Origin of the sequence: Parvimonas sp. D2 (genome assembly GCF_035282635.1) — a bacterium.
GTDB lineage: Bacteria > Bacillota > Clostridia > Tissierellales > Peptoniphilaceae > Parvimonas.
This window is the reverse complement of record NZ_JAYKBO010000006.1, coordinates 1-57,671: the sequence shown is the minus strand read 5'-3', so window position 1 is coordinate 57,671 and position 57,671 is coordinate 1. Positions and strand designations below refer to the sequence as shown.

Sequence of the window (57,671 nt, the reverse complement as noted above, 5' to 3'; positions counted from 1 at the left end):
GGGGATTTAATTCCTGCTAAATCGACAAAATTTTTACAACTTTTAGCTTCTCTAATTATAAAATCAGATTCTGTACTATTTGCTCTCAACCCTGCAAAATTATTGATATTTTCCCAATATGGAATATTAGAAATAGTTTTTGAAACTTTATCTTTTACCTCATTTAATCCATCAAATGATGTAGATTTATCAGAAATTTCAGAATTACTTTCTGCATTAGGTCCAATTATTATATTGTTATGTGATGTTGGAGCAATTAAAACTCCCTTACCAACTTTAGATGGACATTGAAATAAAACATGTTTAACTAAATCTTTTTGACTCTTATCTAATATAAAATATTGACCTTTAGATGGTGTAATCTCAAATTCCTTTTCACATACCATATTATGAACTTTATCTGAATTTACTCCAGCTGCATTTACTATATATTTAGATGTATATGTATTATCTTTTGTTTTTACTATAAATTTTTCATCTTCTTTTATAATATCTACAACTTCACTATTTAATTTTATTTCAACTCCATTTGAAACTGCAACTTGAGACATTGCTATACACAATTCCCAAGGATCTATTACTCCTGCACCTGGTGAAAACAAAGCTTTAGTAACAGTTTTATTAATATTGGGTTCTATTTTTTCAATTTCTTCTTTATCGATAATTTTTAAATTTTCAACACCATTTTTTATTCCATTATCTAATAATTTTTCTAAAGTTTTCTCGTCTTCTTTATTAAAAGCTAAAACTAAGGAACCACATTCATTATATTGAACATCTAATTTTTTTACCAATTCTTTAATTCTTTTTGAACCTTCTACATTTAACCTAGCCATTAATGTTCCAGGTTCAGGATCATAACCTGAATGTAAAATTCCACTGTTTGCCTTTGTAGTACCATCAGCAACATCAATTTCTTTTTCAAATACTAAAACTTTTAAATCATACTTAGACAATTCATAGGCAACACTAGCTCCAACTACTCCACAACCTATTACTATAATATCATACATTTCTCGTATCTCCCACTATCTTTACATATTTTTCATAAAAGGATTATTTTCTTTTTCAAACTGCAATGTACTTTCTGCTCCATGACCAGGCAATACTCTATAATCCTTTTTTAAATTATATAATTTTTTTACTGAGTTAATAATTTCATCAAAACTTCCAGTTGCTAAATCACTTCTCCCTATGCTCATTCTAAACAAGGTATCTCCTGAAAGCAATACACCATCCATAAGAATACAGATACTACCAACAGTATGTCCTGGTGTTTCCATTATACTTAGTTTTTCTCCATGAAAATCAATTATCTCTTCATCATATAACCATTTATCTGCTATCAACTCAATTCCTTTAAAAGGTGGAATTGATTTTGACAAATTTATTATAGAATCTTTTAGTAATTCTTTTTCTTTTATACTTGCGTAAATAGGTAAATTATATTTTTCCTTTATAATCTTGGCTGCACCAATATGATCAGCATGACCATGAGTTAACAATATAAATTCTAAATTGATTTTTTCTTCATCAACAAATTTTATAATATCATCACTATCTCCTCCTGGGTCAACTATAAATCCATTTTTATTATCATTATAAACTATATAACAATTTACTGCATATACTCCAACAACAATTCTTTTTATATTCATAATTTTCTCCTAATAGTTCTTTTTAGAGTCCAGCTGGATTGTAACAGGACCATCATTTTCTAACAATACTTTCATATCAGCTTGAAAAATTCCAGTCTTTACTAAAATATTATTATCGTAAAACAACTTTAAAAATTCTTCATATTTTTTCCTAGCTTCAAAACTTGATAAGCTATTATCAAAACTAGGCCTGTTTCCTTTTCTACAATCTCCATAAAGTGTAAATTGTGACACGACTAAAATTTCATATTCATTATCTAAAACAGAATGATTCATTTTATAATTATTATCTTCAAAAATCCTAAGATTTAAAGTTTTTTTATAAATATAATTTAAATCATCAATAGTATCTTCTTTTCCAAAGCCAACAAAAAGAAGGAGTCCTTTGTTTATTCTGGACACTTCCTTCTCATCAACTACTACTCTTGCAAAATTTACTCTTTGTATTACAGCTCTCATTAGGCTCTCACCCTATATACGTCAAGTATACCTTTCAAAGATTTTATCTTATTAATTAGTCTATCAAGCTCATCAATATTTTTTATTTCTACAATAATGTTTGTAATAAAAGTTTTATCTTTTCCAGTTTTCGCAGTAATCCCAACTAAATTTAACTTTGATTCTGAAATAATATGCGCTACATCTGCTAATGCTCCAACTTGATCTAAAGAAATAACTGCAACTTCAACCTTGTAAAATAAATTTTTAGTATTACTCCATTCAACAGCAATAAGTCTATCACGGTTTGTAACATTTTTTATGTTCGTGCAATTACTATTATGAACAGAAATCCCTCTTCCTTTTGTAATATAACCTACAATTTCATCTCCTGGAAGCGGATTACAACATTTTGCAAAACTAACTTCAATATTATCTATTCCTTTTACAATAACACCTTTAGAATTTAATTTATTAGTTGTTTTTTCATTTTTTATTTTATTTATTATATCATCAGCAGATTCGTGATAATAATCGGTATAAAATTCTTTTAATCTTGGAATAATCTGTTTTAAATTTATACTTCCAAAACCAATACCAGCATACATCTCATCAATTGAATTAAAGCTTAATTTTTTTGCAATTTGTAAAAGCCAGTCTTCTTTTAAAATTTTACTATAAGTAAAACCTAATCGTCTAACTTCCTTTTCAAGCATATCTCTACCTTGAACAATATTTAAAGCTTTATTTTCTTTTTTAAACCATTGTTTTATTTTTGTCTTTGCTTGAGATGACTTAACTATCTTAAGCCAATCTTTACTAGGACCTGATGAATTAGGATTAGTTAGTATTTCTACTATATTTCCATTTTTTAATTTATAATTCAATGGAACTATTCTACCATCAACTTTAGCACCAACACAATTATTTCCAACAGCTGTATGGACTTTATACGCAAAGTCAATAGGTGTTGCTCCAGCTATTAAATTAATAACATCTCCTTTTGGTGAAAAAACAAAAACTTCATCGGAAACAAAGTCTTCTTTGAAGGAAGTAATAAATTCTCTATTATCATTAACTTCTCTTTGCCAATCCATTAGTTGTCTAAGCCAAGTTAATTTATCATCAAAACTTGTACTTCTATCAACTCCAGCCTTATACTTCCAATGTGCAGCAATACCATATTCTGCCGTCTTATGCATTTCAAAAGTTCTTATTTGTACTTCAAAAACATCCCCTGAATTACTAATAAGAGTATTGTGCAAAGATTGATACAAATTAGGTTTAGGTACAGCAATATAGTCTTTAAATCTTGAAGGTATAGGTTTCCATTTAGAATGAACTATTCCTAAAACAGCGTAACAATCACTGATAGTTGGAACTATAATTCTAACAGCTGTTAGGTCAAAAATTTCATCAAAGCTTTTATTTTGTTTATACATTTTCTTATATATACTATATAAACTTTTTGGCCTTCCACTTATTTCACCTTGAATATTATGTTCTTTAAGGCTTTTACTTATTTCTTCAATTATATCATTTATAATCTTTTCTCTTTCACTTCTCTTTTTCTTAACCCTCTCTGCTAAGTCATAATATATTTCAGGTTCTAAGTATCTTAAAGATAAATCTTCAAGTTCCCATTTAACATTACTCATACCCAATCTATAAGCTAAGGGAGCATAAATTTCTAATGTTTCTTTTGCTTTTTCTAATTGCTTAGCTTTCTTCATATATTCTAAAGTTCTTATATTGTGAAGTCTATCGGCAATTTTTATTATAATAACTCTAATATCAGAATTCATTGCTAAAAGCATTTTTCTAAGATTATCAGCTTGTGACTCTTGTTTGCTTTGATACTTAATTTTTTTAAGTTTTGTAACTCCATCAACTAGGTTAGCAATTTCTTCATCAAACATTCCTGCCATCTCTTCATAAGTAACCTCAGTATCCTCAAGAATATCATGCATAAGTCCAGCTATAATAGTAGCATCATCCATATATAAATCAGCTAAAATATTGGCTACTGCAACTGGATGAATAAAGTACGGTTCTCCAGAATTTCTAAATTGTCCTTCATGACATTCTTTAGTAAAATTATAAGCTTTTGTAATTTTTTCAACATCTGTACTTGGATTATAACTCTTAATTTTTGATAATAATTCATCTAACATTTTCTCACCTCCTACCTTATATCCTTTATGAGTAATTGTATTGATTTAGTATTCATATATTCGTTAATTACCGGAGTATATAAAATATCAATAAATTTATTTTTTATATCATTATATTCTGACAATATATCACTAGTTTTAAATTTTTCATTAAAATACTTAATGTACTTATCATAATTAGTAAAAATAATACCACTAAACTCAATTTCATCTTGTTTTAGAACTAATTTAATTACATTTTTATTTTTTCCAATAATTGATAAAGACTTAATTTCTACATTCTTAGTTCCAAATAAAGGTTCTGGATTTGCCTTTCCGTATGGTTCTAACAATTTTAATTCATCAACTATATTATAATTTAATAATTTAAAATCTAAAGAACAGTCTATTTTTACTTTTTCGATAAAATTATCAGGAGTTAAATTTGAATTTTTATTTAATTCATTTCTTAATATATCTAAATTTTCTTCTTTTATTGAGAATCCAGCTGCCATTGCATGACCACCTAATTTTTCAAAAAGATTTGAAAAATCTCTCAATTTTGAAATAATATTATAGTCTTCAATACTTCTAGCACTACCTTTTAGAATTCCCTCTTCTTTTGCCTTGGAAAAAACTAAAGTTGGCTTATAATAATAGTCTTTAATTCTTCCAGCAACGATTCCAGCAATTGATTCATGAATTTCTTCATCATACACTACAATAATATCGTCCTCATAATACTTATTATCTTTAATTTTTAAATTAACTCTGGAGTATGCTTCATTAGTTAAATCTTTTCTTTTATTATTTAATTCAACTAGTTTTTTTGCAAAATTTTCTGCAGATTTTTCATCTTCTTCTAAAAATAAATCCACACCAATACTTGCAGATTCTAGCCTTCCTGCAGCATTAATACAAGGTCCTAACTTAAATCCTAATGAGGTAGTCGTAATTTTCCCTATCTCATTCTCTTTTTTTAGTTTATTAACTCCAATATTATCACTATAATTTAATAATTCTAATCCTTTTTTCACGAAAAATCTATTTTCGTCTATTAAATCAACCACATCACAAACAGTACCCATAGAAACAAATTGCAATAAATCTATCAAATAATGTTCATCTCCACCTAATTCATCAAATAGCGCTTGCATTAATTTAAATGCAACACCAGCGCCACATAATTCTTTAAATGGATATTCACAATCAACTCTATGAGGGTTAATTACAGCTTTTGCTTTAGGAAGAATTTGGTTTCCTCCATCATCAAAACAAACTTGATGATGATCTGTTATAATCATTGGAATATTTAAATAATTACAATACTCTGCAACTTCAAATGCAGATATTCCATTATCACATGTTATAATTAAATCTACACCTTTTTGTTTAGCAGTATCTACAATTCCTTTTGAAATTCCATATCCATCTTCAATTCTATTAGGAATTGCAAAACTAATATTATCTGTAAAGAATCCAATACCTTTCATCAAAACAACTGTAGCAGAATTACCATCTTGATCATAATCGCCTACAATTTGTATATGTAAATTATTATCTATTGCATCTACCAAAATTTCAATCGCAGTATCTAGATCTTTCATCAAAAAAGGATTATGAAGGTATTTATAGTCAGGATATAAAAAATTTTTTACATTAGCAGAATCAATTTTTCTATTAGCTAAAAGTTGACATGTAATATATGAAAACTCACTATTATTTTTGAAATTATCTTTAGTTAGTCCATTATCAGATTTAATAAACCATTTTTTCATAAATACCTCCTTTCATCTTGCATATAAAGAAAAAATAGACGAAATCCGTCTATTTAATTAAAATTAATTTCCTTCGCTATCTTCCTCTTCTTCATCATCTTCATTATCAGAAGGTTCTTCAGATTTGCTAACGATAGAATGAATAGCAGATTTAATAAATTCTATTTTTGTTCCATCATCAGATGTTTCAATTACAACGTCAGTATCTGTAAGCTCAACTATCTTACCTTTAATTCCTCCAATTGTAACTATATTATCTCCGATTTTTAAATTTTCTCTCATTTCTATTATAGCTTTTTGTCTTTTCTTTTGAGGTTTTATTAAAAGAAAATAAGCAATAGCCATAAATCCGCCTAACATAACTAGCTGCATAGTTACTTGATCCATAACATTCCTCCTAAACTTAAATATATGACTATATTTTAACACAAAATATATTATATTTCAAATATTTATAATTACAAATTACAATAAATTTTAGATTTTGAAAATAAACAAATTATACTCCTAAAGATAGTTCCAATCTGTATTTTATGAATAAACATATTTTCTTAAAATAAGAACCCCACCCTTCCATGATGCTTCGCATCAGGTGGGTTCCCAGGAACCTTGTTGTTTTGCAATAAAAGAGCTAAGAAATTATCTTAGCTCTATATTATCAAATGTAAATTTATGAGATACAAATTTTTCCATCAACATTTTTAAAATTAATAATAGAATCTGGCTTAATTTTACCTTCAATCAACTTTGTCGCTATTTCTGTTTCAATATTTTTTTGAATATATCTTTTAATTATTCTAGCACCATAATTATAAGAGTATGTCGAATCTAAAATTAATTTCTTACAATCTTCATCCAAATTAATTTTTACTCCAATATCTTTTAATCTTCCTTCAATTTCTGAAATAGTCATATCAATTATCTTGTAAAGTTCTTCTTTTTGTAATGGTTTAAACAAAACTATATCATCAACCCTATTTAAAAATTCAGGTCTAAAAGAGCTTTTTAACTCTTTCATAACTTCAGCTTCAGCTTCTTTCTTTATTTTTCCATTTTCATCTATTCCATCAAGCAAGTAAATTGAACCTATATTAGAAGTCATAATTATGATAGTATTTTTGAAATCTACAACTCTTCCTTGATTATCAGTAAGCCTTCCATCATCAAGAACTTGTAAAAGTATATTAAATACATCAGGATGGGCTTTTTCAATTTCGTCAAATAGAATTACACAATATGGATTTCTTCTAACTCTTTCAGTAAGTTGACCTCCTTCATCATATCCTACATATCCTGGAGGAGCTCCTATTAGTCTTGAAACAGAATGTTTTTCCATATATTCACTCATATCTATTCTAACAAGATTTTTTTCACTATCAAACATACTTTCACATAATGTTTTTGCTAATTCAGTTTTACCAACACCTGTCGGACCTAAGAAAATAAATGAACCTATAGGTTTATTTTCATCTTTTAATCCACTTCTTGATCTTAATATACAATCTCTTACCAAATCAATAGCTTCATCTTGACCTACAACTCTTTTATGCAAAATATCTCCAAGATGCAACAGTTTTTCTTTTTCTCCTTCTACTAATTTTTTTATAGGAATATTCGTCCATTTAGAAATTACTTCAGCTATTGTTTCTTCTGTAACTTCTTCTTTTAGATAACTTTCTTTTTCTTTCTTCTTTTCATTTAGTTCAGCTAACTTTAATTCTAAATTTGCAAGTTTTCCATATCTTAATTCGGAAAGTTTTTCAAAGTCATATTCTCTTTCAGCTTTTTCAATATCTATTCTAACGGAATCAATTTCTGCTTTTACAGCCTTTATTTCATTTATATCCTTTTTATCACTTTCCCATTTAGCAAGTTCAACATTGTATTTATTTTTTACATTTGAAAGCTCAACTTCTAAGTCTTGCAATCTTTTTTTACTAATTTCATCAGTTTCTTTAGTTAATCCTGCTTTTTCAATTTCTAATTGTAAAACTTTTCTTCTTAAATCATCAATTTCTTGAGGCATTGAATCTATTTCAGTTCTAATCATTGAAGAGGCTTCATCCATTAAATCAATAGCTTTATCCGGTAAAAATCTATCTGTAATATATCTGTCACTTAATGTTACACAGGCAATAACCGCCGCATCTGTTATCTTAATTCCATGATGAATTTCATATTTTTCTTTTATTCCCCTAAGTATTGAAATAGTATCTTCAACTGAAGGCTCTTTTACTAGTACTTTTTGAAATCTTCTTTCTAAAGCTCCATCTTTTTCAATATATTTCCTATATTCATCAAGTGTTGTTGCACCAATTGTGTGCAATTCTCCTCTAGCAAGCATTGGTTTTAACATATTTGATGCATCCAAAGCTCCATCGGTTTTTCCTGCACCAACTAAAGTGTGAATTTCATCAATGAATAAAATTATTTCGCCTTCTGAATTTTTGATTTCTTCAAGAACAGCCTTTAATCTTTCCTCAAATTCCCCTCTAAATTTTGCTCCAGCAATTAAACTTCCCATATCTAATGAAAAAATTATTTTATTCTTTAATCCATCTGGAACGTCATTATTTACAATTCTTTGAGCTAATCCTTCAACAATAGCTGTCTTACCAACACCAGGTTCCCCTATTAAAACAGGATTATTTTTTGTTCTTCTTGATAAAATTCTAATTGAATGTCTAATTTCTTCATCTCTACCAATCACAGGATCAAGTTTACCATTTCTTGCTTCTTCAGTTAAATTTCTTCCATACTTTAACAACTCTTCACTAGTACTTCCTTCTTTATGTTCATTTTTCATATTCTTAATTCCCATTAAAGCGTATTTGAATGAATTATAAGTTATATTATATTTTTTAAAAATATCTGAAGATTTAATATTTTTTTCTTTTAAAAGGGAAAGATAGATATGTTCAGGTAAAATTGTACTATCTCCAGTTCCATTTATTTCATCTTCGGAATTAAGCAAAATTCTTTGATAAACGGTATTTGGATAAATGTTAGAATCTCCATATTGTGAAGGTAAATTATCAAATGCAAGTTTTACATCATTTCTATAATTATCTATATTTACATTCATGATATTTAAAATTTTAATAATTATATTATCATTATCAATCAAAGCTTTGTGTAAATGAATATCTGATATTTCTACATTTGCATTTTTTATTGCTAAACTTTGAGACTCTTCTACAATTTTCATTGCATCACTACTAAATTTTTCTAAATTCATAATACTCCTCCTTTTTTTTGAATTTAACTTTTCACTTAAAAATTAAATTCAACATAATTAAATATTTATTGCATAATAATAAAACTTTATTCAACTTAACATATACATTCTGTAATAGATAAGTTAAATATCATTATTTTAATCTTATTTTTCCATTAATTTTTTATATAATTCTAATTTTTCACCTGATAAGTTTTTAGGGTTATTTATAACTATTTCAAGATATAAATCTCCAGTCCTTCCTTTTAAGTCAGTATATCCTTTATTAGAAATTCTAATTTTTTTCATACTATCTATCTTTGCAGGGATTTTTACTCTGACACTTCCATTTAAAGTTTCGATTAGTTTTGTAACGCCAAAATATGCTTCCCATGGATACAGACTAACTGTCTTTATTAAATCTAAGCCATCAAGTCTATACTCATCATTTATTACATTAATTTTTACATAAATATCTCCATCAAGTTTGTATTTATCTCCATTAACTTTTACTTTTTTTCCAGTTGTTATTCCTTTAGGTATCTTTACAGTAATTTTTTTAGGAGAATTATTTATATTGACATAAAGCTCTCTTTCAATACCTGAATATGCTTCCTTAACAGACAAGTTCAAACTTGTTTCGTACTTCTGCCTTTGAGGTTGTCTTTCAAATCCAGAATAATTTCTGGAATTTGTAAAACCATCAAATCCAGAAAATCCACCAAAGTGTGATGAAGTCCTTCTATCACCACCACCAAAAAACATATTAAAAAAGTCCGAAAAACCACCCATATCACTAGTACTGTAGGAAGCACTAAATCCATAATTTCTTGGATCAAAATTATCACCACCATTAAAATTATAATTTGATCCAAACATATCATATTGTTTTCTTTTTTCTTTATCAGATAGGACCTCATATGCTTCATTGATTTCTTTAAATTTATTGCTTGCTACTTCATCATTTTGATTAACATCAGGATGATATTTCTTTGCAAGTTTTCTATATTGTTTTTTAATTTCTGAATCATTTGCATTTTTGTCAACACCCAAAATTTTATAATAATCTTTATATTCCATAAGTTCCTCCTTGTTTGACTTTCTTTGACCTTTAATTTTATTATACCCTAAACTGTTAATTTAAACATATTTTTGATTAAAATATTTAATTTTAATCTAATTTATATTTTATAAATTATAAACTATCAAAACTACATCTTGTATTAATATTTTTTATATTGTATAATAAGATTGTATTAAATAATAAATTTGGAGGTAAATTATGAAAGAAGTAAATGCTAAAGGTTTAGCTTGCCCTCAACCATTGATTTTAACAAAAAAGGCTGTAGAGAATTCTGAAGAAAAAGATTTTTTAGTTATAGTGGATAATGATACTGCTGTAAAAAATTTAGAAAAATTTGCTAAAAGCAGTAATTTAAATTTTAGATTTGAGAAAAAATCTGATAATGATTTTAATGTATTTTTATCAAAAAATTCAGAAACTAATTTACAAGAGCCAACTGCATTTTGTTCTGTAGAAGCTTCTTCAGACACAGTTATCGCAATATCTAAAGACTTTATGGGAAATGGATCTGAAGAATTAGGAAAAATATTAATTAAAGGATTTGTTTATACTTCAAGTGAATATGAAAAATTACCTAAGACAATGGTATTCTTTAATTCTGGAGTAAAATTAACTTGTGAAGATTCACCATGTATTGATGATCTACAAAAACTACAAGATAAAGGAGTAGAAATTATTTCCTGTGGAACTTGTCTTGATTACTTTGGACTTAAAGAAAAGTTGTTAGTTGGTGAAATAAGCAATATGTATACTATTTACGAAACATTATTTAATGCTGGAAAGGTAATTAATATCTAAAATAAATTTTATATTTGTAAATTATAAAAGTCGGCTATTATATGCCGACTTTTTATTGTGAAACAACAAGGTTCCCAGGAACCCACCCGATACGAAGCATCGTGGAAGGGTGGGGTTCTTATTAAAATTATAATTTGTATGATACTACTCCAAGAATATTTTTATCATAATTTCTTAAATTTTGTAGTAACTTTTCAAAAGATGAATACCTAGTTATTCCATATTCTTCAACAAATATAACATTTTTTAAATTCATTATATTACTTAAGTCATTTGTTTTCACTATATTTACTTTATCAATATTCAAATCATTTAATTTATCAATAATTTTTGAATTTGAACTAAGTATATTTAATTCTTCAATATTTTCATTATTAATTTTATATTTCAAAACTTCAAGTAAATCATTATTATTTTTTATTTCCTGAACAAATTTTATATTGTATTTTCTGTAATCTCCTTCTCTATTAATTGTTGGATTAAAAATGTACATAACAAAATTCATAATAGCAACTAAAATTATTAGAGCCACTTCGATAGCAAATACTTTTACTAACAATTTTTTCATACTATATCCTGTATTAACATTTTCTTTAGAGCTTAATTCTTTAGAATAATTTGATTCAACTTTTTCAATAGTAACATTTTTATAAACGGATTTATACTTATTTATTAATTCATCAAATTTCTTTTCAATAACATCATTTACAGCTTTACTTGGTGTTAAAATTTTAGCAGAAACCCCTAAATTAGTAGAAATATAATTTACCACTACTTTCTTATCCCAGTAATCTGCATTAGAATTCTTTAAAGTTGCTGCTGATGTATCTAATTCTTTTGCCATTTGCGCTAAATCTTTATCACTAACATCATTAAATAAATAAGCACCATTTAGATTAGATACTAGTAGCTTTTCATAAAAATCTGAATAGCCTCTTCTACTATATAACGCATTTATATTATCACTCTCAGGAGCTGTTATTTTATAAGCAACATAAGTTGAATATTGCACTCCTTCTTTTGTTATAGTTTTTTTATTTATTGTTTGTAAAACCAACGGACAAACCAAAGCAATACTCAACAGCAAAAATGCTATTAAATTTAAAATTCTCTTTTTATATATATTGGATAATAAATCTCCAAATGAGTAATTTTCAAACATATCATATCTCCTTTATTTTAAAAATTGTATAAGAATTTTCTTTTGATATTAATTTTGCCACTACAAAAATTAATATAATTATAAACCAAAATTGGAATGTAAGTAATATTGAAAAACTTTCTGAAAAACTACTTCTAGGCATAAAAAACAAATTGTTTAATATTATTAATGTGCAAACGAAAGGTAAAATTTTATTTCTGTAAGAAACATTTAACATTCTTATAAATAAAAATCCTAAAAATACACTAAACAAAAATACACCTAAGTATCCAAAGTCAGTATAATTTTCCATTATAAAACTACTACCTAACCCATGTCCTTGTAAATACTCATCTTTTATTGCAATATAAGAAATATTATGAGCATAACTATTGCTTCTAATTGCTAACTCAATACTATTAGTTGTAGCAGTAAATGGTTTGGTTCCAAATAATAACTTACCAAAATTCCCATGAGTAAAATACTCAACAATAGGTCCAAAGGTAAAGTTTGTAAAACTTCTTACTGCAATATTACTGTTATACAAAAATCCTTTAGCTAAAACACCAAAACTTGTTCCCTGTTTATAGATAAAATCTATAAATATATCAAATATTTTAAAATTAGAAACTTCAACATTGTCTCTGACATAGTTTAAAAGTCCCATTCCTACAATTATTATAGGAAGACTTGTAAAAATTAGTATTTTTTCTTTAACTCCTATCCATTTATTTTTAATATCTTCTTGTCCCCTTATAAAATAATATATAAAAGAAAATATTAAGCTTAAAATAAATGGATTTCTGGTCCCAATAAATAAATATATTGCATTTGCAAATAGGTTACTTACCAGAACTATAGTAGCATTTCTTTTATTTGGTTTAGATGCTAAATATACACACATCGAATATACTGTAAAAACTGATAATATATACGTGAAGTAGGGCAAATTACTTTTGAAAGACGCATAATAAATATAATAAGATGTATTTAATTTAAATATTAATCTTTCAATCAGTCTTAAAGCATAAAATGGATATGTCAATATATATACAGTAAGAGAAACTATTCTTATATTTTTTAACCATATAGAGCTTTTTAACTTGTAATTACTATCTACATCTAACCTCTTTTTGTTTTTTATTTTTAATAATGCTTTTGAAATTACTCCTCCAATAAACAATCCTAAAAGTGAAATCATAACTATAACAAACGCAAAAACATATGCATCTTTTTGATAAGTATTAAAACTATAACTTCTCAAGTAATCTATCGTAGGCCTTGAAACTAGAAATATAAAAATAGTTATATAAAAAAATAAATGTATTATATAATATTTTATATCTGTAAAACAAAACAATATTAAGCTGACAAAAAAAGACAACAATGTAAAAAGTAATATATCCAATCTATCTGTATATAAATAACTTACTCCAAGTAACAGAGTAAAAATAAAAGAGAACGCGGTAATTAAAGAATAAAATTTTCTAAAAGTAATATTCATATAATTATCTCCATTATTCTAATATTTCATTTATATTTTTCATTTGTTCTGAAATCGTAAACTGAGTTATAAAATTTTTCATTTCTGATTTATCTACTGACATACTATTTTCAAAATAATTAACAATACATTCACAAGCATCATCAGTAGAATTTACAATTTTACCGAATTTACCGTCATTTGAAAGTTCCTTTACTCCTCCAACATCTGTAGAAATGAAAGGAATTCCTAAAGCCAATCCTTCAACAATTGCACCGGAAAATCCCTCTTGTTTAGACATTGAAAACATTAAATTCATTTTTTTTATATATTTATATGGATTCTTTTGATATCCTAAAAAATGAACATACTCTTCCAAATTATCTTTTTGTACAAGCTCTTTTATATGAGCCTCTAATTCTCCTGTACCTAAAAAATATAAATGATACTTTTTATTTAAATTTTTATGTAATTTTTTTATTGTATCATAAACTTCCAATGAACCTTTTAAGTTTTCAATTCTTCCAATTACACAAATCGAATTTTTTTCAATATTAATATCTGTCCTCTCATTTGATTTTTCCAAAATACTTTCAAAATCATATCCGTTATAAATTGTCATAACTTTATCTTTATATTCTGGATAAACTGAAATTATGGACTCTTTAGTTTTTTCTGATACAGAAATTATTTTATCAACATTTTCTAAATATCTCTTATGATTATTCCTCTTTTGAGAATCTTTCATAAAATCTTCAATACTGCCATGAATCCAAGCAATTTTTTTTACTTTTTCATCCTTAGAAAATTCAAAAGGTGGATTGATTATAGTAAAGGAAATTTCAATATCATACTTTTCTTTAACCATTATTTTTCTTACTAAATTCGGGAAAAATTTTCTTATTCTCCATAAAATAGCTCTTTTTAGCTTAGATTGTCTATAATCTTGCCAAGATTTTAATATTCTTATATTATCATTAACAGGTTCATAACCCTTATCAAAATGTTCAATCTCTAATATATCAATATCATATTTTTCACTATCAAGATTATTTACAATTGTTGATAATATTTTTTCTGCTCCTCCTCCTAATGAAAAAGACCATAAGAAAAACAATATTTTTTTCTTTTTCAAATCATCACCCTATTTCCAAATTTTTTCATAATTTGTATAACTATTTTTCAAATCCAAGAATAGTAAATCATGATGAGGTATTTGTTTCTCAATTGGAGGTAATTTCATATAATCTCCAAAAGCTGTTTTTAAATATCCATCATATCCAATAGGAATTGGCATCCTAGTATCTTCAAAATCAAAATACTTCTTATCAGTAAACCACTCTTTTCTATATACTTTTTTCATATAATATGGGCCAGAACAAAGTTCTGTAATATATTCTGATTTACCAATTTTATATTTAGTCATTCTTTTTTCAGCGAACTTCCAAATCTTATATCTTATTTTTTTGGATTTAAAAATTGATAATAATAATTTAGAAATTTTTTTCTTAAGTCCCCCGTGTTTCTCAGGTAATACTTGAGCACAAAAGAGCGAATAAATTAGTCCCCACATTATCTGAAATTTTCGCTTAATTTTCCCACTTGGACAACCATCAAGAGGTAAAATATCAAGTGCTATTCCATGACTTATATTTAACCCTTTTTGATATGGTTTAATAGCAGTAGTTTCATTATCTCTAATAGTAATAAAAAGATTATGATCAACTAAATCTTTATTGGCCTTAACAAGTGAATATTTTTTAGTATCAGCTTTTTCATTCCATAACAAAGCTAATCTTTCATAATCTTCTCTAGGCATAAAAAAATCTAAATCATCATCCCAAGGAATAAAACCTGAATGTCTTAAACTACCAATTGCTCCTCCACCACAAAGATAACATAACAAATTATTTTCTTCACAAAATGAAACAAAATATTTTCCCATTTCTAAACTCTTAAGTTGTAACTCTCTTAAATTTATTTCATCCATAATTTATATCATAACCATTAATTAAATATTCCATTTTGCAACAGTTTTAAAAGGTGTATTTAAATCATTTTTAAAAAATCTATGAATATCATCAACACTATTTATTTCGTCATCTTCAAACACAATCGACTTAAATCTGTTTTGAATTTTTTTATTTTCAAGCATTCTAACTGCCTCTTGAAAATCAACTCTTCCCGATCTGGAACATCCAATTAATGTTAATCCTTTCTCCAATATATCTCTAGTATTTACAGCAATTTTGTTTTCGCTAACTCCCATCAACATAATTGAGCCTTGAGGTTTAATATATTTTATTATATTATTAATGGCATCTTCACTCCCCGGTCCTCCGGCACATTCAAAGGCATGATCTGTTGAAAAACCTTCTGGAATATCATCACTTGAATAAACCTCATCGACAAATGAAAAGATTTTTAGCTTTTCTATATTTCTACCAACAACAACTATTTTACTATTTGGAAATCTATATTTCAAAACATTTGCTACAATAAATCCCAAACTTCCATTTCCAAAAATAGTTATTGTTTCTTTATTTTCTATAGAATTCTTTACAAATCTATCATATGCATGAAATCCAACTGAAATAAATTCCAAAATAGACGCAACGGGTAAATCTATATCATTAAATTTTACAAGTCTATCTGGAGCAATTTTGACAAATTCCCTCATAAAACCATCATGACCACTAGATAGAAAATAAGAACCCTTCACATAATTTTCATATATACTTTCATCATAAGTACAAGGTGGAGTATTTGGTATCATAGATACCTTATCTCCAACCTTAAAAGTGTTTGTTGGATCAAAAACAACCTCTCCACAAGATTCATGAATTGGAGCCATAGGCAATTTTTTTGCTAATACTTTTGGATCTCTCTTTCCTAAATAATATCTTTGATCAGCATGACACAAAGATACGTATAATGGTTTTACAATGACTTTATCTCCTAAAAAGCTCTCATCAACATATTTAACTGAGATAAAACCTGGTTTCATTAATTGAAAAATTCTATTTATCATCTTAAATCTCCATAAGCATTGCTTTAGCAATCTTTAAGTCTGTTACAGTTGTAATTTTTATATTTGAAAAATCTCCATTAACTAAAAATACTTTTTCTCCATTTAACACAAATATTTTACAAGCATCAGTTAAAATGTTCTTTTCTTCTTCTGACAATTTATTATAGTATTCCATGAATTTATTAATTTTAAATGTTTGAGGAGTTTGTCCTTGAAACATTGTTTTTCTATCTGGTATTGATGAAATAAACTTTCCATCTTCAGAAGAAACTATAGTATCAAAAGCTGGAACTACAGTATCAATAATATTATATTTTTTACAATTATCTATATTTTCTTCAATCATTTTAATTGAAACAAATGGTCTAACAGCATCATGAGTTATAAGAATATCCTCATCAGTTAATCCGTTGTCTTCTTCAATAGAAGAAATAATATTTAAAATTGTAGAATTTCTATCTTTTCCACCATCTACAACAACAATTCTTTCAGACAAATAATTATAATCTTTGTCAATTATATCAACTAGATAAGAATTCCAATCGGGATTTACCCCAACATAAATTTTATCTATTTTGTTACATAATAAAAACTTTTCAATAGTATGAATTATAATAGGCTTATCTCCAATATTTAAAAATTGTTTTGGAATATTAGAAATATTCATCCTACTACCTATTCCTCCAGCAAGAATACCTGCATATATCATAGTCTAGTCCTCCTTATTATATGTTTTTAAAAATGAAGGGATTTTTAAAAATCCTACTAATGTTCCATATCCATAACTAATATGTAAAAGGAAAAATACAATTGGAAGTAATAAATTATAAACATTAAATTTTCCTTTTATAATTGAACTTAAAGACATCGAAACATTCACTATTAGATAAGATCCAAATACCAACAAAAATAAATATTTGGTAAAAAATAGTGAAATAATTGATATAAAAAGAGCAACTAAAAAAGCAAAAGGAATATAGTGATATAAATTTAGACACTCAGGACAAACAGCAGTCGTAAGTCCTATCCACATACCATTGGCTTTTTTTTGTTTAATCATTTTAGAAAGTGAATTCCTAGTGTGCTGATACGAAATAATATTATCATCATAGCAAAGTTTGTATCCTGCTTTTCTTATTCTATAATGGAATTCATTATCTTCTGTCCTTAACAATTTTTCATTAAAGAAACCCACTTTTTCTAATACTTCTCTTTTATACATTGCGTGAAACATTGACTTTACATATTTTTTCCCAGATGCATTTCTAAAAGGTGCAATTCCGCTTCCAAACATCGATGATTCTGCTTCTAAAAGCATCCTTTTATATCCTGTATTATCATCTATTATATTGGGCCTTTTTCCACCTGAAACATCTTCTCCTGATTCTATATTTCTAACATTTTTTTCTATAAAATCTTTTGGGACTGAGGAGTGTGCATCAATTCTAACAAGTACATCTCCCGTAAAATTTTTTATAACGATATTCCATCCAGCAGATTGAATTTTTTTAGGATTATCTAAAATTTTAACTTCCATAAAATCATTATTTTCTTTAAAATCTTGCATTATATTTTTTGTATTATCCGTTGAAATTCCATCTACTAAAATTATTTCAATTTCATCATGCGGATATGTCTGCATTTTAAAATCTTCAAAAAGAGAAGGTAAAGTCTTTTCTTCATTTAAGGCAACTACCCCTATACTAACTTTCATTATTTTTCCTCCCCAAAAAAACAGATAAAAATGTTTTAAACATAATTTTTATATCATACCAAAAAGAAAATCTTTCAATATATTCAATATTATACTTCATTTTATCAGGCAAAATATAATTTATATATATATCATCAATACTAGTTTCATCATCTAAATGACTTGATATTATTTCATCCTCGTCTTTATAATTTATGCTAGAGTATGAAGTAAGACCTGCAGGTAATAACAAAGTGGCAAACATATAGTCTGAATATCTATCAACATATTTTGTAACCTCTGGTCTAGTTCCTACAAAACTCATATCTCCTGATAATATATTAAAAATTTGAGGAAATTCATCTAATCTATATTTTCTTAAAAACTTTCCAACCTTTGTTATTCTAGAATCTTCCTTTACAGTTACAAGTGTTCCAATTTTATCAGCATTAGATACCATTGTTCTAAATTTAAAAATTTTAAACTTTTTACCATATCTTGTAACTCTCTCCTGCCTATAAAAAATACTCCCTTTAGAATCTAATTTTATAGCTATTGAAATAACAACAATTGGAATAAATAAAATCAATAAAATTAAAATGGAAAAAATAATGTCAAATACTCTTTTAAAAAATAAACTTAATCTTTTTTTTGATACTATTTCGTAGTACTTTTTTACAGATTCATTTTTAAATTCTTTTGGTAAATCTTCAAATTTTATCAAAATATTTTCTCCTTAATTAAACGTCTGTAATATAATAACATATATTTAAAATAAAGTAAAATTAAAGAACTTTAACATCTCCATCATAAACTAATCCACCTACAGTATCAATTGTTACAAGTTGTTCATCTTTAATCATATTAGTAGCATTTTCAGCTCCTATAATTGTTGGAATATTAAAATGTAAAGCAATAATTGCAGCGTGAGAAGTCAGTCCTCCTGTTTCAACTATGATTCCTGATGCTCTATCAATAAACTCAACATATTCTCTATCTGTAAATTTTGAAACAATTATATCTCCATCTTTAAATTTGTTCTTTAAATCGTCTTCATTGTTTATTAGGCAAGCTTTTCCAGTAACCGAATCTTTTCCAATCCCAAAGCCTTTTATCAAAATTTTCCCAACAGTATGAACTTTAATTAAATTTGTTGTTCCTGCAACACCAACAGGAATACCTGCAGTTAAAACAACTGTATCTCCATCACTAATATAGTTTGCATTTAAAGTTGCTGATATAGAACGTTCAATAACTTCATCAGTATGTTCAGATTTCTTAGAAATCAAGCTAGTAACTCCCCAAAAAATTTGTAATTTTCGTCTAACTTTCTCAGAATAAGTTACAGCTATAATATCAACAAATGGTCTAAATTTAGAAATTGAAATAGGAGTAATTCCAGAAGCTGTAGCACAAATTATAGCTTTTGCTCTTAAATTTTCAGCAATTTCTTTTGTTGACAAACTTATTGAATTCATAGTATTTAAAATATCTTGTCTATTTTTGCTTTTTATACTATTTTGAAAATCAAAAGAATTTTCTGTTGTTATTGCAATATTATTCATTACTTTAACCGCTTCTTTTGGATATTTTCCAGCAGCAGTCTCACCGGATAACATAATACAATCACTTCCATCTATAATCGCATTTGCTACATCTGTAACTTCTGCTCTTGTTGGTCTTGGATTTCTAATCATTGAATCAAGCATTTGTGTTGCAGTTATTACTGGTTTTCCTACTAAATTACATTTTCTAATTATTTCTTTTTGTATTTTTGGAATAAATTCTGCTTTAATTTCAACTCCTAAGTCTCCTCTGGCAACCATTATTCCATCAGAAGCCTCTATAATTTTATCAATATTTTCAACGCCTTCTTGATTTTCTATTTTAGAAATTATTTTAATATCAGAATTGTTATTATCTAAAATTTTTCTAATTTCGTATACATCTTCAGGTTTTCTTACAAATGAAGCTGCAATAAAGTCTAAATCATTTTGTATTCCAAATAAAATATCAGACTTATCCTTTTCCGTAATGGATGGTAAATTTATTATTTCATTCGGTATATTTACACCTTTATTACTCTTGATTACTCCATTATTTTTAACTAGACATTTTATTTCCTTATCTGTCTTAGAAATAACTTCCATTTCAACTAAACCATCATCAACTAAAATTGTACCACCAACCTTAACATCATTTGGTAATAGTTTGTAAGAAACAGAACAAATTTCTTGATTTCCTAAAACTTCATCAATTGTAAAGGTATAAAAATCTCCCGCTTTAAGAATAACTTCATCAATACTAAATTTACCTAATCTTATTTCAGGACCTTTAGTATCAAGCATTATTGCTATAGGTAAATCTAACTCTTCTCTTGCTTTTTTTATATTATCAATTCTAACTTGATGTTCTTCTTTGCTTCCATGTGAAAAATTTAATCTACAAACATTCATTCCACTAAGCATTAATTCTTTTAAACTTTCAACTGAATCTGAAGCAGGCCCAATTGTACATATTATTTTTGTTTTTTTCATAATTCTCTCCTAAATAGATAGTTCATCAACTATATCATATAAATCTTTATTAAATATTTTTTTGCTAGATACAGCATCTTCTATAGTAATATACTCAATATTATTATTTTTAAAAGCTAAAGCTAAATTAGTTTGTTCTTTCAACAATAATTTAACAGACATACTTCCCATTTGACTTGCTATTATTCTGTCAAATGAGCTTGGAGTACCTCCTCTTTGGATATGTCCTAGTACAGTAACCCTTGTATCAATTTTAGTTTTTTCTTGAATCTGTTTTTTAAGCTCATAAGGGCTTAAAATACCTTCAGTTAAAACTATGATATGGTGTAATTTACCTCTTTTCCTACCAGATATAATTTTATTGCAAACTTTATCTATATCAAAATCGACTTCTGGAACTATTATACTTTCAGCTCCACCAGCTAATCCAGAATTTAGAGCAATATCACCACATTTTCTTCCCATAACTTCTAAAATATTAGCTCTTCCATGAGAAGAAGATGTATCACGAAGTTTTGAAATAGCGTCGATAACTGTATTTACTGAAGTGAAAAATCCAATTGTATAATCAGTATATCCCATATCATTATCAATAGTACAAGGTATAGCAATAGTCTTTATACCATATTTACTTAAAACATTAGCACCACGAAAAGTACCATCTCCTCCTAAAACTACAAGTCCTTCAATACCATTATCTTTTAAGCTTTTAACTGCTTTTTCTTGACCTTCTTTAGTCATAAACTCTTTACTTCTAGCACTACCTAATATAGTACCACCTTTTTGAATTATATCTGCAACACTAGATACATTCATCTCAAAAATATTTCCTTTAATAAGGCCATCATAACCAAATTTTACACCATATATTCTAACATTATGATATATACATGTTCTTACAACAGCTCTTATTACTGGATTCATTCCTGGAGAATCTCCACCACTAGTAAGAATAGCAATTTTTTTCAAATTATACCTCCATTAATTGATACGAAAACAATCTTTTCCAAAAATATTTTCTAATTCAACAATTAAATTTTCATTTTTTAAATCAAACTTATTTTCTAATCTTAAAGTTTTATGATTGCTAGTTATATACAAAATTACATTATTTATTCCACCATATTTTTCAGAAAATTCACTTAATTTTTTCTTTATATTATTATCAAAATTTTCAATTTTTATATATAGTTTCTTAGAATATATACTATCTACTTCTCTAGCATCAATTACAGTAAAATTAGTATTCCCAAATGAATTTATAGAAACTTTAATCGATATTTCATAAATTTTTCCTTTAATAATATCTAAATCTTTAACATCTAAAATCTCTATACTACTTGTAAAATCTTCTACATCAATTGTTTTTAGCATCTTATTTTTTTTATTCCTTCTAAGTTTAATAGAGTTAATATAAACTATTACATTATAGATACCTTTATCTAAAACTTTTAAATCAATTAACTTCATACTATTTTTAGACTTAATATATTCTTTATATTCATCTAACGGATGTGAAGAAATATAAAATCCTAAAACGTCTTTTTCATATTCTAACAAATCGTCTTTTAAAAATTTTTCAGACTTAACATATTTTTCATGCATAAAATCTGAACTTATTAAGGAAAGTTGACCAGATAATTCGTTTTTGCTTTTTGATACTATTTGAGTAAATAATGTCTCTAAAGAATTTAAAATTTCAATTCTTTTTTCTTCAATTTCATCAAAAGCTCCAGACTTTACTAAATTCTCAATTGATTGCAAGCTCATATTCTTTGAATTTTTCAATCTTTCTAAAAATTCTTTAAAACTTTTAAACTCTCCATTTTTTCTTTCTTCTTCAATATCTTTAGCTAAAAGCCTATTAAATCCTTTAATTTGGGAGAAACCAATTCTCATACACTTATTTTCAGTACTTATCTTATAGTGACTATAATTAACACTTGGAAGTAAAATCTTTATTCCCATCCTTTTAATTTCTTGAAAATATTGGAAAAATTGTCTTTCATAATTTATAACAGAATTTAAAAGACATACCATATATTCTAATGGATAATAATATTTTAAATAAGCAGTTCTATACGCATTTAATGAATAGCAAGCACTATGTGATTTATTAAAAGCGTAGTTACCAAACTCAACTATTAAATCAAAAATATTTTGAGCAAGCTTCTCATCTACACCATTTCTTACACAACCTTTAATTTTAATGCTTCCATCTAAATCATCTAGACCATAAATAAATATCTTCCTATTATATTCCATTATATCCATATGTTTTTTACCAATGGCTTTTCGCAAATTATCTGCTTGACCCCAAGTATATCCTGCTAATTCTCTTGCAATCTGCATAACTTGTTCTTGATATACAATAATTCCATAAGTGGATTTTAAATATTTTTCTAAACGCTTATCCAAATATCGAATACTATTAGGATTATTTTTATTTTTAATGTAATTAGGTATTTGATTCATCGGACCTGGTCTAAAAAGAGAATTTGCAGCAACTAACTCATCAAAATTATCTGCTTTTAAATCTTTTAAGAATAATCTCATACCTGTACTTTCAAATTGAAATATGCCAATTGTATCAGCTGTCTTAAATAAATTTAAAACATTCTTGTCGCTTAACGATATTTTCTCAATATCAATCTCTCTATTGTAATTTTTTTTAATAAGTCTTATAGTATCATCAATTACTGTTAGAGTTCTAAGTCCTAAAAAATCCATCTTTAGAAGCCCCAGTTCTTCCAACTCTATCATATTGAATTGTGTTACTATATTATCTCCACTTTTAGCTAGCGGAACATACTCTGTAAGTTCTTCCTTAGTTATAACAATACCCGCTGCATGTATTGATATATGTCTATGAAATTTTTCAAATTTTTCAGAAGTGTTAATAAGTTTTTTTATATTTACATCTTCGTCATATAACTTTTTTAATTCCAAACTATCTTTTAATGCATTTTTAAAAGTAACGTCTAAATTATTTGGAATAAGTTTTGCCACCTTATCAACAGTTGATAATTTATAACCTAAAACTCTGCCAATATCTCTTACTGCTGCTCTTGGTTTCATAGTTCCAAAGGTAACAATTTGTGAAACGTGATTTTTCCCATACTTTCTAATTACATAGTCTATGACTTCTTCTCTTCTTTCGTTGCAAAAATCTATGTCAAAATCAGGCATTGAAATTCTTTCTGGATTTAAAAATCTTTCAAATATTAATTCATATTCTATTGGATCAATATCAGTAATCTCCAAGCAGTATGCAACAATTGAATTTGCACCTGAACCTCTACCCGGTCCAACTGGAATTTTATTTTTTTTAGCAAAATTTACAAAATCCCAAACAATAAGAAAATAATCAGTAAATCCCATTTTATTTATTACTGAAAATTCGTAATTAACTCTTTTTTTAATTTCATCAGTTATATTTTCATATCTTTTTTTCATACCTTCTATGATTATACTATGCAAATAATCTTCCTTTGTACTAACTCCATCAGGTACTTTATATTCAGGTAAATGATACTTTGAAAAGTCAAATTCAACATTACATCTTTGAGCAATCATTTTAGTATTATACATAGAATCTTTTAATTGAGAAAATATTTTTAACATTTCTTCTTCACTTTTTAAATAGTATTCTGCTTGAGTAAAAGTATCTTCTTTAAGTTCAGATAATAAAATACCTTTTGATATACATCTTGCTATATTAAATAAATTAAAATCTGTATTTTCTAAATAATGAACATCATTAGTTACAACAGTCTCAACGTTTACTTCATTTGCAAGTTCCAAATATTTGTTTATCATTAACTCATCATTTTCTTCAAAATGAAAATTCAATTCTAGAAATAAATCCTCTTTATTGAATATACTTTTAAAATTTAAAATTTCATTCTTAGCATTTAAAGTATCATCTAAATATAGACATTTTCTAATAAAACTTCTTTTGGAACCAACAATTAATATTAAATTTTTTGAGAATTTTTCTAATTCATCAAATGTTATATATTCTCTATTTCTATTTTCAATAACATATAAATTTGACACTAATTTACATAAATTTTTATATCCTTGATTATTCTTAGCTAATAATATTATATTATAAAATTCATTATTTGGGTATGACAAAGTTAGCTCACAACCTATAATAGGTTTTATTGAATTCTTTTTACATCTTTTATAAAAATCAATAACGCCATACATATTGTTATAATCTGTAATAGCCATAGCTTTAAAATTTAATTCTTTAGCTTTATCTATTAATTTTTCCATTGGATTATAATTGTTCAACAAACTATACTCAGTATGAACATTCAAATGTACAAAATCATTAGCCAAAATTATCACCTCATTATTGATTTTACCATATTTTTAGAATTTTTTAAATATATTTTACCTAATCGCTTTATATTTTTATGTTTTTATGATACAATTTTATAGTACGAAGGGAGAATTGATATGAAATTTACATTGGTAACTAATAATATTGACTTATATGAAAAAGTGAAAAATAAGAAAGATTTAGACATAATATTTGATGAAAAATATACATATGGAGACATATTAGATATAGTTAAGAAAAAACTTCAAGATGGATTTGAGCTTTCAACCCATCCTCTTTGTGGTAGTATAAAACCTAATGAAACACCATACAGATCTATATTAATTACTAAAACAAAAGAACTTGATGTTAATGGAATTATAATTATCGATGAAGCTATTGAAACATACAAAAAATTTCAAAGCAATATGAAAACGCCTCTATGGATAGATAGAGTTCTAAGAGACTTTAGATATGTGGATTGTAACATATTAGTACAAACTATTGAAAAATTAGGAATAGAATAAATTAATACTAAAAAACCCACATTTTTAATAATGTGGGCTTTTAATTATTATATATAATTATAGATATTAAAAATTATTCGTCAGAATTTTTTTCTTCATCTTCATCCTTTTCTACAACTTCTTCTTTAGGAAGAATTATTCTAACTTTCTTAACTCTATGTTCATAAATAGATAATATATTATAAATAACACCATTATCTTCAACAGTAAGCTTCTCTCCATCATTAGGTATATATCCTAATAGATACATAAGCATACCACCTAATGTATCATAATCTTCTGAATTTTCATCAAGTTTTAAATTACAAGCATTATTTACATCCTCAATTTCACATGCTCCAGTTGCAATAAAATGTCTATCATCTATCTTTTTGATTGAAGGATTAGTTTTCTTATCATATTCGTCATCAATTTCACCCATAACTTCCTCAATTAAATCTTCCATAGTGACAATTCCCGTAAAACCACCATATTCATCAATTAATACAGCCATTTGATTTCTTGAATTTTTAAGTTCAAGAAATAAATCATTTATATTTTTTCGCTCTGGAATAAAATAAGCTGGTCTTAAAATAGAACGAATATCAATATTATCAAATCCTACTTTATATGCTTCTAAGAAAAAGTCTTTAATATATAAAATACCAATTATATTATCAATATCATCTTCATAAACTGGTACTCTTGAATATCTCATTTGCATTAAAGTTTCAAAATCTTTATCAGGTTCATCAATATCAATCATGAATACTTCAGTTCTTGCTGTCATTACTTCTTCAGCTAATACATCATCAAAAGATATAACACCATCTATCATTTCTCGCTCTGTAGGATTGATTATTCCTTGTTCTTGTCCTACTTCAACAATTGATTTTATCTCTTCTAGAGTAACCTGTGCTTCAACTCCACTTGTAGGAACTGAAAAAATCTTTAACACTATATTAGTAGATAAAGATAGTAAATAAACAAACGGACTCATTATTTTATAAACAAAATTTATTGTCCCAACAGAAAATAAAGCGAATTTTTCTGCATTTTGTAATGCTATTCTTTTAGGCACAAGTTCACCAAATACTAAACTAAAGAATGCCAATATGACTGTAATTAAAACAAAAGAAACTCTATATGCAAAAGGAACTGATAAATTTGATAATACTTTCCCAAACTTATCTGATAGTCCAACTGCAGCAGAAGCTGAAGTAAAGAAACCAGCAAAAGTGATACCAACTTGAATAGTTGATAAAAACTTCGAAGGCTCTTTTAAAAGTTTTTCGACTTTAATTGCTCTCTTATTTCCTTGTTCTGACAAAGTTAATAACTTTTTCTTGTCCATAGAAACTATTGCCATTTCAGATGCAGCAAAAAAAGCATTAACTAAAGTTAATAAAATTAAAATAAAAATCTGAAAATAGACCTCGGGTCCACTATCCATAAAAACCTCCTAAAATTTATTTATCAAATGCATTATATCAAAAATTTAAAAATATTGCAAATACAAATTTTTTTATTCAAATATAAAAAACAATAATAATTTATAAAAAAATAAAAAGTGTATTTTAAATACACTTTTTACATAAACATATTATTATAATTATTTTATTAACATTCCACCATAGTTTAAAATAACTTGAGCAAATACTAATGCTACTACAGTCATTAACTTAATTAAAATGTTTAATGATGGACCTGAAGTATCCTTAAATGGATCTCCTACAGTATCTCCAACAACCGCTGCTTTATGAGGATCTGAACCTTTACCGCCATGATGACCTTCTTCAATGTACTTTTTAGCATTATCCCATGCTCCACCAGCATTTGACATAAAGATTGCCATTAAAACACCTGTAACTAAAGATCCAGCTAATAATCCACCAAGAGCTTCTGCTCCAATTAAAATACCAACTAATACTGGAACTACTACTGCTAATAATCCAGGAATAATCATTTGTTTTAACGCTGCCATTGTAGAAATATCAACACATTTTCTATAATCTGGAGTTCCAGTTCCTTCCATAATTCCAGGAATAGTTTTGAATTGTCTTCTAACTTCTTGAATCATTTCATTAGCAGCATTTCCAACAGCTTCCATAGTTAAAGCTGAGAATAAGAATGGTAACATACCACCAATGAACATTCCTGCAACTACTTGAGGTTTAGTAACATCTATTTTTTCCAATCCTACTGCTTGAGTATATGATGCAAACAATGCTAAAGCAGTTAAGGCAGCTGAACCAATCGCAAATCCTTTACCAATAGCAGCTGTAGTATTACCAACAGAATCCAATTTGTCTGTAATATTTCTAACTTCATGAGGTAATTCACACATTTCTGCAATACCACCAGCATTATCGGCAATTGGACCATAAGCATCAACAGCAATAGTCATACCACAAGTAGAAAGCATACCTATAGCAGCAACAGAAATCCCATATAATCCTTGACCAGCATTAGCAAATCCATTTGATGCCATATATGATACTAAAATACCTATTGCTATTACTACAATAGGACCAGCAGTTGACTTCATTCCAACAGCTAAACCAGAAATTATATTAGTTGATGAACCAGTTTCTGATTCTTCTGCAATATGTTGAACAGGTTTTTTATCTCCTGAAGTATAGTATTCAGTAAATTGAGAAATAATTAATCCTACTAAAATACCAGCAACTGAAGAAATAAATGCTGAGTTATTTCCTAAAATTTGTTTACTTAAGAAATATGTAACTATAATAGTTAATACTGAACTAACAATAGTTCCCATATTTAAAGATTTTTGTGGATCTTTATCCCCTCTTACGCAGAATAGTCCAACTAATGATGCTAAGATACCAGCTGCAGCAAGAGCTAACGCAAATATAATACCTTCTTTACCAAAAGCAACAGAACCTAATGTAATACCAGAAAGTATAGACCCTACATAAGATTCAAAAAGATCAGCTCCCATACCAGCAACGTCCCCTACATTATCTCCTACATTATCAGCTATAACAGCAGGGTTTCTTGGATCATCTTCAGGAATTCCAGCTTCAACCTTTCCTACAAGGTCAGCACCAACGTCAGCAGCTTTAGTATAAATACCACCACCTACTCTTCCGAACAATGCTATAGATGAAGCACCAAAACTGAATCCAGTTACAATATTAACGTCTCCTACTAAGAAGTAGCAAACTGTCATCCCTAGAATACCTAATCCAACTACAGAAAGTCCCATTACTGCTCCCCCTGAAAATGCAGTTTGAAGTGCTTTTCCCATTCCGTATTCTTTAGCAGCATTTGCAGTTCTAACATTTGCTTTAGTAGCAGCTTTCATTCCGAAATATCCTGCTAAAATTGAACAAATTGAGCCAGCTAAGAAACAAACTGCTGTAAGTAAATTAATGGCTACCCCTAAAATAATTGCAACAACAACAACGAATATAGCTAAATACTTATATTCACGAACTAAGAAAGCCATAGCGCCTTCTTGAATATAACCTGATATTTCTTTCATTCTTTCATTACCAGGTTCAATTTTTGTAATGCTTAAATATTTAATATAAGCAAATACTAGCGCAACAACACCAACGGCAATTGCACAATAAAAAATCAAATTAGTATCCATTTTTTCCTCCTAAATTTTTTATTTAATCGCAGCCATAGCAATAGCTACTATAAAAAACACAACCGATGCTATAATAGTAATTTGGCTTAACACAGCATCTTTAGATTTTTTTCCGCCTTTTCCAGAAATATTTGTTTCAGCTGTTAAAGACGCAACACCGTCAGACTTAGATTCTTGCATTAACACTGCTAATATTATAACAATACTAGCAACGAATAATATTATTTCCATTAAAACTTGCATTATACACCTCCGAACATTCTTATTTAACCTGCTACTTATAATAACACATTTACAAGCAAAAATCAACTTAAAATATTGATTTTTAAGTTGATTCTAAAAATAAATTAAAAATAAATAACTAAATAATATAAATGGAATTAATGGTATTTCTTGATGTTTAAAAGCTTCTATATCTTTTATAATAATTAGCTTTATTAAATAAAAAAGTCCCGCTATTATAAAAGTAAATAGTCCAATATAAAAAACTGTATACCAATCTGTTGAAATTCCTACTAAAGATAATGCATAAATATCTCCTATTCCAAATACTTCCTTTCCATAAACTAATTTTGATACTATATAAATAGTTCCATACAAAATTATTCCTGAAATTAACCCTAAAGTAGCTAATCTAATATAATTTCCATATATATTCAATATTGTAATTGGAACTAGAAAAGCCATAATGATATTTACAAAAATATTTTTACATATAATATCAGTAAATGCACAAATGTACAGACATAAGAAACAAAGTAAATTTATCATATATAATATATCATTATAAAAAAATAATGACATTAAATATATGTTTGTTAGGAATATTAATATAAAATTTAATAAATTATAATATTTCTTTATATTGTTAATCGAGATTTTTATTACCTCTTTTTCTTTTAAAAACTTCAAATCTATTGATGAAACTAATAAACAAACAACTGCACTAAGTATTCCACCTAAAAAATACATTTTAATAATTTCTTTCTATTTTGCTATCTTTCATTAAAGTATCCATTTTTTTCACATAAGCTACTTGTTCTTTGGCTTTTATTATACTTTTCTCAATTTCATCTCTAACTGATTCTAAATCTAATTGTTCAGGATTTGTTTTTGATTCAAGTTTAATTAAATGATAACCAAATTGTGTTTTTACAGGAGCAGTAACTTTTCCAACTTCTGCATCTATACATGCATTTTCAAATTCTAATACCATTTGACCTTGACTAAATTCTCCTAAATCTCCACCTACTTCTTTAGATGGACACATAGAATGTTCTTTAGCTAATTCTTCAAATTCTTCTCCTTTATCACAAAGATCTTTTAGTTCATTAGCTTTTTCTTCACTTTCAACTAAAATATGTTTTGCCTTAAAAGTATATTTACTCTTAAATAAATTTTTATTTTCTTCATAATACTCTTTTATTTCTTCATCAGTAGCATGAATATTTTCAAATAATTCATTTAAAAAATGTTTTGCTAAAATTGAACGTTTAATTTCATTAATTTCTTTAACAAATGCTTCACTTTCATCTAATTTCCTATTATAACAATCTTGAATTATAAGTTCTTGTTTAACTAATTCTTCACATAATTGTTTTCTACCTTCAGGATTATTATATGGCATTGCTCTATTTCCCATTAATTCTATAAATCTGTCAATATCACTTTCTAAAATTTCAACTCCGTTTACAATTGCCATTACTTTACTTTCCATAATTATTTCCCCCTTAAATTAATTTAATTCCATTCCCTTCAAATTGAATTTTTTTATTTTTTAATAATCTTCCTACGGCTTTCTTAAAAGATGATTTACTCATACCACAAATTTCCTTAATTTTTTCTGGTTCACTTTTGTCATTCAAATCCAAAAAACCGCCTCTATCTTTAATAATATTAAAAAGTATTTCAGCATTATCATTTATTTCAACATGAGATAAATTTTTTAAAACTAAATTCAAACGACCATCTTTTTTTACTTTTGAAATTCTAAAATTAATAGGTTCTCCAATTTCTAACACGCCAATAATATCTTTATTTTCAATCATAGCATCATATTTTTTATCTACAGCAACGAAAGCACCATAGTCTTTATGGATTGAATAAACAATTCCTTCAACCCACTCACCTTCCTTATAAGGAGAATCTGATGTCAAATAATCTCTTATTTTCATTGTTGCACAAAGTCTTTCTGATTTATCTATGTATAATGCAACTAAATATTTCCTTCCTTTTTCGAGTTTCATAGTTTGCTCTTTAAAAGGTAAAAACAATTCTTTTTCAAGACCCCAATCCAAAAAAGCTCCAATTTTTGAAATATCCATTACTTCTAAAGTTTCTAATTTTCCTAAAGATATTTTTGTCTTTTTCCTCGTAGCAACAAACCTAGACTGATTGTCTTTATAAACAAAAACTTCAATTTCATCATCAACTTTATCTGTTTCTAAAACTTCTTTCTTAGGTAACAATATATCAAGTTTTTCATTTTTTACATCTTTTAGTCCTATATAAGCTCCGTTATTTTTAAAACGCTTTATAATCAACTTCTGAAATTCACCTAAATTATACATATTTTCTCCTCTTATAACTAAACCATTTTTTTAAATATCTCTATTTATCTTTATCAATGTTATACTGTGCTGACATTTCAATAGCTTTACTATCTAGCTAAAAGCTATAGTAATTATACCATATTTTCTTTGTGATTATTGTATTATTGTCAATATGGTGAAATTACACTAGCCTTACCATCTGGCGTAAAGATATAGTAATTATACCATATTTTCTTACCGATTATTATATTATTGTTAATATGGTGAAATTACACTAGCTTTACCATTCGGCGTAAAGCTATTGTAATTATACCATATTAGGTTAATTTTTGTAACCATATAATAATAAAAATTTAAAATTCATTTTGAAATATTATAAAAATGTTGTATAATAAATATATTAATATTACTAATTAAGGAGTAAAAAATGTTTCATATAAGAAAGAGATTTGTTTTTATTTTATTATCTATTTTTATACTATCATCTTGTAGTAAAACTGGTACCAAAAATGTAGATAAAGTAAATAATGAAATAAAGAACTCAACATCCCAATTTTCTCTAACTGCTGAGGAAATAACTGTATTAGAAAAACCTTATGGAGATTTTTCTGACGATGATAAAAAAATTTTTAATAAAATTTTAGAAAAGTATAATAAGTTTAAAAACGACTCTTCAAAGGATATCACGTTTGAAAGAAAAATATTATCAAAACTTGAAGAAATAGAAAATTTTTATGGTAAGAAATATATAAATTTTAAAAATGAATCTTCAAGTAATGTAAAAGTTGAAGAAAAATTATTAAATCAAAATTCTAAGACTGAACTTAATAAAAAAGATTTTTCATATGATAATTATTTAGTAAAACTCACAGGAAAAGGAATTTTTAAGTACTATGTAGATAACAAAATAATTTTAGAAGAAACTTTAAATGATAATGAAAAGCCCAGATATGTACGTATAAAAGTTCTAAATAATTCTAACATTGAATTTAATGGAAATGTAATAGGGATTATTTTTAAAGATAATATAAAATATGATACATTTAAAAACTTATCCAGTGGAATATTTACAATTGAAGATGATTTAAAACAAGGTCATTACAAATTATCGAATACTACTAAAGATACAATTATTAAGATTATATCAAAAGAAAACAAAGTAACAGTTATAAATTTACAAGAATCTCATGAACTAAAGTTAGAAAAAGGAATGAAACTAATAATTTCAGGAGTAGATTATATAACATTAGAAAAGATAGATTAAAAAAGGAGACACAATTGTCTCCTTTTTTAAATTATTTTTAACAACAAACTCTCATCATTCCAATTAATGTAAATTTTATTGAAATTACGAATCTATTATTTTAATGATTTAGGTTTTCCAATAATTTCAGAATAGAGAATAGCTTTTGATAGGCTTTCTTTACCTTTAATGACAAATTTTTTGGTTTTTCTTTCAATTAATTCATCAAAATGTTGAATATCATTTCGCAAGGCTACTCTTTCTGTTTTACGAGAATTGTACATTTGACCTTGACCCTCCATTGAAGTATTCATAATACTTTTACCTTCAATAGAAGTAGTCATAACTGTTTTACCTTCATAAGAAACATTTTCTAAAGTAGAACCCTCTATACTAGAAGTCATTACACTAGAACCCTCAGGACTTTCGTAATTATCAAAATTATTAATTCTATAATTTGGATTTTTATTACTTTTACTAGCGTTCTTATTTTTCTTGTTTTTAGGTTTGCTAGAAGCTTTTAAAGTACTATTCTTATTTTCATTACCTACTTCATCTATTTGAGCTTTTATATCATTAATCTCTGATTTTAAATCCTCAATAAAAGATAGAAAACTCTTATTTTTTTTCATAGGAACTCACCTCTATTCTGAAAGTGATTCTCTCATTTTAGTATCTGATTTGATATTTTTAAGTTTTTCATATTCTAAAACTGAAATATTTCCATCTTCAAACGCCTTTGCAATCGCAAGCGGAATTTTACTTTCAGATTCAACAACCTTAGCTTTCATTTCTTCAATCTTAGCTTTATTTTCTTGTTCAACTGCAACTGCCATTGCACGTCTTTCTTCTGCTTTGGCTTGAGCTATTTTCTTATCTGCTTCTGCTTGATCAGCTTGTAATTGAGCACCTATATTTCTACCAATATCAACATCAGCAATATCAATAGATAAAATTTCGAAAGCAGTTCCTAAATCTAAACCTTTTTTCAAAACTGTTTCTGAAATTGCATCAGGATTTTCAAGCACTAAACTATGTCTTTCAGCACTACCTACAGTAGTAACAATACCTTCTCCTACTCTGGCTATAATAGTTTCTTCACCAGCTCCTCCGATAAGTCTTGAAATATCTGCTCTAACAGTAACTTTTGCGATAACTATTACTTCAATACCATTCATTGCAACTGCTGCAATTTTTGGAGTATTGATAACTTTAGGATTTACACTAACTTGAACAGCTTCCAATACATCACGTCCGGCAAGGTCAATCGCTGTTGCCATTTCAAAAGTCAATTCGATGTTAGCCTTTTGAGCAGCAATTAAAGCATCAACAACATTATTTACATTTCCTCCTGCCAAATAATGTGCTTCTAATTCAGAAATGTTAATTTTAACATTAGCTTTCGTTGCTTTAATTAATGGATAAATTATTTTTGACGCTCTAACTCTTCTAAGTTTCATTCCTATTAAATTAGAAATTTTAACTTTAACACCACTGAATAAAGCAGTAATCCAAAGCCCTACAGGAACAAAATAAAAGAAACCAAACACCAAAACTACAACTAAAATAATAATTATACTATTTGTTGGCATTAAACTTTTCATAACTGTTTGTGGTAACAATCTCATAATTAAACCCTCCTTTATTAATTTACACTATTGTGTATGATAATATTATATCACTTTCTGCAAAAAATTCAACAAAAAAGAAACCAATTTAAAATTGATTTCTATGTATCATTTCCCTCACATTTTATTTTTGCAGTAATTTCATTATTATTAATTTCGAGTTCATCAACTAAATGTTTTACAATCCTAAGACCTCTACCAGAGGTTGTCGTATTAATATCTCTATTTTCATTAAAGATATAGTTTATTCCATCTCCTTCATCTTTAACATTTATATGTATACAGTCCATATTAACACAGACTTTTAAATTTATTCCCTTTTCTTTATTGCATTTATTACCATGTTCATAGCTATTTATCACTATTTCATTTATAACAATTCTAATATTGAACATTAGTTCTTCATCTCTAATAACACTTGATAACTTTTCTAAAACAAAAGAAACCGCTTCATCAATATCATCTAAATCACTTTTTATAACCTTAATATATTCAAAGTCCATACTTATCTCCTAATTTCTAGTAACAAATATATACCCAATCAAAAATAATTGTTAACATTTTTTATATTTTATTTGCATATTTGAAGAATTTTTAATATAATATATACGTTATGAGGTGATTAATATGTTTTTTAAGAATAAAAATTTATATAAAATTGACTTATTTATACTAATTTCTTTAATTTTAATTATATTAATAGGGTTAGTAAATTTATATAGTGCAACAATAAGTTTGAAAAGAAACTTTATGTTATCACAAATAATTGCTACAATATTAGGTTTTATCTTAATGTTTGTATTGATAGCAGTAAATATTAAATTTTTGAAAAGATTGTATTTGCCAATATATATAATTTCAATTATACTTTTAGTATTAGTACTTATAATTGGTACTGGGGATTCTGTTGGTGCAAGAAGTTGGATTAAATTTGGTCCTATTTCATTCCAACCTTCTGAATTTGTAAAACTTGGAATGATTATTTGTTTAGCAACGGTTATTGAAAAAAATAGTTCCAAATTGAATGAACCAAAAACTCTAATAAAAGTTTTGATTTTTGCTTTTATTCCTGTTGGATTAGTTTTAATGCAACCAGACTTTGGAACTGCATTTGTTTTTATATTAGTAATTGGATCAATGCTATTTGTAGCTGGAATAAGCTTAAGACTAGTAGTATATACTTTACTAGCAGCTATAGCCAGTTTACCTATTTTTTATTTTAACCTATCTCAATATCAAAAAAATAGGATTTTAAATTTTTTACATCCTGAAAGAGACATAACAAACACAGGATATCAAGCTGTTCAAGGCAAAATAGCAGCAGGATCAGGAAAATTTATAGGAAGAGGATTATTTAAAGGCCCTCAAAATCAATTTAACTTTATCCCTGAAAAACAAACAGACTATATATTTCCAGTTTTTGTTGAAGAAATGGGATTTGTTGGAGGAACAATTTTGATTGGATTATATACAATAATGTTATATAGATTTGTAAGACTTTCTAAGAAGACAGCAAATAAATTTAATCAAATGTTAATTATAGGAATATGTGCAATGTTTCTAGCTCATATTTTTGAGAATATTGGGATGACTATTGGTCTTATGCCTATAACTGGTATTCCACTTCCATTTTTAAGTTATGGAGGTACTTTCCAATTAGTAAACTTAATTGCTATGGGGATTGTGTTATCCATATCTTGTGAAAAAACACCTCTAGATTTTATGTAAATACTTATTACATATATTATTTACTTTTTATATTATATTTAAAAGCTCAGTGCTATAATGCACTGAGCTTTTATAATTCGTAGTAATTTTTTTCAGTTGATAGATAATCAACAACTCTTACAACTTTATCGCCTTCAAGATAAACTCTTGGAATCCTCATATTTATTCGACATATTAAATCATAAACATTTGTATTAGCTATTTTTGCTATTTCAAAAATATCAAGTCTCATATCCTTATATTCCCCATAGAGCAAAACAGTATCTCCGATTTTTACATCATCAATATCCGAAATATCTATCATCGTTTGATCCATACAAACTTTTCCTAAAATGTTAGCTTTTTTATTATTTATCATAACATAACCTTTATTACTTAACTCATAAGGATAGCCGTCTGCATAACCTACAGAAATTGTGGCAACTTTAATAGTTTTATCAGCACAGAAAGTTCTTCCATATCCAACAGTATCTCCTTTATGAATATATTTAATATTACTTACTGTACTTACAAAACTAACAACTGTATCCATCTTTATTTTAGAATTATCTTTAACATATTCTGATGGATAATGACCATAAATTCCAATTCCAACTCTTACCATATCGTAATAATAATTATGAAGCAAAACCCCACCATCATTTGCAATATGTAACATTGGTATTTTTAGATTTTCTTCTTCAAGAATTTTCTTAACTTTCTCAAATTTTTCAACTTGTAGTTTAGTAAAAGAAAAGTCATCAATATCTGAAACACATAAATGCGAGAACATTCCTTTTACAATAATATGTTTCATAGAATAAATTTCTTTTAAATACCCCTTTAATTTATCATCAATTAAAAACCCAAGTCTATTCATTCCTGTATCAATTTTAATATGAATTTTACATTTTTTTCTACATTTTGCAGAGATTTCATTTAATTCTCTTATCATTTCAATATTATATACAGTTAATTCAACATTATTTTTTATCAGTTTTTCAAATAAAGCATTAGGAACATAACCTAATATCAAGATAGGTAGTTTAATTCTCTTTTTTCTAAGTTCCATGGCTTCTGAAAAATTTGCAACACAAAAATAATCCGCACCTTGTTTTTGTAAAAATTCAGCAACAGTACAAGCACCAAGTCCATAAGCATTAGCCTTTAGAACTATACCAACTTTTGCACCATTAGTCTTTTCTTTTATTTTAAAAAAATTATTCTTTAATTTATCTAAATCAACAAAAATCAATGATTGATTTTCATACATAATATCACTCCCTAATATATTTAATTGCATTTGGTAAAAACATTATTATATCAGATGCTACTAAAGAATCTTCACCTAAAGACTCTTTAGCAAAATCTCCAGCTAATCCATGCATAAAAACTCCAAGTTTTGCAGAATTAAATGCATCTAGTCCTTGTCCAACCAAAGATAGAATAATACCTGTTAAACAATCACCACTTCCGGCAGTTGCCATTCCAGAATTTCCAGTGGTATTAACATAAAGCTTCTTATCTGACTTAACTATTGTATTTTTACCTTTCAAAACTAGTGTATATTTTAAATTTTTTTCAAAAAATTTATTTACAACTTCCAATCTATTTTCTTTAATTACTTTTAAATCATAAGATGAAAATCGAGAAAATTCAACTTCATGTGGTGTTATAATAATATTTTCTCTATTTAATATATCTGATTTAATATTTCTCAAGAAAAAAATAGCATCTGCATCAATTACAATTGGTCCTTGAAAATTCTTTATTATCATTTTAATAATTTTAGTGTTATCTTCATTTCTTCCTAATCCACAACCAATAGCTATAGCATCTAAGTGTTTTATTTTTTCAATAATTTCATCTATATACTTATAAATAAAACAACCATTACCATCATCAGAAATCGGAAGAATTATATTTTCAATTGCTTTAATTTGTAAAATATTAGAAATAGATTTAGGGCATATATTATATACTAATCCACTTCCACTTCGAAGAGCAGATCTAGCACATAAGTCAACACTACCACACATTCCCAAACTTCCACCAATTATTCCAACTTTTCCAAAATCACCTTTATTGCCATCATCTTTTCTATTTAACATTAATTTTTTCATATCTGAAACTTTTTGTAAATCTACTTTTATGCTTAAAAAAGTAACATCAACAACAGCAATTGCAAAATCAGAATCATGAGAAATAGAGCAAGATATACTTCCTATTTTTTTATAAATATCATTATGAATAATTATATCAGGTTTGCCAGAAAAACTATGTATCACTTCTACATCAATAGGTGAAATATTTCCAAATCCAGTACCAATTGCCTTCACAAAAGCTTCCTTCAATGAAAAAATACCTGCAATTGTCTCTTCCCTGTTACCTGTATTTATAATATAAGTAATTTCTTCATTTGTAAAATATTTTTTTAAAAATCTTTCCAAATTTTTCATATTTTTAAATCTGGAAATGCTGCAAATATCAATTCCAATCATTATTCAAATTCATCCACTTCTTTTTTTACAAAATCATTTTCTAAAGAATTATATAAATCTTCATAATTCAAAGCCAGTATTTCTTCTGGTTTTTCAACATTTTTCAAGAAATTTCTTATTTTATTTTCAATATCCTTCATACTTTTGAAAGTAATAATGTTAGTAGAATATGAATTACAAATAAATTCCATAACAACATATGAAATATCCCATTTTAATTTTGACTTATCCTCATTTGAAATATTTAATTCATCAACAGCACGTTTTACTCTCTTAACTACAGCAAATACTATAAATTCAGAAAATAAAACAAATTCTTCACAAAAATCATTTTCTTCAATATCTTGAATAACTGAAAAAATCAAATTCCATTTAAAATCTTTATTTACTAATTCTAATAATCCAGTTCCAAATTTTTTGCACAAATCATTTTTAAATTCGATTGTATCACAAATTTCAAAAGTTTCTCCTATAACAATAGTTCTATTATTCGCACTACTAAGTCTATTTAATAATCTAACAAAATAGTCTTCATAACGCATAGAATTATGAAATTTATTTTTAGAAAATATATAATCTACAATTATATTTGCACAATCTTTAAAATCTACAACAAATCCTGTACTCTCTTTAATTTTTACAGAATATAAATCGTGAACCATCTTTGAAACAATAGTTTTTAAATGAATTTTTGAAGAATCATAATTACTTTTATCTTCAACATTTTTTAAATGATTATATACACTTTGTAGTTGATTATCTATCATAGTTAAATTAGCTTTAATTGAGAACATTATAGAACGAATAAAATCCTCAGTAATCATATAATTGAAATTTTTATATAATACACTATGATCAATTTCACCCCAAAATATATTTACTAATGACTTGATTTGTAATTCAAAATTTACAAAATAATCTCCTTCAACTACATATCTCCCATCAATTTTGTATATTTCAAAACCATTTTTTTGAAATGTAGGCTGCTTTTCACTCAGTTTTAATTCTATATTAGAATTTAGTTCGCTCCTGTAAAAACCATTTTCCAACTCAATGGTAAAATTTTTAGATATTTCATCAAAAATTTTCTTTTCATCATCAATAAATCTACATTCAACTCTAATTCCTATTAAATCTGGTAAATTTTCTATTGCAACTTTATGATTAGGATATTTATAATAATAATTATTTCTTAACAATTTTTCTCTAATACTATCTTCACTTTTTATTCTAGCAGTTGTATTAATGAAAAAATCACAATTCAAAAATATATCATTAAAAAACTTTTTTAATGAATCAGCTGAATTAGAAATAAAATCCATATTATTATCCATATGTTCAATTGATTTTTCTAAAAACTGAAAAATTTCAAGTTTCAAAAAAGCACCTCCAATCACAAAATTATTTTACCATAGATTACAAATATTTACAATGTAAATAGCTTTAAAAGATATTAATAATTTTCGGAATAATTCTATGTTATTTTTATAAATTGAATAAATAGATTCTTTTTAATTTATAATAAGAACCTCCACCTTTCCATCTTGAGGAGCGTCTGGGAAGCTTGTTATTTCACAATAAAAAAAGACAGTGAATTAAATCACTGCCTTTAAACTTTTTTATAATCCCATTTGTTTTGCAACTTCTTCAGCAAAGTTTTCTTCTTTCTTTTCTAATCCTTCACCTACTTCGAATCTAGTGTATTCTACTATTTCAATACTTCCACCTAACTCTTTTGCTTTATCATTAACAGCTTCTAAAACTGTTTTACTATCATCTAATACATATTGTTGACTAAATAAAGCATATTGTTGATCAATTAATGTATTGTCTTGAATAAATCTTTCGATTTGTCCAGGTAAAATTTTATCCCAAATTTTTTCAGGTTTTCCTTGTTTCTTCAATTCTTCTTTTAATAATTCTTCTTCAGCTTTTAAAACTTCATCAGTTATTTGAGACATTGAAGCAAACTTCGGAATTCTCTTTAATTGTTTTCCAAGTCTAACTAATTCTTCATTTTCTTTTTCAATTGATCCTTTAAGAGCTAAATATTCTTTTTCAACAAAATCAGCATCTAAATCTTTATAACTTAAGTATTGTGGCTTCATTGCTGAGATATGCATGCAAATGTTTTGTAATAAATCTTTTGCACCTTTCTTTGTAGCTTCGCTATCGCAATTAGCTTTAAGAATAACACCAACTTTTTTATTAAAGTGAACATATCCACATACTATACTATTTTCACAACATGCTTTTGCAAATGCCAATCTTCTAACTACAATATTTTCTCCAATTGAAGAAATTTGTAATTTCAAGAATTCTTCAAAATTAGTTCCATCTATATTTGATGCATTTAATTCCTCAATATTCTTTATTTCATTATTAAATACATGTTCAGTAACTTTTTTAGTTAATGCGACGAAATTTTCATTTTTAGCAACAAAATCTGTTTGTGAATTTACTTCAGTAAGAGCAGCTTTAGTGTTGTTTTCATCAATTACTAAAGTAATTAAGCCTTCAGCAGCAACCTTATTAGCTTTTTTAGCAGCTTTAGCTAAACCCTTTTCTCTTAAAAATTCAATAGCTTTTTCCATATCTCCACTAACTTCTTGTAATGCTTTCTTACATTCCATCATTCCAGCTCCAGTGGCTTCTCTTAAATCTTTTACCAACTTTGCAGTAATTTCCATAAAATCCTCCTATTATTAATATAATCTATAAAAATAAGGTAAGGATAAATATTATAAATTTAAATCCTTACCCCTTAAAGTTCTACTTGCTTATTATTCAGCTACTTCCTCAGAAACTTCTTCAATTTCTATCACTTCTTCTACTACAGCTTCTGTTTCTTCTGCCTCAACTTGTTCTCCTTGCTTAGCTTCTACAATAGCATTAGCAATAGTACCTGTTAATAATTTTACGGCTCTAATAGCATCATCATTTCCCGGAATAGCGATATCAACTTCATCAGGATCACAGTTAGTATCAACAACACCAATAACTGGAATACCTAATATTCTTGCTTCATTTACAGCAATTTTTTCATTCTTTGGATCTATTACAAAAAGAACATTAGGAAGTTTATCCATTTCTTTAATTCCACCTAAGAATTTTTCTAATTTTTCAGCTTCTCTTCTTAATTTAATAACTTCTTTCTTAGGTAATCTTTGGAAAGTACCATCTTCTTCCATAAGTTCTAATTTTTTTAATCTTTCAATTCTTTTTCTAATAGTCTTATAGTTAGTCAACATTCCGCCTAACCATCTATGACTAACATAGAATTGGCCACTTCTCTTTGCTTCTGTTTCAACAGCTTCTTGAGCTTGTTTTTTAGTTCCAACAAATAGAACTCTACCACCATCTGCAACAATTTCTCTTACAAAATCATATGCTTGTTCAATTTGTTTTACAGTCTTTTGTAAATCAATAATATAGATTCCATTTCTTTCTGTAAAAATAAATTTTGACATTTTTGGATTCCATCTTCTAGTTTGATGACCAAAATGTACTCCTGCTTCTAATAAGTTTTTCATTAAAATTACTTGTGACATTTTTATTACCTCCTGTTTTTAGCCACCCATATTCATCAACTTGACAAGAACCACATGGGCAACACTTGTTCAATCAGAATATGTGATTATTCACCAAATTATTATAACATAATACATTTTATTTTTCAACATAAATCATTAAAATTTTGAAAAAAAAAATCAGACACTAAGTCTGATTTTTTTATTAGCATTCAAAAATTATTTATTTACTATTTCTTTTAATGATTTTCCAGCTTTGAATACTGGAGCTTTTGATGCTGGGATTTTAATAACTTCTTTAGGGTTTCTAGGATTTCTACCATTTCTTGCTTTTCTTTCTCTAGCTTCGAAAGTTCCAAATCCAACTAATTGAACTTTTTCCCCTTTAACAAGTGTTTCTTCAACAGTTTGAATAAACGCATTTAATGCTCTTTCAGCATCTACTTTTGTGATTTTTCCTTTTTCGGCCATGCTAGCCAATAATTCAGATTTGTTCATTAAAATTTCCTCCTAAATACACTATTATATTTAATAATTGCCTATAAAATGGTCACTTAACCATTGTGCAATATTATTATATATCAATTTTTAAAAAATATCAAGTAATTTAACTGATTTATTTAAAATTTTTAATTGGTAGGTATCCAACTTCCTTTTGAATACTTTCAAATTCAGTTTTAAACTTTTCAGATAATATTTTTTGTTTCAATTTTTGACTTATAAGTTTCTTGCTTTCATCTGTAAATTGACTATAATCTTCAACAATTTCATTCAATTTGATTATATGGTACCCAAATTTTGTCTTTACTGGTTCACTAATTTCTCCAACTTTTAATTTTACTGCTGCATCATAAAACTCTTGAACCATTATTCCTTTAGTAAATGTTCCTAAAACACCTTTATTATTTTTAACTGAAGGATCTTTTGAAACTTCGGTTGCAACATCTTCAAATTTTTCACCAGCATCTAAACGACTTTTTACTTTCTTTGCATCTTCTTCTGTTTCCACTAAAATATGACTTGCATTAATTTGTGGACCATCAAAATCACTTCCCTTATATTTTTCTGCAACTTCTTCATCTGTTGGTGTATAATTTTCTGCGAACCAAGTTTGAAATTTAGAAGAATATAAATTATCTTCAATTTTATATTTTAATTCGTCTTCAGTAAGTTTTGCTTTTTCAAGTTCTTCATTAAATTTATCACCTAACTGTTCTTTAACCTTACTTAGACTTTCATTAACTTCTTCTTCGGTTACTGTTACCTTAGCTATATCTTCTTCAGATTTTCCTTCGTCTTTATACTCTTTTTCTAACTTAGCAAATTTTTGCTTTACAACCTCAATATTAGAAAACATTTCTAAAATATTTTGTTTCAAAGTTAAAGAAGCAGTTTTTCCCTCTTCAGTTGATTCATCATATTTTTCTTTTTGTTCATCAGTATAAGATGAAATAACTCTATCATATTCTTTTTGTACTTGTTCTTCAGTAATATACTTATCCCCAATTTTTACCATCGCACCTTTTGGAGCCGATGCACATGCTGTTAAAAGCATTGCTGACAGTACAATGGCACTTGTAAATTTTATAAATCTATTTTTCATATTTCTCTCCCTTTCGACTAATATTCTAATCTTTTGATATTATACATTATTTTTTTAGGAATGTCAAAGTTTTTTTAATTTTTTTGATTTAAAAATAGCAAATTTTCAACAAAATTAATACTTTCTGGCAATTTGTCCTTATCATAATTAAATATTAACTCAGCATTTTCATTCAAATTAAATTCTATTTTTCTAAATAATTCATCAGTTAAGCTACCTATTAGCTGTAAAATCTTCTTATTTGATTGATCAAAATTAAATACAACTGACTTTCCTCTTTCTATTATTTTTATAAAATTTAATTCTGATGAAATTCTCTTCAAGTATGAAACATTCATAACATTTAAAACTGTAGTAGGTACTTCTCCAAATCTATCAGTTAATTCTTCATAAATTTCATTAAAATCTTCCTTAGAGGAAATCGCAGCAATTTTTCTATACATATCAATCTTTTGATTACTATCTCCTATATAATTTGAAGGAATATATGCATCAACAGATAATTCAATAGTAGTTTGACTTTTTATATTAATGTTTTCGCCCTTAATAGTTTTTATGCTTTCTTCCAACATTCTAACGTACATTTCATATCCAATAGTCTCTATATGTCCAGATTGGCATTCTCCTAAAATATTTCCAGCACCTCTAAGCTCCAAATCTCTCATAGCTATTTTAAAACCAGAACCAAATTCCGAAAAATCTCTTATTGCCATAAGTCTCTTCTCTGAAATTTCAGTAAGTGCTTTATCCTTCTCATATGTAAAATATGCATATGCTCTCCTAGTAGATCGTCCTATTCTTCCTTTTAGCTGATAAAGTTGTGACAATCCCATTTTATCTGCATCATATATAATCATAGTATTACAATTTTTAATATCCATTCCCGTTTCAATAATTGTAGTGCATAATAATATATCATATTCTCCCTCTTGAAAATCATACATTATATTCTCTAACTCTTTGTTAGACAATTTACTATGCGCCATTGCAATTCTAGCATCAGGAATTAGTTTCGATAATTCAACATACATTTTTTCCATATCATGAATCCTATTATAGACAAAATAAACTTGTCCACCTCTATCCAACTCCTTGTATATTGCTTCTCGAATTACTGAATCATTATATTCTAAAACAAAAGTAGCAATAGTAACTCTTTCTTCTGGTGGATCATCTAAAACACTCATATCTCTAATTCCGACTAAACTCATTTGCATTGTCCTAGGAATAGGTGTTGCAGATAGTGATAATACATCAATGTTTTCTTTTATTTTTTTTAATGCCTCTTTATGTTTAACTCCAAATCTTTGTTCTTCGTCTATTATTAAAAGTCCTAAATCTTTAAATTCTAAATTATTTGATAATAGTTTGTGTGTCCCTATAAGTAAATTTACTTTACCATTTTTTACATTTTTTAGAATTTCTTTTTGTTTAGCAGGACTTCTAAATCTACTAAGCATTTCAATTTCTAAAGGAAAATCCCCTATTCTATCATTAGCAGTATTAAAATGCTGTTGAGCTAGAATAGTTGTTGGAACTAAGAATGCAACTTGCTTATCGTCCATCATGGCCTTAAAAGCAGCTCTTAATGCTACTTCGGTTTTTCCATACCCAACATCTCCACAAAGCAATCTATCCATCGGCTTAAATTGTTCCATATCTTTTTTTATTTCATTAATGGCTCTAAGCTGTGAATAAGTTTCTTCGTAAATAAAACTATCTTCAAATTCTTTTTGCCAAGTTGTATCCTCTGAAAAAGCAAAACCCTTTATTTTATCTCTCTTCGCATAGAGTTGAACTAAGTCTAATGCTATCTCATCTAAAACTTTTTTAGCACGATTTTTCGTTTTTATCCAATCACTAGAACCTAATTTATTTAATTTTGGTCGATATCCATCTTTTCCAATATATTTTTGAATTAAATTCATTTGGTCAGTTGGTATATATAATTTGTCATTTCCTTTATATAATATTAAAATATGGTCTTTTACAATTCCATCAACTTCTATTTGTTCAATCCCTCTATATTCTCCAATTCCATGATTCTCATGGACTACGAAATCTCCAACATTTAAATCAGTATAATCAAGTAAATTTTCTTTACTTTTCTTCTTTGCTTTTTTAGAAGTCTTTTTTACAGTCCCATAAATTTCTTTGTGTGTTAAAAAAAGTACTTTTTGAACTGGATACTCAAAACCTGATTCTAAATTTAATGTAGAAATTCCTAAAATGGAACTTTTTAATTCAAATTCTAATCCTTCAATTATATTAGAATTTATATTCTCAGCAAATAAAATCTCCTTCAAATTATTAGCCTTTTCTAATGAACCTGCAAAGATAACAATTTTATACCCTCTTTGTGATTTAGATTTCAAATTCTGAAATAATAAATCAAATTTTCTGTTAAACATTTCAGCTTCAATCGTTTTTAAATTTACAATACTTTTAGGATTAATAATTTTTGTTCTTTTTAAAAGTTGTGTAAAGTTAATTATACTAAATTCTTTTATTCTTCTTAAAATTTGTTCAAAAGGAATTAAAATATCTTTATGTGAGTCTAAAATTTCTGCATTTTCGATAGAAAATACTACATTTTCATGAAATAAATTTTCTATTTCTAAATTTCTATCATAAATTTTTAAAATATCTTCAGTGCATATTATTGAATCTTTCTCTAAATAATCTAAAAGAGTTGAATAGCTTCCTTTTTTTATATATGGTGAAATTAAATCCATATTTGAAATATGATAATTCTCCTTTAAATCATTGAAAATTTGATAAAATTTTTCTGTAGCTTTTTCAATATCTTTTCCAAATAATTTTAACTTTTGTAATTTTTCAATATCTTTATTCAGTCCATTTAAAATATTTTCCACATCATCTTTTGATAATACCATTTCTTTAGCAGGTATTATTTCTACTTTATTCAACTTTTCAACAGATCTTTGACTATTAATATCAAATAGACGTATTGAGTCTACATCATCGCCAAATAATTCTATTCTTATTGGATTTTCAAAATTTACTGGGAATATATCAAATATAGATCCCCTTATTGAAAATTGTCCTTTTGCTTCAACAAAATCTACTCTATCATAATGCATTTTTATTAACTTTTCAGTTAATTCATTTAAATTTATTTCAGAATTTTCATCAATGTAGATATAATGAGATTTAAAAAAATTTGGAGTGCTAATTTTTTTTGATAAAGCACTTGCAGTAGTTATTATTATGAATTTTTCATTGGAAAGAAGTCTATTCATTATTCCTATTCTTATATTTTCTAGATTAGTTTCCAAACTATTTATATTATGAAATCTTATTTCAAAATTAGGATAAACAACAACCTTATCTCCAACTAAATTTTTTAATTCATCGCAAAGTTCATTAGCTCTATTATCGTTTTCAACTAATAAAACTAAATTTTTATCAGGCAAATCATTGAAAATAGAATATATCAAATGGAATAAACTCTCTTTTATAAGTCCGTTACAATATATCGGAACATTATTTAATTTTAAATTTGAAATCATATCCAAATATGACTCATTATTTTTTAAAAAATCAATTAAAAAATTCATAATTAACTCCTGTTCATAAAAAATATAGAGGAATATTATTCCTCTATACACATTCCATTATATTTACACATTGTTTTGTCAACATCACTTTTTATTATCTCTTCAACGGCATCTGCTGCAATTTCTAATTCTTTTTTCAAAATTTTTTCTTCAGTTGATGAAAATTTACTTAAAACAAAATCTTTTAAATCCATATAATCAGGACATTTCCCAACACTTATTCTAACTCTAGGAAAATCTTCTGTTTCTAAATGATAAATAATTGACCTTAAACCATTATGTGTTCCTGCACTTCCTTTTTTCTTAATTCTAACAGTTCCAAAAGGAATATCTATATCATCTAATACAACTATAATATTTTCAGGTTTTATTTTAAAATAATTTACCGCATCTATAACTGCTTCTCCTGACAAATTCATATAAGTAAGTGGCTTTAAAAAAACACATTTTTTTCTAAACATATTTATTTGACCATAGAAAGATTTAAATTTTTCTTTTTTCATATTGATACTATACTTATCAGCTAAAATATCAATAACTCCATATCCTACATTATGTCTAGTTTCTACATAATTTTTACCAGGATTTCCAAGGCCTACTATTAAATAAATATTATCTTCCATCAAAAAGCATGCTCACTGGTCTATTGTTATTTATTCTATCAATAGCCTTTGCAAAATATTGGGCTACTGAAACAACTTCAATTTTACCACCTAAATTCTTTTCTTGAGGAATAGTGTCAGTTACAACACATTTTTCAACTTTTGAATTAGCTATATTTTCTATTGCCTTTCCAGAAAATACTCCATGACTTGCAGTGATATAAACTTTTTTTGCTCCCTTAGCTATTAAAGCATTTGCAGCATTTGTAATAGTTCCAGCAGTATCTATAATATCATCTACAATTATACAAGTTTTTCCTTCAATATCTCCTATAACATTCATTACTTCAGAAACATTTGGACGAGGTCTCCTCTTTTCTAAGATAGCAATAGGCAAATCCAAATAATTAGAGAAATTTCTAGCTCTAGTAACTCCACCTAAATCAGGAGAAACTACAACCATATCTTTTTTGTCTTCATCTTTTAACTCATCCTTGAAGAAATCAGCAAGAGGTTTAATAGCGGATAGATGATCTACAGGAATATCAAAATATCCTTGAATTTGTCCTGCATGTAAATCCATAGTTATAACTCTATCAGCCCCTGATTTTTCAATCAAATTAGCAACTAGTTTTGCTGTAATTGGTTCTCTAGCTTTTGTTTTTCTGTCTTGCCTTGCATATCCATAATATGGAATAACTACGTTAATTCTTCCAGCAGAAGCCCTCTTGAAAGCATCAACCATAATTAATACTTCCATTAAATTATCATTAGTTGGATTGCAAGTTGGTTGAATAATGTAAACATCATAACCTCTTACAGTTTCCTCAACTGAAAGATTAATTTCACCGTCACTAAATTTCCCGATATTAATTTCCCCCAATGGCATATCAAGACATTTACAAATATCTTCTGCAAACTTTCTATTTGCAGTTCCTGAAAAAATTTTCATAGGTCCAGTATAAGCTAACATAATTCCTCCTAAAATATTACTTTTTTATTTTTAAATTCTTTTTATAAACCCAATTTTCTTTTTCAAAAGTTTCACTACGTCCAATTATTAAAGAACCTTCATTTTCCACATCTGAAACAACAGTAGTTCCAGCGGCAATAAAAGTATCATTTGCAATTTTTACTGGAGAAACTATATTAGAATTACTACCTACAAAACAGCCATCTCCAATTTCAGAAATGTGTTTATTTTTACCATCGTAATTTACTAAAATAGACCCACAACCCATATTTACATCTTTTCCTACAATTGCATCTCCAATATATGATAAATGTCCAGCTTTAGTATTTTCTCCAACTGTTGAATTCTTAACTTCAACAAAATTTCCTATATGAACTTCATTTTTTAAAATACTATTTGGTCTAAGATGAGCGAAAGGTCCCATAGTTACAGAATCTCCAACAGTACTATCTTCTATATAAGAACTTCTAATTACAACATCATTTCCTATTACAGAATTTTCTATAAAAGAATCTCCTGTTATATATACATTTTCTCCTATGCTCGTATTTCCAAAAATTCTGGCACCACTTCCAATAAATGTATCTATTCCTATACTTATTCCCTTTTCAATCACAGTATTTTCTGGATTTTCCATTACTACACCATTTTTCATATATTCTGAATTTATCCTATAACGCATAATTTTTTCAGCTTCAAATAATTGTAGCTTAGAATTTATACCATAAATTTCTTCAATGTCATCAAGTTTATAAGTTGAAACATTCTCTCCATCTTGAACTAAAACTTTAATTGCATCTGTAAGATATAATTCGTTTTGAACATTATTTTGATCTATCTTTGTTATTGAATTTTTTAATGCTTTCCCATTAAAAACATAAATTCCTGAATTTATTTCTTTTACTCTCTTTTCTTCAATAGTAGCATCCTTATCTTCAACTATTTTTAAAAATTTACCATTATTGTCTTTTATAATATGACCATATCCTGTAGTATCATCAATAAATGCTGTAAGAACAGTTGCTTTTGAATTCATAGCAATATGTTCTTCTAACAATTTTTGCAAAGTTTCTCCTTTTATTAAAGGAGTATCCCCACTCAAAATTAAAACATTATCGTCATCACTGATTTCATCTACAGCAAGTTGAACAGCATAACCTGTTCCATAAGGATATTCTTTACCGATTTTTTGTTCTTTATATGATACCTTATCTCCAAACTTATCTTCAACTTCAACTTTATTTTTCCCTACAATAATTATAGTTTTATCACTACCTGCATCACAACTAGCATCATAAACATAATCAATCAAAGTTCGATTAACTATTTTATGTAAAACCTTTGATTTCTTACTTTTCATTCTAGTTCCTTCACCTGCAGCTAATATGATTGTAATATTCATACTCTAACTCCTAACTATATAAAATATATATCACAAATTATAATATTCAATTAAATTAGTATTATTTCTTCAAATCAAGTTTTATGATATGGCATAAATTTTTTAATTATACCACAGTTCCTTTATAACTACTTTTTTACGGTAATTACGATGAAATTAATATAGTTTTATCACAAGGCATAAAACTATATTAATTATAACACATATGCTCAAAAAAAACAAAAGAGATATACGTAAATATATCCCTTTTAATCTAAATTTTTTTCCAATTTTTAAATTTTTTTGAAATGTTTTTTCAATATTTTATTTCCAATTACAACACCAAGTCCACCTAGTATAAATACAATCAAAAGGTTAATTGCCCCATATGTTCCAGTTGAAAATTTTATCATCTCATTTATTGCACTCTCTGTAACTCCGTTTTTTCCTACCCAAGTTTTCTTAAATGATTCTAAGAAGAAATTTACTGGTATTATTTGTCCGCATTCACTACCTACTTGAATCAATCCAAAAGCTATAAATTGAGCAATTTTATTTTGATATCCTGTATATGATAGTATAATTTCTCCAATAATAAAGGCAACCGTATATGAAATAATCCACGGAAGATAGAAACCTGTACCAGCCATCGCGATCAAATAAACACCTGAAAAAAGCAAGAAACTACCTTTTTTCCCAACTTTATTACACATAAACACAAAAACTGTACCTGCAAACAATCCTGCAATTCCAGGACTTATACAATGAGCATATGGTCCCAATGGGAATAATGCAAATGTTACAATCATTGAAACAACTAAATTTAAAGCTCCTAAAATAGCAACCAAAACTAAATCTTTAATTTTCATTTTCTTTTCCTCCTTTTATCTTTTGAAAAATATTAGTTAGTTGATTTTTTTCTTTTAAAATAAAATCCTCTGTGATTTTTCCATCTTCAAGAAATATAACTCTATCTACAACTCTTGACAATAATTCATAGTCATGAGAAATTAATATTATTGCTTTGTCTTTTGATAATTTTTTTATAATATCAGAAATAATAATCATATTATTAAAATCCAAACCACTAGTTGGTTCATCTAAAATCAAAATGTCTGAATTGCTTTTTGCACAAATTCCCATAAGCAGTCTTTGTTTTTCTCCCCCAGAAAGTGAAAATGGATGACAATTTCTTTTTTCATAAAGATTAATGGCTTTTAGCATTTCCAAAACTTCGTCATCAGTCAAGTCTTTATTTGATAAGAAAAACTCTGAAAATACACTTTCTGAAAATAATTGGTAATCCACATCTTGCATCAAAACAAAAGGTAAACTTTTACTTAAAATTTGTCCAGAAGTTTTCTTATTTATTCCAGAAATCAACTTAGAAATTGTAGATTTTCCAACGCCGTTTTTCCCTACCAATCCAACTATTTCACCTCTATAAACATCAAAAGAAATATCTTTTATAATATCTTTAAATTTAAGATTTCTTATTTCTAATATTTTCTCTTCTCTGCTACATTTATTAATTATCGTTAATTCTCTATCAAATGGATTTAAGCTTCTCAAATCTTCTGCACTATAATTTAAAGCATCTTTTCTATCTAAATTTACAATAAGTTTCCCTTTATTTATATGAATTAACCTATCAAAAATTTCTTTTAAATAAAAAATTCTATGTTCAACAACGACAATAGTATATCCATTTTTCTTTAATTTTAGAAAAATTTCTTTCAACAGCTCAATTCCCATGTAATCCAAATTTGCAGAAGGCTCATCAAATATTAAAGTTTTTGCATCTAATATTGAAACGCATGCAATAGAGATTTTTTGCTTTTCGCCCCCAGAAATTTCTAAAACATTTTTATTTAAAATATTTGAAATACCAAAGAAATTTGAAATATTTTTTATTTTTTTTACAATTTCTTTAACTTCATATCCCAAATTTTCCAAAGTAAATGCCAATTCAGAAGTGGTATTATCAGTAAAAAATTGTCCTCTTGGATTTTGAGAAACCGAACCTATTATTTTGCACAGCTCATAATTCTCACAATCCTTCGTATTTTTATCATCAATAAAAATATTTCCTAAAAGTTCACCGTCATAAATATGTGGAATTAGTCCATTTATACATTTGTATATCGTAGATTTACCGGAACCGGAAGCTCCTGTTATTAACACCAACTCTCCTTTATTTATTTCAAAACTTATATCTTCTAAGGCTTTTTTATCAGAATCTTCATAAGTAAAACTTACATTTTCAAATTTTATCAATAAATCCACCTCCCCAAGAAGCAACTAGTAAAATCAACATAACAATAAGAATAAAATCTACTATATCAAACTTTTTATAGTATATTGAATTCATATTATCAGTACACATCGCACATCTTGTATATGCTGACTCCGTCATTTCATTTGCAATATTCGATGCTCTAAAAAGAGTCGGTACAATATAATATTCAAATCGTTTAATAGGTTTAGTAAATGAAACATCTATTCCTCTAAGTTTTAAAGCATTTTTTATAATTCTTTTTTCTGCAAAATAAATAGGAATAAATTTTAAAGTAATTGTACATGCAAATCTGATTTTTTTACCAAATCCCAATTTTCCTAAAACATAAATCAATTCACTTGTTCTTATATCTAAAACAATAAAACTCGCTATCATGTATGTTGGACACATCTTTACATTTGAATAACTGATAAAACCTATGAAGGAGAAAAATGAATCATCAGGCAACTTTATATAAAAAACTATATACAAACAAATAAGATAAAAAATTAGAAATTTTATAAATCTTTTAGTCTTTCCACTATAAATTAAAATTAAAGAACAAATACAAAAATAAATCATATCTAATTTGAAATTATTCCACACTAAAATCAACGTTCCAAAAATCAAATTCATAAAAATTAAGACAAATAAATTTATTCTACGTTGCTCTATCAAATAAATTCCCCCAATCGATTAAAAATTAATAAGAACCCCACCCTTCCTCGATGCTTCGCATCGGGTGGGTACCCGGGAACCTTGTTGTTTCACAATATAAAGCGCTGTAAAAACAGCGTTCATATATTAATAACTATAATTTTCAGCTAAACTAGAATTTTTAACCATAGTATTATAAACTTTAGATTTTTCTAAAAGTTCATTGTGATTACCTTGAGATTCTATTTTTCCATTTTCCATTACTATTATTTTATTTGCATTTTCTATAGACTTCATTCTATGTGAAATTACTAATACAGTTTTATTTTTAATAAGTTTATTTAAACTTTCTTGTATTTTCATTTCATTTTCAACATCAAGACTTGCACTAATTTCATCAAGTAAAATTATTGGAGCATTCTTTAAAAAAGCACGTGCAATCGAAATTCTCTGCCTTTCGCCTCCTGATAACTTACTTCCATTTTCTCCGATTAAGGTATTATATTTCTCAGGTAATTTTTCAATAAATTCTTCACAATTAGCAAGTCTTGCAGCTTCTTTAACTTGGTCATCAGTTGCATTTTTATTTCCAAATCTGATATTTTCTAAAATTGAAGTATTAAACAATGTAACTTCTTGAAAAACTATTGAAATATTTTCAAAAAGACTCTCTGTTTCAATACCCTTTATATCATTTCCATCTATAATTATCTTTCCGCTATCATAGTCATACAATCTTGACATCAATCTCAGAACTGTTGTTTTTCCACAACCTGAAGGTCCAACTAATGCGGTAACTTCACCTTGTTTTGCAACAAATGAAATATCATTAATTACTTTGTTTTCTCCATATCCAAACTCAACATTTTTGAATTCTATATCAAAATTATGAAGTTCCTTAGCTTCTCCAGTTTGGATTTTGGTACTTCTTAATTCTCTAATTCTTTGTAAATTTCCATCCAAATACATAAGTTCCGCAAAATTTGAAAGCATACCATTTACAGCATCAATAATCTTTGAAGCACACATTATATAACCGATTAGATAAAGAATAGACGCCTCACCCTTTAAATATAAAGCTGTTCCAAATAAAATCGTAGCTCCTAAAGTTAAATTTTGTATATTTGTTGAAATACTCAATGGAAGCACCATTTTTCCTTCAGCACTTATATGAATTTTTTCTGAATAGTCAATATCATCATATATTTTTTTAGTAATTTTATCTACTTGTCCATAACTTTTTATCTCTTGTTGTAATTCAATTGATTCTTGGAAATCTTCTGAAATACCTCTCATAACATTATAATATTTTTTATTTCCGTTAACTTGTATTCTTTTTGTAATTAATATGAACCCAGTTGCCAAAATAATAGGAATTAAAATACAAAGAGCAAGTTTGAAATTATAAATTAATAACATTATTACTATTATTATTAAATAAAATATAAGTCCTATAGCCTTTGGAATAGCATGACTTATTGCATGTTCAATAACTGAAACATCTTTCATAATTGTTTGAGACAAATCTGAAACATCATGCTTTGAAAAAAAAGAAAGTGGTAATTTTCTTAAAATCTCTGCTATTTCTATTCTAATATTTGCACTTTCTTTATATGTTTCGTTATACAAACAGTCATATTCTATTGACATAAGAATATACATTATAAGTAGCATAATTAATATTCCTATTACAAAGAAAGAAATAGTATTTTCTTTCCCTTCAATAACATTTTGAATAAAAAACATAAGTAAAATCATAGGAATCATTAAACTACAATATGAAAAGAATGATGCTATTGATGCCTTTATGATTCCGGCAGTTCCCTTATCAGTTAATTGAAACATTCTTTTAAGCATTTTCATAATTATATCCTCCATTCATTTGCTTGAGAGAATAAATCTTGTAAAAATTTATATCTTCCATCAATTTCCATAAGCTCTTTATCTGTTCCTCTTTCAATAATTTTTCCGTTATCAACAACCAATATTTCATCAACATTTCTAATTGAACTCAATCTATGCGCAATCATAATTACAGTTTTATCTTTCATTAAATTAGAAAAAGCTAATTGTATTTCATGTTCATTTTCCGGATCAGATGCTGCTGAAGCCTCATCTAAAATTATAATCTTAGCATCTTTTAAAATTGCTCTGGCAATTGCAATTCTCTGAATTTCTCCACCTGAAAGATGAACTCCCTTTGATCCTATTACAGTATTTTCTCGAGTTTCAAATTTATCTAAAATATCTCCACATCTTGCTAATTTTAAAGCATTCATGACTTCTTCATAACTAGCATTTTCATTTCCGATCTTTACATTTTCAAAAATTGTCGTCTTAAAAAGTTTTGAATTTTGAAAAACAAATGAGATATTATTCATAAGAGCTTCCCTTGAATAAGTAGAAATATTTTTCCCTCCAATTAAAATTGATCCCTCATCAATATTATAAAAACCGGAAATTAATTTTGCGATGGTTGACTTACCACCACCTGATGAACCAACCAAAGCATAAGTTTTGTTTTCTTCAAGTCTAAAACTTAAATTTTCCAAAATATTAGCAGTATCATATTTAAAACTAACATTTCTAAATTCTATATCATAACCAGAAAATTCTTTATTATTTCCAAACTTAATATCATTTGCTTCCATTTCTGTAAAAAGATTTTCTAATTTTTCTACTGCTTGCGTTGCCATATATTGATGCATTCCAACATACATAATTCTCATAAGACAACTAAACAAAGTTCCAATAAAACATGTGAAAAAAATTAATTTAATCATTATTACTACATTATTTTCTGTACCCTTTGAAAACATGATTGCAAATGGAATTATAAAAGCAGCTGCGCCAAGTAAAACAATTTGAAATATAACATAAGGCTGTTTACAGCTTTTACTATACTCATAAGCAGTTTTAGAGTAGTCAACGATAGAATCATAAAATGATTTAAAAGAAAATATTGAAGCTTTAAATATCTTTAACACTTGCATACCTCTAACATATTCAACTGCCTCACTATTAACTCTTTCAAGTGCTTTATTATATTTTTCCATAAACTTAATATCTCCATACATAAGTTTAGTAAAAATAGCAGATAAAATAGTTAAAATAACAGTAGCTATACCTAAATAAATATCTACAGAAAACATTATTACAAATAAAAGTATAGGCGTTACTACCGCAACAGTAATATCAGGAATTAAATGTGCAACTATCATATGAGTATCACTGGCATTATCATCTATTATTTTTCTGATTCTCCCTGATTCATTAACATCAAAAAAAGAAAATGAAGCTTTCATTAAATGACTTATTCCTGCTTTTCTAAGATTTGTTTCTAATCTAAAAGCAAATAGATGAGTAAATCCTACTGAAATAAAATAAATTAAAGATTGTACAATCATAATAATAAAAATGGTAATCGCATAATTTTTAGCTTGAGTAAAATCTTTTTTTAACAAAAATTCATTCAAAAATTTATACAAATACCAATACGGTAAAATTGAAAGTGCTGAAGAAATAACACTCATAAAAATAGCTATATATACGAGAAATTTTTTATCAGGCACATATTTGAATAATTTCTTATAAATATCCATTAAATCCTCCTATTTTATTAAATATTCAATATATTACAAATCAATGCTATAAATAAATTGAATAAGTATTTATATTTAAACGACGTAGTCGTCGTTTAAATATATTATAGCATTTTTAATATTGCTTTTCAATATCTTTAAGATTGATTTTTATTATAAATAAAAAAAGATTATCTTTAAATAACAGATAATCTTTTAAAAATTTATTTAAAAATAAGAACCCCACCCTTCCATGATGCTTCGCATCAGGTGGGTACCCGGGAACCTTGTTGTTTCACAATAATAACCCCACCCTTCCATGATGCTTCGCATCAGGTGGGTACCCGGGAACCTTGTTGTTTCACAATAATAACCCCACCCT

At 26.7% G+C, this 57,671-nt stretch carries 48 protein-coding genes (1 of these 48 running past the window's edge); 4 read left to right on the top strand and 44 right to left on the bottom strand.

From position 1 onward, the window contains the following. The 8 genes from VJI77_RS06795 to VJI77_RS06760 form a co-directional block, all read right to left on the bottom strand. On the bottom strand, positions 1–1,013 hold the 5' portion of the coding sequence (locus VJI77_RS06795) for an NAD(P)/FAD-dependent oxidoreductase (protein WP_323988841.1). 424 nt of this gene lie to the left of the window's left edge; the window shows 1,013 of its 1,437 coding nt (coding positions 1–1,013); it begins with the start codon at positions 1,011–1,013; its stop codon lies off the left edge, out of view. 21 nt (positions 1,014–1,034) lie between these two features. Beyond that, positions 1,035–1,658, bottom strand: coding sequence for an MBL fold metallo-hydrolase (locus VJI77_RS06790; RefSeq protein WP_323988840.1), 624 nt, complete (start codon positions 1,656–1,658; stop codon positions 1,035–1,037). Between the two features lie 9 nt (positions 1,659–1,667). Next, the gene (gene dtd, locus VJI77_RS06785) at positions 1,668–2,117 is read right to left on the bottom strand and encodes a D-aminoacyl-tRNA deacylase (RefSeq protein WP_323988839.1); all 450 of its coding nucleotides are present in this window, start codon (positions 2,115–2,117) and stop codon (positions 1,668–1,670) included. After that, positions 2,117–4,270, bottom strand: a complete 2,154-nt coding sequence (locus VJI77_RS06780) for a RelA/SpoT family protein (protein WP_323988838.1) — start codon at positions 4,268–4,270, stop codon at positions 2,117–2,119. The genes dtd and VJI77_RS06780 overlap by 1 nt, the downstream gene beginning before the upstream one ends. An 11-nt stretch (positions 4,271–4,281) precedes the next feature. Then, a complete protein-coding gene (recJ, locus tag VJI77_RS06775) occupies positions 4,282–6,027 on the bottom strand; it encodes a single-stranded-DNA-specific exonuclease RecJ (RefSeq protein WP_323988837.1) in 1,746 nt (581 codons plus the stop codon). Positions 6,028–6,090: 63 nt separating this feature from the next. Then, complete coding sequence (gene yajC / locus VJI77_RS06770; RefSeq protein WP_323988836.1) at positions 6,091–6,414, bottom strand: preprotein translocase subunit YajC; 324 nt, start codon at positions 6,412–6,414, stop codon at positions 6,091–6,093. A 283-nt stretch (positions 6,415–6,697) separates the two neighbouring features. After that, positions 6,698–9,265 carry an ATP-dependent Clp protease ATP-binding subunit gene (locus VJI77_RS06765; protein ID WP_323988835.1) on the bottom strand — a complete coding sequence of 856 codons (2,568 nt, stop codon included), beginning with the start codon at positions 9,263–9,265 and terminating at the stop codon, positions 6,698–6,700. A 144-nt stretch (positions 9,266–9,409) separates the two neighbouring features. Beyond that, on the bottom strand, positions 9,410–10,324 hold the full coding sequence (locus VJI77_RS06760) for a J domain-containing protein (protein WP_323988834.1): 915 nt from the start codon (positions 10,322–10,324) through the stop codon (positions 9,410–9,412). A gap of 202 nt (positions 10,325–10,526) precedes the next feature. Between VJI77_RS06760 and yedF the strand changes: the two genes are divergently transcribed. After that, a complete protein-coding gene (yedF, locus tag VJI77_RS06755) occupies positions 10,527–11,126 on the top strand; it encodes a sulfurtransferase-like selenium metabolism protein YedF (protein WP_323988833.1) in 600 nt (199 codons plus the stop codon). Between the two features lie 127 nt (positions 11,127–11,253). On the opposite strand, the gene VJI77_RS06750 is transcribed toward yedF, so the two are convergent. The 11 genes from VJI77_RS06750 to dnaE all read right to left on the bottom strand — a co-directional run bounded on the left by VJI77_RS06750 (position 11,254) and on the right by dnaE (position 25,361). Beyond that, positions 11,254–12,288 (bottom strand): hypothetical protein, encoded by a 1,035-nt coding sequence (locus VJI77_RS06750; RefSeq protein WP_009372803.1) that lies wholly within the window; start codon positions 12,286–12,288, stop codon positions 11,254–11,256. 1 nt (position 12,289) lies between these two features. Continuing rightward, complete coding sequence (locus tag VJI77_RS06745; RefSeq protein ID WP_323988832.1) at positions 12,290–13,771, bottom strand: O-antigen polysaccharide polymerase Wzy family protein; 1,482 nt, start codon at positions 13,769–13,771, stop codon at positions 12,290–12,292. Positions 13,772–13,784: 13 nt separating this feature from the next. Beyond that, positions 13,785–14,885, bottom strand: a complete 1,101-nt coding sequence (locus VJI77_RS06740; protein ID WP_323988831.1) for a glycosyltransferase — start codon at positions 14,883–14,885, stop codon at positions 13,785–13,787. Between the two features lie 9 nt (positions 14,886–14,894). Continuing rightward, complete coding sequence (locus VJI77_RS06735) at positions 14,895–15,740, bottom strand: LicD family protein (protein ID WP_323988830.1); 846 nt, start codon at positions 15,738–15,740, stop codon at positions 14,895–14,897. A gap of 21 nt (positions 15,741–15,761) precedes the next feature. Beyond that, positions 15,762–16,781, bottom strand: coding sequence for an alcohol dehydrogenase catalytic domain-containing protein (locus tag VJI77_RS06730; protein WP_323988829.1), 1,020 nt, complete (start codon positions 16,779–16,781; stop codon positions 15,762–15,764). 1 nt (position 16,782) lies between these two features. Continuing rightward, positions 16,783–17,490: an IspD/TarI family cytidylyltransferase gene (locus VJI77_RS06725; protein ID WP_004833294.1), complete on the bottom strand. Its 708-nt coding sequence runs from the start codon at positions 17,488–17,490 to the stop codon at positions 16,783–16,785. A gap of 3 nt (positions 17,491–17,493) precedes the next feature. Next, entirely contained in the window at positions 17,494–18,495 is a 1,002-nt protein-coding gene (locus VJI77_RS06720; protein WP_323988828.1) for a glycosyltransferase family 2 protein, read from the bottom strand. Beyond that, on the bottom strand, positions 18,485–19,198 hold the full coding sequence (locus tag VJI77_RS06715; protein WP_313960696.1) for a sugar transferase: 714 nt from the start codon (positions 19,196–19,198) through the stop codon (positions 18,485–18,487). The genes VJI77_RS06720 and VJI77_RS06715 overlap by 11 nt, the downstream gene beginning before the upstream one ends. A gap of 61 nt (positions 19,199–19,259) precedes the next feature. Continuing rightward, a complete protein-coding gene (gene pyk, locus VJI77_RS06710; RefSeq protein WP_323988827.1) occupies positions 19,260–21,011 on the bottom strand; it encodes a pyruvate kinase in 1,752 nt (583 codons plus the stop codon). A gap of 9 nt (positions 21,012–21,020) precedes the next feature. Next, positions 21,021–21,980 (bottom strand): 6-phosphofructokinase, encoded by a 960-nt coding sequence (gene pfkA, locus VJI77_RS06705; protein WP_009372843.1) that lies wholly within the window; start codon positions 21,978–21,980, stop codon positions 21,021–21,023. A 12-nt stretch (positions 21,981–21,992) separates the two neighbouring features. After that, positions 21,993–25,361 carry a DNA polymerase III subunit alpha gene (gene dnaE, locus VJI77_RS06700; protein WP_323988826.1) on the bottom strand — a complete coding sequence of 1,123 codons (3,369 nt, stop codon included), beginning with the start codon at positions 25,359–25,361 and terminating at the stop codon, positions 21,993–21,995. A 120-nt stretch (positions 25,362–25,481) separates the two neighbouring features. Here dnaE and VJI77_RS06695 point away from each other — a divergent pair, with 120 nt between their 5' ends. Beyond that, positions 25,482–25,871, top strand: coding sequence for a GrdX family protein (locus VJI77_RS06695; protein ID WP_009372836.1), 390 nt, complete (start codon positions 25,482–25,484; stop codon positions 25,869–25,871). A 73-nt stretch (positions 25,872–25,944) separates the two neighbouring features. Here the strand turns inward: VJI77_RS06695 and VJI77_RS06690 are convergent, their stop codons facing one another. The 6 genes from VJI77_RS06690 to VJI77_RS06665 form a co-directional block, all read right to left on the bottom strand. Further along, a complete protein-coding gene (locus VJI77_RS06690; RefSeq protein ID WP_009372387.1) occupies positions 25,945–27,303 on the bottom strand; it encodes a hemolysin family protein in 1,359 nt (452 codons plus the stop codon). A 159-nt stretch (positions 27,304–27,462) separates the two neighbouring features. After that, the gene (locus tag VJI77_RS06685; RefSeq protein WP_009372809.1) at positions 27,463–29,472 is read right to left on the bottom strand and encodes a sodium-translocating pyrophosphatase; all 2,010 of its coding nucleotides are present in this window, start codon (positions 29,470–29,472) and stop codon (positions 27,463–27,465) included. Positions 29,473–29,490: 18 nt separating this feature from the next. Beyond that, positions 29,491–29,715, bottom strand: a complete 225-nt coding sequence (gene secG, locus VJI77_RS06680; protein WP_009372563.1) for a preprotein translocase subunit SecG — start codon at positions 29,713–29,715, stop codon at positions 29,491–29,493. 93 nt (positions 29,716–29,808) lie between these two features. Continuing rightward, positions 29,809–30,444 (bottom strand): hypothetical protein, encoded by a 636-nt coding sequence (locus VJI77_RS06675; RefSeq protein ID WP_323988825.1) that lies wholly within the window; start codon positions 30,442–30,444, stop codon positions 29,809–29,811. 1 nt (position 30,445) lies between these two features. Next, positions 30,446–31,189 carry a peptidylprolyl isomerase gene (locus tag VJI77_RS06670; protein WP_323988824.1) on the bottom strand — a complete coding sequence of 248 codons (744 nt, stop codon included), beginning with the start codon at positions 31,187–31,189 and terminating at the stop codon, positions 30,446–30,448. Between the two features lie 13 nt (positions 31,190–31,202). Next, on the bottom strand, positions 31,203–32,042 hold the full coding sequence (locus tag VJI77_RS06665) for a CvfB family protein (RefSeq protein WP_323988823.1): 840 nt from the start codon (positions 32,040–32,042) through the stop codon (positions 31,203–31,205). A gap of 409 nt (positions 32,043–32,451) precedes the next feature. Here VJI77_RS06665 and VJI77_RS06660 point away from each other — a divergent pair, with 409 nt between their 5' ends. Beyond that, a complete protein-coding gene (locus VJI77_RS06660) occupies positions 32,452–33,288 on the top strand; it encodes a hypothetical protein (protein ID WP_323988822.1) in 837 nt (278 codons plus the stop codon). Positions 33,289–33,383: 95 nt separating this feature from the next. Here the strand turns inward: VJI77_RS06660 and VJI77_RS06655 are convergent, their stop codons facing one another. The 3 genes from VJI77_RS06655 to VJI77_RS06645 all read right to left on the bottom strand — a co-directional run bounded on the left by VJI77_RS06655 (position 33,384) and on the right by VJI77_RS06645 (position 35,398). Beyond that, a complete protein-coding gene (locus tag VJI77_RS06655; protein WP_293440044.1) occupies positions 33,384–33,899 on the bottom strand; it encodes a hypothetical protein in 516 nt (171 codons plus the stop codon). 12 nt (positions 33,900–33,911) lie between these two features. Beyond that, entirely contained in the window at positions 33,912–34,859 is a 948-nt protein-coding gene (gene floA, locus VJI77_RS06650; protein WP_313961000.1) for a flotillin-like protein FloA, read from the bottom strand. Positions 34,860–34,996: 137 nt separating this feature from the next. After that, positions 34,997–35,398 carry an ATP-binding protein gene (locus VJI77_RS06645; protein ID WP_323988821.1) on the bottom strand — a complete coding sequence of 134 codons (402 nt, stop codon included), beginning with the start codon at positions 35,396–35,398 and terminating at the stop codon, positions 34,997–34,999. Between the two features lie 124 nt (positions 35,399–35,522). Here VJI77_RS06645 and rodA point away from each other — a divergent pair, with 124 nt between their 5' ends. Further along, positions 35,523–36,623, top strand: a complete 1,101-nt coding sequence (rodA, locus tag VJI77_RS06640) for a rod shape-determining protein RodA (RefSeq protein ID WP_009354246.1) — start codon at positions 35,523–35,525, stop codon at positions 36,621–36,623. A 70-nt stretch (positions 36,624–36,693) separates the two neighbouring features. Here rodA and alr read toward each other — a convergent pair whose 3' ends face one another. The 16 genes from alr to VJI77_RS06560 all read right to left on the bottom strand — a co-directional run bounded on the left by alr (position 36,694) and on the right by VJI77_RS06560 (position 57,310). Continuing rightward, complete coding sequence (gene alr / locus VJI77_RS06635) at positions 36,694–37,875, bottom strand: alanine racemase (RefSeq protein WP_009372268.1); 1,182 nt, start codon at positions 37,873–37,875, stop codon at positions 36,694–36,696. A 4-nt stretch (positions 37,876–37,879) separates the two neighbouring features. Then, complete coding sequence (locus VJI77_RS06630; RefSeq protein ID WP_009372327.1) at positions 37,880–39,103, bottom strand: NAD(P)H-hydrate dehydratase; 1,224 nt, start codon at positions 39,101–39,103, stop codon at positions 37,880–37,882. Further along, positions 39,103–40,482 carry a GTP pyrophosphokinase gene (locus VJI77_RS06625; protein WP_009372810.1) on the bottom strand — a complete coding sequence of 460 codons (1,380 nt, stop codon included), beginning with the start codon at positions 40,480–40,482 and terminating at the stop codon, positions 39,103–39,105. The genes VJI77_RS06630 and VJI77_RS06625 overlap by 1 nt, the downstream gene beginning before the upstream one ends. A 240-nt stretch (positions 40,483–40,722) precedes the next feature. Next, a complete protein-coding gene (tsf, locus tag VJI77_RS06620) occupies positions 40,723–41,793 on the bottom strand; it encodes a translation elongation factor Ts (RefSeq protein WP_323988820.1) in 1,071 nt (356 codons plus the stop codon). Positions 41,794–41,886: 93 nt separating this feature from the next. Next, positions 41,887–42,654 (bottom strand): 30S ribosomal protein S2, encoded by a 768-nt coding sequence (rpsB, locus tag VJI77_RS06615; protein WP_009372551.1) that lies wholly within the window; start codon positions 42,652–42,654, stop codon positions 41,887–41,889. A 198-nt stretch (positions 42,655–42,852) separates the two neighbouring features. Next, a complete protein-coding gene (locus VJI77_RS06610; RefSeq protein ID WP_009372569.1) occupies positions 42,853–43,131 on the bottom strand; it encodes an HU family DNA-binding protein in 279 nt (92 codons plus the stop codon). Positions 43,132–43,249: 118 nt separating this feature from the next. After that, positions 43,250–44,236, bottom strand: coding sequence for a peptidylprolyl isomerase (locus VJI77_RS06605; protein WP_009372411.1), 987 nt, complete (start codon positions 44,234–44,236; stop codon positions 43,250–43,252). A gap of 74 nt (positions 44,237–44,310) precedes the next feature. Next, a complete protein-coding gene (gene mfd / locus VJI77_RS06600; protein WP_323988819.1) occupies positions 44,311–47,817 on the bottom strand; it encodes a transcription-repair coupling factor in 3,507 nt (1,168 codons plus the stop codon). A gap of 35 nt (positions 47,818–47,852) precedes the next feature. Then, positions 47,853–48,440 (bottom strand): aminoacyl-tRNA hydrolase, encoded by a 588-nt coding sequence (gene pth, locus VJI77_RS06595; protein ID WP_009354215.1) that lies wholly within the window; start codon positions 48,438–48,440, stop codon positions 47,853–47,855. Beyond that, on the bottom strand, positions 48,430–49,392 hold the full coding sequence (locus VJI77_RS06590) for a ribose-phosphate diphosphokinase (RefSeq protein WP_009372278.1): 963 nt from the start codon (positions 49,390–49,392) through the stop codon (positions 48,430–48,432). Before VJI77_RS06590 ends, pth begins: the two co-directional genes overlap by 11 nt. 16 nt (positions 49,393–49,408) lie before the next feature. Further along, positions 49,409–50,794 (bottom strand): bifunctional UDP-N-acetylglucosamine diphosphorylase/glucosamine-1-phosphate N-acetyltransferase GlmU, encoded by a 1,386-nt coding sequence (glmU, locus tag VJI77_RS06585; protein WP_009372541.1) that lies wholly within the window; start codon positions 50,792–50,794, stop codon positions 49,409–49,411. A gap of 272 nt (positions 50,795–51,066) precedes the next feature. Next, the gene (locus VJI77_RS06580) at positions 51,067–51,642 is read right to left on the bottom strand and encodes an MptD family putative ECF transporter S component (RefSeq protein ID WP_293440616.1); all 576 of its coding nucleotides are present in this window, start codon (positions 51,640–51,642) and stop codon (positions 51,067–51,069) included. Continuing rightward, positions 51,632–53,059 (bottom strand): ABC transporter ATP-binding protein, encoded by a 1,428-nt coding sequence (locus tag VJI77_RS06575; RefSeq protein WP_323988818.1) that lies wholly within the window; start codon positions 53,057–53,059, stop codon positions 51,632–51,634. Before VJI77_RS06575 ends, VJI77_RS06580 begins: the two co-directional genes overlap by 11 nt. After that, entirely contained in the window at positions 53,037–53,729 is a 693-nt protein-coding gene (locus tag VJI77_RS06570; RefSeq protein ID WP_009732732.1) for an energy-coupling factor transporter transmembrane component T, read from the bottom strand. Before VJI77_RS06570 ends, VJI77_RS06575 begins: the two co-directional genes overlap by 23 nt. Positions 53,730–53,855: 126 nt before the next feature. Beyond that, entirely contained in the window at positions 53,856–55,574 is a 1,719-nt protein-coding gene (locus VJI77_RS06565; protein ID WP_313960999.1) for an ABC transporter ATP-binding protein, read from the bottom strand. Further along, positions 55,574–57,310 carry an ABC transporter ATP-binding protein gene (locus VJI77_RS06560; protein WP_323988817.1) on the bottom strand — a complete coding sequence of 579 codons (1,737 nt, stop codon included), beginning with the start codon at positions 57,308–57,310 and terminating at the stop codon, positions 55,574–55,576. The genes VJI77_RS06565 and VJI77_RS06560 overlap by 1 nt, the downstream gene beginning before the upstream one ends. Positions 57,311–57,671: the final 361 nt, after the last annotated feature.

What these genes read in the sequence shown, in the direction of transcription:
- secG (WP_009372563.1), bottom strand. Translation starts at nt 29,715, where the DNA reads ATGCAAGTTTTAATGGAAATAATATTATTCGTTGCTAGTATTGTTATA.
- VJI77_RS06685 (WP_009372809.1), bottom strand. Translation starts at nt 29,472, where the DNA reads ATGGATACTAATTTGATTTTTTATTGTGCAATTGCCGTTGGTGTTGTT.
- VJI77_RS06670 (WP_323988824.1), bottom strand. Translation starts at nt 31,189, where the DNA reads ATGGAAAGTAAAGTAATGGCAATTGTAAACGGAGTTGAAATTTTAGAA.
- VJI77_RS06610 (WP_009372569.1), bottom strand. Translation starts at nt 43,131, where the DNA reads ATGAACAAATCTGAATTATTGGCTAGCATGGCCGAAAAAGGAAAAATC.
- VJI77_RS06660 (WP_323988822.1), top strand. Translation starts at nt 32,452, where the DNA reads ATGTTTCATATAAGAAAGAGATTTGTTTTTATTTTATTATCTATTTTT.
- VJI77_RS06630 (WP_009372327.1), bottom strand. Translation starts at nt 39,103, where the DNA reads ATGATTGGAATTGATATTTGCAGCATTTCCAGATTTAAAAATATGAAA.
- yajC (WP_323988836.1), bottom strand. Translation starts at nt 6,414, where the DNA reads ATGGATCAAGTAACTATGCAGCTAGTTATGTTAGGCGGATTTATGGCT.
- VJI77_RS06765 (WP_323988835.1), bottom strand. Translation starts at nt 9,265, where the DNA reads ATGAATTTAGAAAAATTTAGTAGTGATGCAATGAAAATTGTAGAAGAG.
- VJI77_RS06675 (WP_323988825.1), bottom strand. Translation starts at nt 30,444, where the DNA reads ATGTATTTTTTAGGTGGAATACTTAGTGCAGTTGTTTGTTTATTAGTT.
- VJI77_RS06720 (WP_323988828.1), bottom strand. Translation starts at nt 18,495, where the DNA reads ATGAAAGTTAGTATAGGGGTAGTTGCCTTAAATGAAGAAAAGACTTTA.
- alr (WP_009372268.1), bottom strand. Translation starts at nt 37,875, where the DNA reads ATGTATGAAAATCAATCATTGATTTTTGTTGATTTAGATAAATTAAAG.
- VJI77_RS06725 (WP_004833294.1), bottom strand. Translation starts at nt 17,490, where the DNA reads ATGATATATGCAGGTATTCTTGCTGGAGGAATAGGTAGTAGGATGAAT.
- VJI77_RS06655 (WP_293440044.1), bottom strand. Translation starts at nt 33,899, where the DNA reads ATGAAAAAAAATAAGAGTTTTCTATCTTTTATTGAGGATTTAAAATCA.
- VJI77_RS06645 (WP_323988821.1), bottom strand. Translation starts at nt 35,398, where the DNA reads ATGGACTTTGAATATATTAAGGTTATAAAAAGTGATTTAGATGATATT.
- VJI77_RS06580 (WP_293440616.1), bottom strand. Translation starts at nt 51,642, where the DNA reads ATGAAAATTAAAGATTTAGTTTTGGTTGCTATTTTAGGAGCTTTAAAT.
- dtd (WP_323988839.1), bottom strand. Translation starts at nt 2,117, where the DNA reads ATGAGAGCTGTAATACAAAGAGTAAATTTTGCAAGAGTAGTAGTTGAT.
- yedF (WP_323988833.1), top strand. Translation starts at nt 10,527, where the DNA reads ATGAAAGAAGTAAATGCTAAAGGTTTAGCTTGCCCTCAACCATTGATT.
- rpsB (WP_009372551.1), bottom strand. Translation starts at nt 42,654, where the DNA reads ATGTCACAAGTAATTTTAATGAAAAACTTATTAGAAGCAGGAGTACAT.
- glmU (WP_009372541.1), bottom strand. Translation starts at nt 50,794, where the DNA reads ATGAATATTACAATCATATTAGCTGCAGGTGAAGGAACTAGAATGAAA.
- VJI77_RS06730 (WP_323988829.1), bottom strand. Translation starts at nt 16,781, where the DNA reads ATGATAAATAGAATTTTTCAATTAATGAAACCAGGTTTTATCTCAGTT.
- VJI77_RS06745 (WP_323988832.1), bottom strand. Translation starts at nt 13,771, where the DNA reads ATGAATATTACTTTTAGAAAATTTTATTCTTTAATTACCGCGTTCTCT.
- VJI77_RS06735 (WP_323988830.1), bottom strand. Translation starts at nt 15,740, where the DNA reads ATGGATGAAATAAATTTAAGAGAGTTACAACTTAAGAGTTTAGAAATG.
- VJI77_RS06605 (WP_009372411.1), bottom strand. Translation starts at nt 44,236, where the DNA reads ATGAAAAATAGATTTATAAAATTTACAAGTGCCATTGTACTGTCAGCA.
- VJI77_RS06665 (WP_323988823.1), bottom strand. Translation starts at nt 32,042, where the DNA reads ATGTATAATTTAGGTGAATTTCAGAAGTTGATTATAAAGCGTTTTAAA.
- VJI77_RS06790 (WP_323988840.1), bottom strand. Translation starts at nt 1,658, where the DNA reads ATGAATATAAAAAGAATTGTTGTTGGAGTATATGCAGTAAATTGTTAT.
- VJI77_RS06690 (WP_009372387.1), bottom strand. Translation starts at nt 27,303, where the DNA reads ATGGATAGTGGACCCGAGGTCTATTTTCAGATTTTTATTTTAATTTTA.
- floA (WP_313961000.1), bottom strand. Translation starts at nt 34,859, where the DNA reads ATGCCAACAAATAGTATAATTATTATTTTAGTTGTAGTTTTGGTGTTT.
- VJI77_RS06695 (WP_009372836.1), top strand. Translation starts at nt 25,482, where the DNA reads ATGAAATTTACATTGGTAACTAATAATATTGACTTATATGAAAAAGTG.
- pth (WP_009354215.1), bottom strand. Translation starts at nt 48,440, where the DNA reads ATGGAAGATAATATTTATTTAATAGTAGGCCTTGGAAATCCTGGTAAA.
- rodA (WP_009354246.1), top strand. Translation starts at nt 35,523, where the DNA reads ATGTTTTTTAAGAATAAAAATTTATATAAAATTGACTTATTTATACTA.
- VJI77_RS06560 (WP_323988817.1), bottom strand. Translation starts at nt 57,310, where the DNA reads ATGGATATTTATAAGAAATTATTCAAATATGTGCCTGATAAAAAATTT.
- pyk (WP_323988827.1), bottom strand. Translation starts at nt 21,011, where the DNA reads ATGAAAAAAACAAAAATAATATGTACAATTGGGCCTGCTTCAGATTCA.
- VJI77_RS06750 (WP_009372803.1), bottom strand. Translation starts at nt 12,288, where the DNA reads ATGTTTGAAAATTACTCATTTGGAGATTTATTATCCAATATATATAAA.
- recJ (WP_323988837.1), bottom strand. Translation starts at nt 6,027, where the DNA reads ATGAAAAAATGGTTTATTAAATCTGATAATGGACTAACTAAAGATAAT.
- VJI77_RS06590 (WP_009372278.1), bottom strand. Translation starts at nt 49,392, where the DNA reads ATGTTAGCTTATACTGGACCTATGAAAATTTTTTCAGGAACTGCAAAT.
- VJI77_RS06780 (WP_323988838.1), bottom strand. Translation starts at nt 4,270, where the DNA reads ATGTTAGATGAATTATTATCAAAAATTAAGAGTTATAATCCAAGTACA.
- tsf (WP_323988820.1), bottom strand. Translation starts at nt 41,793, where the DNA reads ATGGAAATTACTGCAAAGTTGGTAAAAGATTTAAGAGAAGCCACTGGA.
- mfd (WP_323988819.1), bottom strand. Translation starts at nt 47,817, where the DNA reads ATGAATTTTTTAATTGATTTTTTAAAAAATAATGAGTCATATTTGGAT.
- VJI77_RS06760 (WP_323988834.1), bottom strand. Translation starts at nt 10,324, where the DNA reads ATGGAATATAAAGATTATTATAAAATTTTGGGTGTTGACAAAAATGCA.